This window comes from Streptomyces sp. NPDC048584, from assembly GCF_043199595.1.
GTDB classification, from domain to species: domain Bacteria; phylum Actinomycetota; class Actinomycetes; order Streptomycetales; family Streptomycetaceae; genus Streptomyces; species Streptomyces edwardsiae.
Map to the genome: position 1 here is coordinate 1 of NZ_JBICWF010000014.1, position 55,366 is coordinate 55,366.

General features: G+C 73.1%; 53 protein-coding genes and 1 pseudogene. 36 read left to right on the top strand and 18 right to left on the bottom strand.

Annotated features, from left to right (window positions below; genetic code table 11):
• The 4 genes from ACGFR9_RS27250 to ACGFR9_RS27265 form a co-directional block, all read left to right on the top strand.
• The coding region (locus ACGFR9_RS27250; protein ID WP_393213764.1) for an alpha-glucosidase C-terminal domain-containing protein at positions 1-131 on the top strand (131 nt) is incomplete at its 5' end.
• A 28-nt stretch (positions 132-159) separates the two neighbouring features.
• Entirely contained in the window at positions 160-1,524 is a 1,365-nt protein-coding gene (locus ACGFR9_RS27255; protein ID WP_393213152.1) for a maltokinase, read from the top strand.
• 4 nt (positions 1,525-1,528) lie between these two features.
• Entirely contained in the window at positions 1,529-3,754 is a 2,226-nt protein-coding gene (gene glgB / locus ACGFR9_RS27260; RefSeq protein WP_393213155.1) for a 1,4-alpha-glucan branching enzyme, read from the top strand.
• Between the two features lie 106 nt (positions 3,755-3,860).
• Positions 3,861-4,949: a glutamate--cysteine ligase gene (locus tag ACGFR9_RS27265; protein WP_393213158.1), complete on the top strand. Its 1,089-nt coding sequence runs from the start codon at positions 3,861-3,863 to the stop codon at positions 4,947-4,949.
• Positions 4,950-4,975: 26 nt separating this feature from the next.
• Here ACGFR9_RS27265 and ACGFR9_RS27270 read toward each other — a convergent pair whose 3' ends face one another.
• Positions 4,976-5,212 carry a DUF6480 family protein gene (locus ACGFR9_RS27270; protein WP_030222757.1) on the bottom strand — a complete coding sequence of 79 codons (237 nt, stop codon included), beginning with the start codon at positions 5,210-5,212 and terminating at the stop codon, positions 4,976-4,978.
• Between the two features lie 153 nt (positions 5,213-5,365).
• Between ACGFR9_RS27270 and ACGFR9_RS27275 the strand changes: the two genes are divergently transcribed.
• Both ACGFR9_RS27275 and ACGFR9_RS27280 read left to right on the top strand, forming a co-directional pair.
• Positions 5,366-7,270, top strand: a complete 1,905-nt coding sequence (locus ACGFR9_RS27275; protein WP_393213161.1) for an AMP-dependent synthetase/ligase — start codon at positions 5,366-5,368, stop codon at positions 7,268-7,270.
• A gap of 153 nt (positions 7,271-7,423) precedes the next feature.
• Positions 7,424-7,858 carry an ATP-binding protein gene (locus ACGFR9_RS27280; protein WP_393213164.1) on the top strand — a complete coding sequence of 145 codons (435 nt, stop codon included), beginning with the start codon at positions 7,424-7,426 and terminating at the stop codon, positions 7,856-7,858.
• 2 nt (positions 7,859-7,860) lie between these two features.
• On the opposite strand, the gene ACGFR9_RS27285 is transcribed toward ACGFR9_RS27280, so the two are convergent.
• Both ACGFR9_RS27285 and ACGFR9_RS27290 read right to left on the bottom strand, forming a co-directional pair.
• Positions 7,861-8,286 (bottom strand): ATP-binding protein, encoded by a 426-nt coding sequence (locus ACGFR9_RS27285; RefSeq protein WP_393213166.1) that lies wholly within the window; start codon positions 8,284-8,286, stop codon positions 7,861-7,863.
• Positions 8,283-8,654: a PRC-barrel domain containing protein gene (locus ACGFR9_RS27290; protein WP_393213169.1), complete on the bottom strand. Its 372-nt coding sequence runs from the start codon at positions 8,652-8,654 to the stop codon at positions 8,283-8,285. The genes ACGFR9_RS27285 and ACGFR9_RS27290 overlap by 4 nt, the downstream gene beginning before the upstream one ends.
• A gap of 317 nt (positions 8,655-8,971) precedes the next feature.
• On the opposite strand from ACGFR9_RS27290, the gene ACGFR9_RS27295 reads away from it, so the two are divergent.
• The 10 genes from ACGFR9_RS27295 (at position 8,972) to ACGFR9_RS27340 (ending at position 24,329) form a co-directional block, all read left to right on the top strand.
• A complete protein-coding gene (locus ACGFR9_RS27295) occupies positions 8,972-12,970 on the top strand; it encodes a HAMP domain-containing protein (RefSeq protein WP_393213171.1) in 3,999 nt (1,332 codons plus the stop codon).
• On the top strand, positions 12,967-15,363 hold the full coding sequence (locus ACGFR9_RS27300) for a SpoIIE family protein phosphatase (RefSeq protein ID WP_393213174.1): 2,397 nt from the start codon (positions 12,967-12,969) through the stop codon (positions 15,361-15,363). The genes ACGFR9_RS27295 and ACGFR9_RS27300 overlap by 4 nt, the downstream gene beginning before the upstream one ends.
• A 104-nt stretch (positions 15,364-15,467) precedes the next feature.
• Complete coding sequence (locus tag ACGFR9_RS27305; RefSeq protein ID WP_393213177.1) at positions 15,468-15,860, top strand: STAS domain-containing protein; 393 nt, start codon at positions 15,468-15,470, stop codon at positions 15,858-15,860.
• Positions 15,861-15,989: 129 nt separating this feature from the next.
• Positions 15,990-16,886 (top strand): STAS domain-containing protein, encoded by an 897-nt coding sequence (locus ACGFR9_RS27310; protein ID WP_393213180.1) that lies wholly within the window; start codon positions 15,990-15,992, stop codon positions 16,884-16,886.
• On the top strand, positions 16,883-17,302 hold the full coding sequence (locus tag ACGFR9_RS27315) for an STAS domain-containing protein (RefSeq protein ID WP_393213183.1): 420 nt from the start codon (positions 16,883-16,885) through the stop codon (positions 17,300-17,302). Before ACGFR9_RS27310 ends, ACGFR9_RS27315 begins: the two co-directional genes overlap by 4 nt.
• A complete protein-coding gene (locus tag ACGFR9_RS27320) occupies positions 17,302-17,742 on the top strand; it encodes an anti-sigma regulatory factor (RefSeq protein WP_393213767.1) in 441 nt (146 codons plus the stop codon). The genes ACGFR9_RS27315 and ACGFR9_RS27320 overlap by 1 nt, the downstream gene beginning before the upstream one ends.
• On the top strand, positions 17,742-18,830 hold the full coding sequence (locus ACGFR9_RS27325) for a SpoIIE family protein phosphatase (protein WP_393213186.1): 1,089 nt from the start codon (positions 17,742-17,744) through the stop codon (positions 18,828-18,830). The genes ACGFR9_RS27320 and ACGFR9_RS27325 overlap by 1 nt, the downstream gene beginning before the upstream one ends.
• Complete coding sequence (locus ACGFR9_RS27330) at positions 18,827-20,545, top strand: PP2C family protein-serine/threonine phosphatase (RefSeq protein ID WP_393213189.1); 1,719 nt, start codon at positions 18,827-18,829, stop codon at positions 20,543-20,545. The genes ACGFR9_RS27325 and ACGFR9_RS27330 overlap by 4 nt, the downstream gene beginning before the upstream one ends.
• 117 nt (positions 20,546-20,662) lie before the next feature.
• Entirely contained in the window at positions 20,663-22,036 is a 1,374-nt protein-coding gene (locus tag ACGFR9_RS27335) for an NAD(P)/FAD-dependent oxidoreductase (protein WP_393213192.1), read from the top strand.
• A gap of 61 nt (positions 22,037-22,097) precedes the next feature.
• Complete coding sequence (locus tag ACGFR9_RS27340) at positions 22,098-24,329, top strand: FUSC family protein (protein ID WP_393213195.1); 2,232 nt, start codon at positions 22,098-22,100, stop codon at positions 24,327-24,329.
• Between the two features lie 74 nt (positions 24,330-24,403).
• Here the strand turns inward: ACGFR9_RS27340 and ACGFR9_RS27345 are convergent, their stop codons facing one another.
• From ACGFR9_RS27345 to ACGFR9_RS27360, 4 genes are all read right to left on the bottom strand, one after another.
• Positions 24,404-24,832: a hypothetical protein gene (locus tag ACGFR9_RS27345; protein WP_393213198.1), complete on the bottom strand. Its 429-nt coding sequence runs from the start codon at positions 24,830-24,832 to the stop codon at positions 24,404-24,406.
• 28 nt (positions 24,833-24,860) lie between these two features.
• Positions 24,861-25,070 carry a DUF5133 domain-containing protein gene (locus tag ACGFR9_RS27350; RefSeq protein WP_393213201.1) on the bottom strand — a complete coding sequence of 70 codons (210 nt, stop codon included), beginning with the start codon at positions 25,068-25,070 and terminating at the stop codon, positions 24,861-24,863.
• A 32-nt stretch (positions 25,071-25,102) separates the two neighbouring features.
• Complete coding sequence (locus ACGFR9_RS27355) at positions 25,103-25,966, bottom strand: SigB/SigF/SigG family RNA polymerase sigma factor (protein ID WP_393213204.1); 864 nt, start codon at positions 25,964-25,966, stop codon at positions 25,103-25,105.
• 196 nt (positions 25,967-26,162) lie between these two features.
• Complete coding sequence (locus ACGFR9_RS27360) at positions 26,163-26,603, bottom strand: ATP-binding protein (protein ID WP_393213206.1); 441 nt, start codon at positions 26,601-26,603, stop codon at positions 26,163-26,165.
• Between the two features lie 144 nt (positions 26,604-26,747).
• Here ACGFR9_RS27360 and ACGFR9_RS27365 point away from each other — a divergent pair, with 144 nt between their 5' ends.
• From ACGFR9_RS27365 to ACGFR9_RS27375, 3 genes are all read left to right on the top strand, one after another.
• On the top strand, positions 26,748-26,978 hold the full coding sequence (locus ACGFR9_RS27365) for a hypothetical protein (protein ID WP_311644517.1): 231 nt from the start codon (positions 26,748-26,750) through the stop codon (positions 26,976-26,978).
• A gap of 50 nt (positions 26,979-27,028) precedes the next feature.
• Positions 27,029-28,507: an aminotransferase class I/II-fold pyridoxal phosphate-dependent enzyme gene (locus ACGFR9_RS27370; RefSeq protein ID WP_393213209.1), complete on the top strand. Its 1,479-nt coding sequence runs from the start codon at positions 27,029-27,031 to the stop codon at positions 28,505-28,507.
• A 302-nt stretch (positions 28,508-28,809) separates the two neighbouring features.
• The gene (locus ACGFR9_RS27375; RefSeq protein ID WP_393213212.1) at positions 28,810-29,268 is read left to right on the top strand and encodes a cyclic nucleotide-binding domain-containing protein; all 459 of its coding nucleotides are present in this window, start codon (positions 28,810-28,812) and stop codon (positions 29,266-29,268) included.
• Positions 29,269-29,463: 195 nt separating this feature from the next.
• On the opposite strand, the pseudogene ACGFR9_RS27380 reads toward ACGFR9_RS27375, so the two are convergent.
• Together ACGFR9_RS27380 and ACGFR9_RS27385 are read right to left on the bottom strand one after the other, a co-directional pair.
• Positions 29,464-29,607, bottom strand: a pseudogene (locus tag ACGFR9_RS27380) (MFS transporter); the annotation flags it as partial.
• Between the two features lie 137 nt (positions 29,608-29,744).
• The gene (locus ACGFR9_RS27385; RefSeq protein ID WP_393213215.1) at positions 29,745-30,362 is read right to left on the bottom strand and encodes a LysE/ArgO family amino acid transporter; all 618 of its coding nucleotides are present in this window, start codon (positions 30,360-30,362) and stop codon (positions 29,745-29,747) included.
• Between the two features lie 70 nt (positions 30,363-30,432).
• Here ACGFR9_RS27385 and ACGFR9_RS27390 point away from each other — a divergent pair, with 70 nt between their 5' ends.
• Positions 30,433-31,329 (top strand): LysR family transcriptional regulator ArgP, encoded by an 897-nt coding sequence (locus ACGFR9_RS27390; RefSeq protein WP_393213770.1) that lies wholly within the window; start codon positions 30,433-30,435, stop codon positions 31,327-31,329.
• Here ACGFR9_RS27390 and ACGFR9_RS27395 read toward each other — a convergent pair.
• Positions 31,295-32,092: a TetR/AcrR family transcriptional regulator gene (locus ACGFR9_RS27395; RefSeq protein WP_393213218.1), complete on the bottom strand. Its 798-nt coding sequence runs from the start codon at positions 32,090-32,092 to the stop codon at positions 31,295-31,297. The genes ACGFR9_RS27390 and ACGFR9_RS27395 overlap by 35 nt on opposite strands.
• A gap of 98 nt (positions 32,093-32,190) precedes the next feature.
• Between ACGFR9_RS27395 and ACGFR9_RS27400 the strand changes: the two genes are divergently transcribed.
• The 3 genes from ACGFR9_RS27400 (at position 32,191) to ACGFR9_RS27410 (ending at position 34,181) form a co-directional block, all read left to right on the top strand.
• A complete protein-coding gene (locus ACGFR9_RS27400; RefSeq protein ID WP_393213221.1) occupies positions 32,191-33,411 on the top strand; it encodes a saccharopine dehydrogenase C-terminal domain-containing protein in 1,221 nt (406 codons plus the stop codon).
• Between the two features lie 112 nt (positions 33,412-33,523).
• Positions 33,524-33,775: a WhiB family transcriptional regulator gene (locus tag ACGFR9_RS27405; RefSeq protein WP_393213223.1), complete on the top strand. Its 252-nt coding sequence runs from the start codon at positions 33,524-33,526 to the stop codon at positions 33,773-33,775.
• Between the two features lie 55 nt (positions 33,776-33,830).
• A complete protein-coding gene (locus tag ACGFR9_RS27410; RefSeq protein WP_393213227.1) occupies positions 33,831-34,181 on the top strand; it encodes a DUF488 domain-containing protein in 351 nt (116 codons plus the stop codon).
• 17 nt (positions 34,182-34,198) lie between these two features.
• Here ACGFR9_RS27410 and ACGFR9_RS27415 read toward each other — a convergent pair whose 3' ends face one another.
• Positions 34,199-35,872: an FAD-binding dehydrogenase gene (locus ACGFR9_RS27415; protein ID WP_393213230.1), complete on the bottom strand. Its 1,674-nt coding sequence runs from the start codon at positions 35,870-35,872 to the stop codon at positions 34,199-34,201.
• A 27-nt stretch (positions 35,873-35,899) separates the two neighbouring features.
• Positions 35,900-36,508 (bottom strand): TetR/AcrR family transcriptional regulator, encoded by a 609-nt coding sequence (locus ACGFR9_RS27420; protein WP_393213233.1) that lies wholly within the window; start codon positions 36,506-36,508, stop codon positions 35,900-35,902.
• A 117-nt stretch (positions 36,509-36,625) separates the two neighbouring features.
• Here ACGFR9_RS27420 and ACGFR9_RS27425 point away from each other — a divergent pair, with 117 nt between their 5' ends.
• The 4 genes from ACGFR9_RS27425 (at position 36,626) to ACGFR9_RS27440 (ending at position 40,603) form a co-directional block, all read left to right on the top strand.
• Positions 36,626-37,249: an alpha-ketoglutarate-dependent dioxygenase AlkB gene (locus ACGFR9_RS27425; protein ID WP_030222826.1), complete on the top strand. Its 624-nt coding sequence runs from the start codon at positions 36,626-36,628 to the stop codon at positions 37,247-37,249.
• Between the two features lie 68 nt (positions 37,250-37,317).
• Entirely contained in the window at positions 37,318-38,517 is a 1,200-nt protein-coding gene (locus ACGFR9_RS27430; protein WP_393213236.1) for an acyltransferase family protein, read from the top strand.
• Positions 38,518-38,576: 59 nt separating this feature from the next.
• Entirely contained in the window at positions 38,577-39,329 is a 753-nt protein-coding gene (locus ACGFR9_RS27435) for an MBL fold metallo-hydrolase (protein ID WP_393213239.1), read from the top strand.
• Between the two features lie 41 nt (positions 39,330-39,370).
• Positions 39,371-40,603, top strand: a complete 1,233-nt coding sequence (locus ACGFR9_RS27440) for a DUF4032 domain-containing protein (RefSeq protein ID WP_393213241.1) — start codon at positions 39,371-39,373, stop codon at positions 40,601-40,603.
• A 16-nt stretch (positions 40,604-40,619) separates the two neighbouring features.
• Here the strand turns inward: ACGFR9_RS27440 and ACGFR9_RS27445 are convergent, their stop codons facing one another.
• On the bottom strand, positions 40,620-41,492 hold the full coding sequence (locus ACGFR9_RS27445) for a universal stress protein (protein WP_393213244.1): 873 nt from the start codon (positions 41,490-41,492) through the stop codon (positions 40,620-40,622).
• A gap of 200 nt (positions 41,493-41,692) precedes the next feature.
• Between ACGFR9_RS27445 and ACGFR9_RS27450 the strand changes: the two genes are divergently transcribed.
• The 6 genes from ACGFR9_RS27450 to ACGFR9_RS27475 all read left to right on the top strand — a co-directional run bounded on the left by ACGFR9_RS27450 (position 41,693) and on the right by ACGFR9_RS27475 (position 48,574).
• Positions 41,693-43,369: an FAD-dependent oxidoreductase gene (locus tag ACGFR9_RS27450; protein WP_393213247.1), complete on the top strand. Its 1,677-nt coding sequence runs from the start codon at positions 41,693-41,695 to the stop codon at positions 43,367-43,369.
• Positions 43,366-44,826 (top strand): ATP-binding protein, encoded by a 1,461-nt coding sequence (locus ACGFR9_RS27455; RefSeq protein ID WP_393213249.1) that lies wholly within the window; start codon positions 43,366-43,368, stop codon positions 44,824-44,826. Before ACGFR9_RS27450 ends, ACGFR9_RS27455 begins: the two co-directional genes overlap by 4 nt.
• On the top strand, positions 44,823-45,176 hold the full coding sequence (locus ACGFR9_RS27460) for a UBP-type zinc finger domain-containing protein (protein ID WP_393213252.1): 354 nt from the start codon (positions 44,823-44,825) through the stop codon (positions 45,174-45,176). Before ACGFR9_RS27455 ends, ACGFR9_RS27460 begins: the two co-directional genes overlap by 4 nt.
• Before the next feature lie 57 nt (positions 45,177-45,233).
• Positions 45,234-45,911: an AIM24 family protein gene (locus tag ACGFR9_RS27465; RefSeq protein WP_393213255.1), complete on the top strand. Its 678-nt coding sequence runs from the start codon at positions 45,234-45,236 to the stop codon at positions 45,909-45,911.
• Positions 45,912-45,994: 83 nt separating this feature from the next.
• A complete protein-coding gene (locus ACGFR9_RS27470) occupies positions 45,995-46,954 on the top strand; it encodes a threonine/serine dehydratase (protein WP_393213258.1) in 960 nt (319 codons plus the stop codon).
• Between the two features lie 78 nt (positions 46,955-47,032).
• On the top strand, positions 47,033-48,574 hold the full coding sequence (locus tag ACGFR9_RS27475; protein ID WP_393213261.1) for a serine/threonine-protein kinase: 1,542 nt from the start codon (positions 47,033-47,035) through the stop codon (positions 48,572-48,574).
• Here the strand turns inward: ACGFR9_RS27475 and ACGFR9_RS27480 are convergent.
• Positions 48,545-50,014: a serine hydrolase domain-containing protein gene (locus ACGFR9_RS27480; RefSeq protein WP_393213264.1), complete on the bottom strand. Its 1,470-nt coding sequence runs from the start codon at positions 50,012-50,014 to the stop codon at positions 48,545-48,547. The two genes, ACGFR9_RS27475 and ACGFR9_RS27480, sit on opposite strands and share 30 nt — an antisense overlap.
• Positions 50,015-50,087: 73 nt before the next feature.
• On the opposite strand from ACGFR9_RS27480, the gene ACGFR9_RS27485 reads away from it, so the two are divergent.
• Both ACGFR9_RS27485 and ACGFR9_RS27490 read left to right on the top strand, forming a co-directional pair.
• Entirely contained in the window at positions 50,088-51,074 is a 987-nt protein-coding gene (locus ACGFR9_RS27485) for an LLM class F420-dependent oxidoreductase (protein ID WP_393213267.1), read from the top strand.
• 92 nt (positions 51,075-51,166) lie between these two features.
• Positions 51,167-51,592, top strand: coding sequence for an SsgA family sporulation/cell division regulator (locus ACGFR9_RS27490; RefSeq protein WP_393213270.1), 426 nt, complete (start codon positions 51,167-51,169; stop codon positions 51,590-51,592).
• A gap of 7 nt (positions 51,593-51,599) precedes the next feature.
• Here ACGFR9_RS27490 and ACGFR9_RS27495 read toward each other — a convergent pair whose 3' ends face one another.
• Entirely contained in the window at positions 51,600-52,097 is a 498-nt protein-coding gene (locus ACGFR9_RS27495) for a DUF6328 family protein (protein ID WP_393213272.1), read from the bottom strand.
• 152 nt (positions 52,098-52,249) lie between these two features.
• On the opposite strand from ACGFR9_RS27495, the gene ACGFR9_RS27500 reads away from it, so the two are divergent.
• Entirely contained in the window at positions 52,250-52,588 is a 339-nt protein-coding gene (locus ACGFR9_RS27500; protein ID WP_393213275.1) for a hypothetical protein, read from the top strand.
• A 9-nt stretch (positions 52,589-52,597) separates the two neighbouring features.
• Here ACGFR9_RS27500 and ACGFR9_RS27505 read toward each other — a convergent pair whose 3' ends face one another.
• From ACGFR9_RS27505 to ACGFR9_RS27515, 3 genes are read right to left on the bottom strand one after another with little or no spacing between them, the layout of a single operon-like run.
• Positions 52,598-53,581, bottom strand: a complete 984-nt coding sequence (locus tag ACGFR9_RS27505; protein WP_393213277.1) for an aldo/keto reductase — start codon at positions 53,579-53,581, stop codon at positions 52,598-52,600.
• 30 nt (positions 53,582-53,611) lie between these two features.
• Entirely contained in the window at positions 53,612-54,313 is a 702-nt protein-coding gene (locus ACGFR9_RS27510; protein ID WP_393213280.1) for a ribonuclease H, read from the bottom strand.
• Between the two features lie 8 nt (positions 54,314-54,321).
• Positions 54,322-55,116: a VOC family protein gene (locus ACGFR9_RS27515; protein ID WP_393213282.1), complete on the bottom strand. Its 795-nt coding sequence runs from the start codon at positions 55,114-55,116 to the stop codon at positions 54,322-54,324.
• Between the last annotated feature and the right edge of the window lie 250 nt (positions 55,117-55,366).

Consider the following 55,366-nt stretch of genomic DNA (forward strand, 5'->3'; position numbering starts at 1 on the left):
CGGTCGAGCTGTTCGGCGGGGTGCGCTTCCCGGCCATCGGCGACCTGCCGTATCTGCTGACCCTCGGAGGGCACGGCTTCTACTGGTTCCGGCTCACCCGAGTCGCGTCCCGCGACGGCCGACGACTGTGAGCGGGTACCGGCGAGAGGAGGCGTCACCATGACGAAGACCGCATTCCTGCGGCCGCGCACCGCGCCCGCCGAGCCCATGGAGCCGCTCACCGGGCTGCTGCGCGAATGGCTGCCGCTGCAACGCTGGTTCGCCGGCAAGGACCGGCCCGTCACCGACCTCGGTGTGCTGTCGACGACGGAGCTGTTCCCCGGCTGTCTGCACGTCCTGGTGCACGCCGGCCACGGCGGTGTGCCCGCTCCCGGCGGCACACTCCCGGCGGGTGACTGCTACCAGCTCCTCCTCGGTGTACGGGAGCACCCCTCGCCGCGGCTCGGCAAGGCACTCATCGGCAGGGTGCCGGAGGGCCGCCTCGCCGGACTGACGGTCTACGACGCCCTGCACGACCCTCGTGCCTCCCAGCTGCTCCTGGAGCGGCTGCGCCACCCCGGCACGGCGGGCCCCCTGCGGTTCGAGTGCGACGGCGACGGGGCCCGGCGGGTGCCCGCCGGACTGGTGCCGCGCCTGATGACCGCCGAACAGTCCAACTCCTCGCTGGTGTACGGCGACGAGTACATTCTCAAGCTGTTCCGGCGCATCCAGCCCGGGGAGAACCCGGATCTCGAGGTGCCGGGCGCGCTGGCCCGCCAGGGCTGCCACCGGGTGCCCGCCCCGGTCGCCTGGTTCCGCACCACCCGTCCGTTCAAGGCGACGCTCGGCGTGCTCCAGCCGTATCTGCGCGACGCCTCCGACGGCTGGACCCTGGCCCTGGACGCGCTCGCCGCCGGTGACGACTTCACCGCGCAGGCCCACGCCCTCGGCCGGGCCACCGCCGACGTGCATCTGGCGCTGTCCTCGGCCTTCCCCACCGGCGCGCCCGGCGCGAACGCGCGCACGGCGGCGGCGATGACCGAGCGGCTGACGGCCGCCGCGCACGCCGTGCCCGCGCTCCAGCCGTTCGTGCCGGGGCTGCGGGCCGCGTTCGCCGCGCTCGCCACCTGCGACGCCGGACCGCCCGCCCAGCGCATCCACGGCGATCTGCACCTGGGGCAGGTGCTGCGGGCGGGGCGCGAGTGGTTCGTCATCGACTTCGAGGGCGAGCCGTCCCGGCCACTCTCCGAACGGCGCAGCGCCCACTCCCCCGTGCGGGACATCGCCGGGATGCTGCGCTCCTTCGACTACGCCGCCCGCCAGCGCCTCCCCTGGCGCCCGGAGTGGGCGCGTCGCTGCCGGGAGGCCTACTGCGCGGGCTACGCGGCCCGCGCCGGCTGGGACCCGCGCAAGAAGCACGGCCTGCTCCGCGCCTATGAGACGGACCGGGCCGTGTACGAGGTGCTGTACGAGGCCCGGCACCGACCCGACTGGCTGCCCGTACCCATGGCGGCGATCGAGCGCCTCGCCGTGAGAGGAGACTGAAGCCGTGGCCCTGCGTGACACCCTTCTTCCCGAATCGGCCGGGCCCGTCCCGTCCGCCGAGGCGCCCCCCGGCGCCGCACCCGCCCTGGACCCGACCGACAGGGGACGCCTGCTGGCGGGCGCCCACCACGATCCGCACGCGCTGCTCGGCGCCCGCCCGGTGCCCGGCGGGATCGCCTTCCGGGCGCTGCGGCCCTTCGCCCGCGAGGTGAGCGTGGTCGTCGACGGCGAGCGCACCCCGCTCGCCTCGGAGGGCGACGGACTGTTCGCCGGCGTACTGCCGCTGGACGCGGTCCCCGCCTACACCCTGGCGGTGGCCTACGGCGACGACACGGCCGTCGAGACGCACGACCCGTACCGGTTCCTGCCCGCGCTCGGCGAGTTCGATCTGCATCTGATCGGCGAGGGCCGCCACGAGGAGCTGTGGACGGCGCTCGGCGCGCACCCGATGGAGCACCAGGGCGTCACCGGCACCCGCTTCACCGTGTGGGCGCCGAACGCTCAAGGAGTGCGGGTCGCGACCGACTTCACCCACTGGGACGGCACCGCCTTCCCGATGCGCTCGATGGGCTCGTCCGGGGTGTGGGAGCTGTTCCTGCCGGGCGTCGGCGAGGGCACCCGGTACAAGTTCGAGATCCACTCCCGCTATGGCGACCGCTTCCTCAAGGCCGACCCGATGGCCCGTCGCACGGAGGCGCCGCCGAACACGGCGTCCGTGGTGACGGCCTCGCACTACGAGTGGAACGACGCCGACTGGTTCGCGCGGCGGGCCGAGGTGTCCGTGCACCAGGCGCCGTTCTCCGTCTACGAGGTGCATCTGCCGTCCTGGCGGCCGGGGTCGACGTACCGTGAACTCGCCGAGACCCTGCCCGCGTATGTGAAGGACCTCGGCTTCACCCATGTCGAGCTGATGCCGGTCGCCGAGCACCCCTTCGGGCCGTCCTGGGGCTACCAGGTCACCGGGTTCTACGCGCCGACGGCGCGGCTGGGCTCCCCGGACGACTTCAAGTACCTGGTCGACGAGCTGCACCGGGCCGGTATCGGCGTCATCATGGACTGGGTGCCGGCGCACTTCCCCAAGGACGACTGGGCGCTGGCCCGCTTCGACGGGGACCCGCTGTACGAGCCCGGGGACTCCCGGCGCGCGGAGCACCCCGACTGGGGCACGTACACCTTCGACTTCGCCCGCACCGAGGTGCGCAACTTCCTGGTCGCGAACGCCGTGTACTGGTGCCAGGAGTTCCACATCGACGGGCTGCGGGTGGACGCCGTCGCCTCCATGCTCTACCTCGACTACTCGCGCGAGGACGGCGGCTGGGAACCCAACGCGTACGGCGGCCGGGAGGACCTGGCGGCGATGGCGTTCCTCCAGGAGATGAACGCGACCGTGTACCGGCGCTGCCCCGGCGTGGTGACCATCGCGGAGGAGTCCACGGCGTGGGGCGGGGTGACCCGGCCCACCGACACGGGCGGCCTCGGCTTCGGGCTGAAGTGGAACATGGGCTGGATGCACGACTCGCTGGAGTACGTCTCCCACGAGCCGGTGCACCGCAGGTACCACCACCACGAGATGACGTTCGCGATGGTGTACGCGTACAGCGAGAACTACGTGCTGCCCGTCTCGCACGACGAGGTGGTGCACGGCAAACAGGCGCTGGTGTCGAAGATGCCGGGCGACTGGTGGCAGCGGCGCGCCAACGTCCGCGCCTACCTCGGCTTCATGTGGGCCCACCCGGGCAAGCAACTGCTGTTCATGGGGCAGGAGTTCGCGCAGGGCGCCGAGTGGTCCGAGGAGCGGGGGCCCGAGTGGTGGCTGCTCGACGAGGGGTACCACTCGGCGGGCGACCACCGCGGGGTGCGGGACCTGGTGCGCGATCTCAACGACCGCTACCGGGCGACCCCGGCGCTGTGGCAGCGCGACACCGACCCGTCCGGCTTCCGCTGGGTGGCGGTCGACGCGGCCGACGACAACGTCTTCGCGTTCCTGCGGTACGACGACGGGGGCCGGCCGCTGCTCGCGGTGTCGAACTTCTCCCCCGTGGTCCGGCACGACTACGCCCTCGGTGTCGGGGACGACGTGATCGCCTGGCAGGAGGTCCTCAACACCGACGCGGCGCACTACGGCGGCGCGGACGTGACCAACCCGGATCCGGTCATGCCCGAGGACGGCCGGGTCCGGCTCACGCTGCCTCCGCTCGCCACGGTCTGGCTGACACCCCTCGCCCTCTGAGGCCCGGCCGGCCGCGGACAGGTGTCCGAAGCCGGCACGGGGGCATCCGGACGTCGTACGGCCGGGAGGTTTCCCCGGCGTCGTCACGGCAGGGAGGTCGGCAGCGGTGCGCACCGTCGGAGTGGAGGAGGAACTCCTTCTGGTCGATCCGGAGAGCGGCGAGCCGCGGGCGATGTCCGCCGCGGTACTCGCCCGTGCCGCCCGGGACGACACGGAGCAGGACGTCTTCGAGAACGAACTGCACGAGCAGATGCTGGAGTTCGCCACGCATCCGCAGTCCTCGATGGAGAGCCTGCACGCGGAGATCGTCCGCTGCCGCGCGGAGGCCGCCCAGCACGCCGGGGAGATCGGCTGCGCCGTCGCCGCCCTCGCCACCTCGCCGCTGCCGGTCAGCCCGTCCATCGGCGTCAACCGGCGGTACCGGTGGATGGAGGAGCAGTACGGCATCGCCACCCGGGAGCAGCTCGTCATGGGCTGCCACGTCCATGTGTCCGTCGACTCCGACGAGGAGGGGGTCGGGGTCGTGGACCGGCTGCGGCCCTGGCTGACGGTGCTGGCGGCACTGAGCGCGAACTCGCCGTTCTGGCAGGGCGGTGACACGGGCTACAGCAGCTATCGCAGCCGGGTGTGGCAGCGCTGGCCGTCGGCCGGTCCGACCGAGACGTTCGGCTCGGCCGAGCGCTATCACCGGCGGGTCGCCGACATGGTGGCCACCGGCGTCATCCTCGACGAGGGGATGATCTACTTCGACGCCCGGCTGTCCCAGCGGTATCCGACGGTGGAGATCCGTGTCTCGGACGTCTGTCTGCACGCGGAGACGGCGGGGCTGATCGCCACCCTGGCCCGCGGTCTCGTGGAGACCGCGGCGCGCGAGTGGCGGGCCGGCCGGGATCCGGCGGGCCCCGGTGTCAGCCTGCTGCGGCTGGCGGCCTGGCAGGCGGCCCGGTCGGGGCTGACGGGCGAGCTGCTCCACCCGGAGTCCATGCGGCGGATGCCGGCCGAGGCGGTCGTACGGGCCCTTCTCGGCCATGTCGAAGAGGCGCTGGACGACCTCGGCGACCTGGAGCGCGCCCGCGAGGGCTGCGCACGGCTGCTGCGCGACGGCAACGGGGCCCAGGTGCAGCGCGCCCTGCTGGAGGACACGGGGAATCTGCGCAACGTCGTCACGGAGTGCGTACGGCACACCCAGGCGTAGGGGCCACCTCCTCACGGGCCGGGGCGTCAGAAGATCAGGACGAGGGCGTAGACCAGGAAGAACGCCGCGACCAGCACCACGAGGGCGAGGATCACGGTCAGGGGTCCCTTGGCCCAGCCCTTGCCCGGGTTGTACGTGATGTCCCGGGGGCCCGCCTCGGGCATGCTGCTCTCCGCGGGCGGGGTCTCGCCCGGGGGGACGCCGCCGCCCGGTTCGAGGCCGGTGGTGCGTTCCGGATCGGGATCTGGATTGACGTAGCTCATGTGCTCCGGGTCCCCCGAAACCGCCGAGATCATCAGTGCGGACCCACTTGTCGCGATCGCGGCGCGAGGGCGCTCGGGCTCGGCTAGATTCAGGCACCGCCGATGACCGTACTCATCGGCCGAGTCACAGCCCGTACACGTCAGGAGCAGTGCATGCGCGACCTCGCTCTCGCTCCCCCGTCCGCCTCCCGTCTCGCCGGCGGCCTCGCCGACAGCCTCTTCACCACGGCGGCCGAGAACCCCACGTTGCCGATGCTCGCCCGCCGCCCCGACCCGGCCTCGGCCGGCTGGGAGCGGATCACCGCCGTGGAGTTCCGTGACGAGGTCGTCGCCCTGGCCAAGGGTCTCGTCGCGTCCGGGGTCTCGCCGGGCCAGCGCGTGGCGATCATGGCCCGTACCCGCTACGAGTGGACCCTCCTGGGGCACGCCCTGTGGACGGTGGGCGCCGAGGTCGTTCCCATCTATCCGACCTCCTCGCGCGAACAGGTGGAGTGGATCCTCAGGGACGCCGGCTGTGTGGCCGTCCTGGTGGAGGACGAGCAGGGTGTGATGACCGTGGGGTCCGTGTGCGCCGGGCTGCCGCGGCTGCGGCATGTGTGGCAGCTGGACGGGGGCGCGCTGGAGCAGCTGGCGGCGCGCGGCGAGTTCATACCCCGGGCCACGGTCGACTCCATGCGCCGTATCGTGCTGCCGGACTCCACGGCCGTCGTCGCCTACACCTCCGGCACCTCCGGCCACGCCATGGGGTGCGCGCTGAGCCATCGCGGCCTGGCCTCCATGAGCGACACCCTGCTGGAGGGCTGGGGCCACGTCACGGCACCGGCCGGTGAACAGGCCGCCGTCCTCGCCTTCCTGCCGTTCTCCCATGTGTACGGCCTGATGATCCAGGTGCTGTGCGTGCGCGGCGGGCTGCTGATGGGGCACGAGCCCGACATCACCGGGGAGTCCCTGGCCTCGGCGCTGCGCACCTTCCGGCCCACCTATCTGTACGCCGTACCGTCACTGCTGGAGAAGATCTACAAGAACTTCCTGCGCGCGTCGCAGCTGGCCGGCCGCGGCCCCCTGTTCGAACGGGCGGCCGGCACGGCACGGGACTTCGCCGCCGCCGTGGAGCGGCAGCGGCTGGGCCGCGGCTCGGGGCCGGGCCTCGATCTGCGACTGCAGCACGCCCTGTACGAGCGCACGGTCTACCGCCGGCTGCGGGCGACGCTGGGCGGCCGGGTGCTGCGGGCCACCTCCGGCGGTTCGACGCTCAACCGCGATCTGTCCCTGTTCTACGAGGGCATCGGCGTGTACGTCCACGACGGCTACGGGCTCACGGAGACCAGCGGCGGTGTGACGATGCAGCCGTTCGGGCGGGAGAAGTCCGGCACCGTGGGGCAGGCGCTGCCGGGCACCGAGATCCAGGTGGCCGGCGACGGGGAGATCCTGGTGCGTGGGCCGTCGGTGTTCCAGGGGTACGTGGGCGACGAGGCCGCCACCCGGGCCGTGCTGCGCGGCAGCTGGCTCGCGACGGGCGATCTGGGACGGCTGGACGCCGAGGGCTATCTCACGATCACCGGCCGCAAGAAGGACATCATCATCACGAGCAGCGGCAAGAGCGTGGCGCCGGGGGCGCTGGAACAGCGGCTGCGGATGCATCCGCTGGTCCATCAGGCGGTCGTGGTGGGCGACAACCGGCCGTGTGTGGGCGCCCTGATCACGCTGGACCCGGAGTTCCTCAACGACTGGCGGGCGGCGCTGTCCCTGCCGGGCGACGCGCCAGCCCGGGAGGCGCGGGAGGAGAACGCGCTGCGGGAGGAGATCGCGCGGGCGGTCGCCGCCGCCAACAGCAGTGTGTCGCGCTCGGAGTCGATCCGGGTGTTCCGGGTGCTTCCCGAGCCGTTCGACGTGGCCAACGGCCTGCTGACGCCGTCGATGAAGCTGCGCCGGGACGAGATCGTACGGCGCTACGCCCTGGAGATCGACGCGATGTACCAGTCCCGGACCCGTCCGGGCCTCGCCCCCGCCGAGGACGAGCCGTCCCTCTGGGAGGACACGGACGACGTGTTCCGCTGACCTTCCGCGGGACGCTGCCGGTCGGTGACGTGTTTGTCACCCACCGGGCACGGGCATGCGGGCGCGTAGGCTCCGCCCGCACGGGAACCCACAGTCCGAGGGGACGCGAACGACGGAGCGACCGCCCCGCGACGACGGGGCCCGGAAGGCGAGATGGCACGCGAGCCGCGTAGGGACAGGACACTGGCTGCCGAGGACATGACGAGCCGCATCGCCAGCTTCCCGGGGGAGCTGCACGATGTGACGGACGCACGACTGGTCGCGGAGGAGTTCCTCTTCGACGTGGCCCGTGTGTCGGCGCCGTCGGCTCCGGAGCACTGGGACGACATACTCCTGGTGGTCACCGAACTGGCCGCCAACGCGGTCCAGTACGCGCCGGGGCCGTTCCAGCTGCGGCTGCGCCGCACGTTCGACGGGGTGCATGTGGTGATGCACGACACCAGCACCACCGAGCCGGCCCCGCGGCCCTTCCACCCGAACCGGGGCGGGGGCGGGATCGGCTGGCATCTGATCCACACGCTGTGCGATCAGGTCAGCGTGGTCGGCGACGACCACGGCAAGGACATCCACGTCTTCCTGCCCTGGTGACGTCAGGCGTCGCGCAGGGGGACCAGCACACTGACGGTCTTGCCGCCGCCGGGGCGCCCGCGGACCTCGATGTCCCGCGCCAGCCGGACCACCAGCGGCCAGCCGTAGCCGCCGACGCGGTGCGCGGCCCCCGGGGCGCCGGTGCCGGTGGCCGCCTCGGGGACGGCGTCGCTGTGATCGTGGACGGCGATCCGTACGCCCTCCCCCGTCGTCCAGGTGTCGAAGCCGGCCAGTCCGGCGCCGTGCCGGATCGCGTTGGTGACCAGCTCCGACACCACGAGCGAGAGGTCGATCATGTCCTGCCGGTGCGGGGTGCGGCCGTCCAGGTCCCACCGCTCCCGCACCGTCGCCTCGGCATGTGCCCGTGCGGCGGCGGCACTGGCCACCCTCGTACCGCCGCTCGGACGCGTCTGCCGTGCGGTGGTCACCCGGTCGGGCTCTCGCGCGACGGCAGCCGGTGGTAGTAGTCACCGACCGCGGTGAGATAGGCGGGGTCCTGGGTCTCGCTGTCGGTGCGGAACCGGGGCGCCGCCTTCACCTCGGCCCGGGTGCAGGCCACCGTCAGCCTGCGCTCCCCCGGCTCGACGGACGCGACGACGCCGACCGGCACCACGAGGCTGCGGCCGAACACCCATACCCCGGTGTCGACGACGAGGTGCCGAAGTCCGTGGTGGTCGGCCCGGCGGTCCACCTGCCCGATGGTGCCGTCACTCGCGACGACGGTGTAGCCCGTGAGGTCCTGCTCCTGGACATGGTCCAGGTCCGGCGCGTATGACCAGATGCTGTCGATGGGCACTGCTCCTTGCCTCCCCGGTGACGACGGATCCCTGGGCCCGAGCCCAGCTCCTCACCAGCAAATACCCGGCAGGCGCGCGCGCATTCGAACCGCGCGGACGAAAACCGCGCGCCCGTGATCAAACTCCGTGCGCCCCGGCGAAATCCGGCCGAGTACCCGTCAGGAGCCGGTGTATGCCCCCGGGAAGCGATTTCCCACCGGCTGCGCCGCGCTTTGTTCCGGGCCCGCGACCTGGGTTAGCCTTCGGCGTATTTTCTCATCACGCAAATCCGTGAACTGCGGAAACGCACACTGACTCTGCCGGAACGAGGGTGCGCATGACCAGCAAGAGCACCGAGGGGACCGAGGCGGCGCCGGGGGACCAGGAGCTGCGGCGGCTGCTGGAGGGGCTGACGGCCGTACGGGACGGGGACTTCGGCACCCGGCTGCCGGACGACGCGGACGGCCTCATGGGGGACATCGGCAAGGTCTTCAACGGGATGGTGGACCAGCTGTCGGTGTTCACCTCCGAGGTGACCCGGGTGGCCCGCGAGGTCGGCACCGAGGGCGCGCTGGGCGGTCAGGCGCAGGTGCCGGGGGTCTCGGGCACCTGGGCCGATCTGACGGACTCGGTGAACGCCATGGCGGGCAATCTCACCGCGCAGGTCCGCAATGTGGCGCAGGTGACGACGGCGGTCGCCAAGGGCGACCTCTCGCAGAAGATCACCGTGGACGCGCGCGGCGAGATCCTCGAGCTCAAGAACACCATCAACACGATGGTCGACCAGCTCTCCGCCTTCGCCGACGAGGTCACCCGCGTCGCCCGCGAGGTCGGCACCGAGGGACGCCTCGGCGGTCAGGCCGATGTGCAGGGGGTAAAGGGCACGTGGCGGGATCTCACCCACTCGGTCAACTTCATGGCCGGCAATCTCACCGGCCAGGTGCGCAACATCGCCCTGGTGGCGACGGCGGTCGCCAAGGGCGACCTCTCGCAGAAGATCACCGTGGACGCGCGCGGCGAGATCCTCGAGCTCAAGAACACCATCAACACGATGGTGGACCAGCTCTCCGCCTTCGCCGACGAGGTCACCCGCGTCGCCCGCGAGGTCGGCACCGAGGGACGCCTGGGCGGTCAGGCGCAGGTGCGCGGGGTGTCGGGCACCTGGAAGGACCTCACCGACAACGTCAACGTGATGGCGTCCAACCTGACGGGTCAGGTCCGCTCCATCGCCCAGGTCGCCTCCGCGGTGGGCCGGGGCGATCTGTCGCAGCGGATCAGGGTCGAGGCGGCCGGCGAGGTCGCGGCGCTGGCCGAGGTCATCAACACCATGGTCGACACGCTGTCGGCCTTCGCCGACGAGGTCACCCGCGTGGCCCGCGAGGTCGGCACCGAGGGACGGCTCGGCGGTCAGGCGCACGTACCGCATGTCGCGGGTACCTGGAAGGACCTCACCGACAACGTCAACTCCATGGCCAACAACCTCACCGGCCAGGTGCGCAACATCGCGCTGGTGACGACGGCGGTGGCCCGCGGCGATCTGTCGAAGAAGATCGACGTCGACGCGCGCGGCGAGATCCTCGAGCTGAAGACGACCATCAACACGATGGTGGACCAGCTCTCCGCCTTCGCCGACGAGGTCACCCGCGTGGCCCGCGAGGTCGGCACCGAGGGACGCCTCGGCGGTCAGGCGGAGGTCGAGGGTGTCTCCGGCACCTGGAAGCGGCTCACGGAGAACGTCAACGAGCTGGCCGGCAACCTCACCCGGCAGGTGCGGGCGATCGCGAAGGTCACCAGCGCGGTCGCCGAGGGCGATCTGACGCGGTCGATCACCGTGGAGGCCTCCGGCGAGGTCGCCGAGCTCAAGGACAACATCAACGCGATGGTGGAGTCCCTGCGCGAGACGACCCGTGCCAACCAGGAGCAGGACTGGCTGAAGACCAACCTCGCCCGGGTCTCCGGACTGATGCAGGGCCATCGCGAACTGCCCGTGGTCGCCGAGCTGATCATGGACGAGCTGGTGCCGCTGGTGTCGGCCCAGTACGGCGCCTTCTATCTCGCGGAGGACGGCGACGACGGCCCCGAGCTCCGACTCGTCGGCTCCTACGGCTACCCCGACGACGACGCCCGGCCCACCCGGATCCCCTTCGGCCGCACCCTGGTCGGCCAGGCAGCGCGCAGCCGCCGCACCATCACGGTGGACGAACTGCCGCCGGACTACGTCACCATCTCCTCCGGGCTCGGGCAGGTGGTGCCGAGCGCGCTGGTGCTGCTGCCCATCGTGGTCGAGGGCCAGGTCCTCGGCGTGATGGAGCTGGCGTCGGTGACCCCGTTCACCCAGATCCACCAGGACTTCCTGGCCCAGCTGATGGAGACCATCGGCGTCAACGTCAACACCATCGTGGCCAACGCCCGTACCGACGAGCTGCTGGTCGAGTCGCAGCGGCTCACCGCCGAACTGCAGGAGCGCTCGGCGGAGTTGCAGACCCAGCAGGAGGAACTCCAGCACTCCAACGCCGAACTGGGCGACAAGGCGGCGCTGCTGGCCGCGCAGAACCGGGACATCGAGGCGAAGAACCTGCAGATCGAGCAGGCCCGGCAGGAACTGGAGGCGCGCGCCCAGCAGTTGTCGTTGGCCTCCAAGTACAAGTCGGAGTTCCTGGCCAATATGAGCCACGAGCTGCGCACCCCGCTCAACAGCCTGCTGATCCTGGCCCAGTTGCTCGCCCAGAACCCCTCGCGCAATCTCAGCCCGAAGCAGGTCGAGTACGCGCAGATCATCCACTCGGCGGGCTCGGACCTGCTGCAGCTGATCAACGACATCCTCGATCTGTCCAAGGTCGAGGCCGGGAAGATGGACGTCAGCCCCGAGCGGGTGGAGCTGCGCCGGCTCATCGAGTACGTCGAGGCCACCTTCCGGCCCATGACGACGCAGAAGAGCCTGGACTTCACCGTGACGACGGCGCCGGGCGCTCCGGCCGATCTGCTCACCGACGACTCCCGGCTGCGGCAGGTGCTGCGCAACCTGCTGTCCAACGCGGTCAAGTTCACCGAGCGGGGCGGGGTGGAGCTGCGGATCGAGCCCGCGCCCGACGACGAGGTGCCCGCGACCGTGCTGCGGGGCGGGTCCGTGGTGGCGTTCCGGGTGCGGGACACCGGGGTCGGTATCCCGGAGCAGCATCTGGAGGCGATCTTCGGGGCGTTCCAGCAGGCGGACGGTACGACGAGCCGCAAGTACGGGGGCACCGGGCTCGGTCTGTCCATCACCCGGGAGATCGCCCATCTGCTGGGCGGCGCGGTGGCGGTGGACAGCGTCGCGGGCCAGGGCAGTACGTTCACCCTGTTCCTGCCGGTGGCCCGGCCGGACTTCGAGGACCTGCTGCGGCCCGCCGCCGCCCCGGACGGGGACGGGGGCGAGGCGCTGCCGGAGGTGCTGGCCCGGCGGCCGCAGGCGATCGAGCCCGGCCCGTCGTCCGGGCGTCGGCCGCGGCGGCTGCTCGTCGTGGAGGAGCGTCCCCGGGGGCTCCTGACCCTGGTGGCGGAGAGCGTCGTCCAGGACGTCACGCACGGCGACGGCACCTCCAGACCGTCGGTCGACATCCTCACCGCGGTCGGCGCCCAGGAGGCGGCCGGGGCGCTGGCCGCCGATCCGTGCCACTGCGTGGTGCTGGAACTCGGCATGGCCGAGGGAGAGGTCACCCGATTCCTGGAGGCGCTGCGCGGCGACTCCGCCCTGGCGAGCGTGCCGGTGCTGGTGCACAGCGGTCACCGGGCCGACGCGGCGGTGGAGGAGCATCTGCGGTCCCGTGCCGCGGGCACGGCGCTGGAGTTCCTGTCCAGCCTCGACGAACTGCGCGAACGCATCGCCCTGCACCTGTCGGCGGAGGAACCCGGCGACGTGCTGTCGCTGGTGCGGCCCGACGAGCCGCAGCGGCCGGCGCCGCAGACCGTCGTGGACGGCGCGTTCGCCGGCCGTACCGTCCTCGTCGTCGACGACGACGCCCGCAACCTCTTCGCGCTCAGCGGCATCCTGGAGCTGCACGGCTTCCGGGTGCTGCACGCGGAGAACGGCCGCAAGGGCATCGAGCGGCTGGTGAACAACCCGGACGTGGCGCTCGTGCTGATGGACGTGATGATGCCCGAGCTGGACGGCTACGCCGCCACGGCGGAGATCCGCGCCATGGAGCGGTACGCCGAGCTGCCCATCATCGCCGTCACCGCGAAGGCGATGCCCGGGGACCGGGACAAGAGTCTCGCCTCGGGGGCCAGCGACTACGTCACCAAACCGGTCGACACCCAGGACCTGATCGCCTGTGTCCGCCGCTGGCTGCCCGCGTGAGCGCGCAGGAGCGGCCGGACGGGTCCGGGCTCGAGCGCGCGGCCGGGCCCGCCGGGGTGTCGGCGGACTCGCCCGTGGGCCGGCTCGCGGCCACCGTGGACCGGCTCAGCCGGGAGGTGCGGGCCGCGCAGGCCGAGGCCGAGGGCCGGGCGCTGATCGAGCTCGCCAAGGGCATCCTCGTCGAACGCCTGGGGTGCGGTCCCTCGCAGGCCGCCCGGCAGCTCACGGAGCTGACCGAGCAGGCCGGGACGACGCAGCTGGAGTTCGCGGTCGAGGTCATCAACCAGGCCGCCCGGGACCGGGTGTCGGAGGTGACGGACGCCTTCCTGGCCGCGACCCGGGCCGCCGAGGAGGCGGGGCCCGACCCCGCCGCCGTACGGCTGCGCGCGGCCGAGAGCGGGGCGCTGGCGGCGGACGACACCCAGGCCGTGGCCGAGTCCCTGCTCGCGCAGGCGCTGCGTCCGCTGGGCGCGGTGGCCGTGGCGATCTGGGCGGCCGGCGCCGACGGGTCGCTCACCCTGGCGGGCAGTGCCGGGTTCTCCCCGGCGGAGGCGGCGCGCTGGCACTACGTGCCGCCGGACGTGGCGACGGTCGCCCGGTGCGGTCTCGCCGAGCGCGACGGTCTGTGGATCGCGTCGCTGGCCGAGCGGGGCCTGCCCAGCGTCGGCCGGCACCATCACCCGGACGGCGGCAGGGCGGCCGTACCCGCCGGCACGGGCGGCCGGGTGTACGGCGTGCTGGAGATCGTCTGGCCGGACCGGCTGCCCGAGCAGCCTGTGCAGATCGTGCGGCAGGTGGAGGCGCTGGCGGAGCTGTGCGCGCACACCCTGGAGACGTACGCGCCGCCGGGCGGGCCGGACCGGGGGTCCCGGGCGCCGCAGGACGCCGCCGAGCTGATGGATCTGGCCGACGGGCTGTACGACCCGGCCCTGGTCCTGGTGCCGCAGCCGGACGCCCAGGGGAATCTGCTGGACTTCCGTATCCAGCACGTCAACAGCCGTTTCCAGGACCCGGCGGGCCGGCCGCGGGCCATGGTCAGCGGGGCGCTGCTGCTCGAGGCGTATCCGATGGCCGCCGGGGACGGCGACCTCTTCCAACGGATCGAACGGGTGTACGCCACCGGGGAGCCGTTCCGGGCCCGGCGGATGAATCTGACCGCCCTGGTCGACCAGGTGCCGCTGGCGACGGTCGCGGACATCAGCGTCAGCCGGCACGGCTCCGGCATCCTGTTCATCTGGCGGATCGAGGACGAGACGGCCCGCCTGGCGAGCCTGCTCCAGCACGCCCAGCGGCTGGGCCGGATCGGCGGCTTCGAGGAGAACCTCCTCACCGGCGAGATCACCTGGAACGGACAGCTGTTCGACCTGTACGGGCGTCCGCAGTCCGGCCTGCCGGTACCGCTGGAGGAGCTGCCCGCCCACGCCCACCCCGACGACGCCGTCACCATCGGCCGCTTCCTGCGCACCGTGCTGCACCACCGGCGCCCGGCGTCGGCCGCTTTCCGGCTGCAGCGGCCGGACGGGGTGACACGGCACATCCGCGTCGTCGCCGAGCCGGTCCTGGACACCGACGGCCGGCTGCTCACCACCCGCGGCGCCTACCAGGACATCTCCTCGCAGCACTGGACCGAGGTGGCGCTCGCCGCCACCCGCGACCAGCTGGCGCACACCGAGCAGCAGGCCGGCGAACGCGACCGGCTGACGCTGCAGCTGCAGCGCGCCATCATGCCGCCCACCCAGGCGCCGCTGCAGGTGCCCGGTCTCGACGTGGCGGTCCGCTACCGGCCCGCGGAGACCGAGCAACTGGTCGGCGGTGACTGGTACGACGCCGTGGTGCTGCCGTCCCGGCTGGTACTGCTGTGCGTGGGCGACGTCGCCGGGCACGGCATAGAGGCGGCGACCAGTATGGTCGTCCTGCGCAACGCGCTGCGCGGGCTCGCCGTCACCGGCGCGGGCCCCGGGCAGCTGCTGTCGTGGCTGAACATCGTGGCGCACCATCTCACCGGCGGCATCACCGCCACCGCCGTGTGCGGGCTGTACGACCCTCGGTCGCGCACCCTGCGCTGGGCCCGCGCCGGTCATCTCCCGCCGGTGCTGGTGCGCGGCTCCGAGGCCGCTCCGCTGCCGCTGGTGCGCGGGATGCTGCTCGGTGCCGTACCGGAGGCGGCGTACGAGGAGTCGGAGGTACGGCTGGCCGCGGAGGACAATCTGCTGATGTACACGGACGGTCTGATCGAGCGCCGGGACCGCACGGTGGAGGAGTCGCTGACCCATCTCCTCACCACCGCCGCGACCGCGCCCGGCACGCTGGACCAGCGGCTGGACCGGCTGCTCACGTACAGCAGATCGGACACGGACGACGACACCTGCATCGTGGGGATCCGGGTCGGCTGAGCCGCCCGGTGCGGCCGTCCGGGCCGGGCGGAGGCATGACAGGGCGATTCGGGGGTACGCGCGGCTGCGCGACGAAGAGCTTGATCACCTTGTTGGAGGTACTCGTGCCCATTGCCCAGGACCCGTTGTCCGTCGAGGTGACCCTGCCACGTACGGACGTGGCACTGCTCACCGTGGAGGGGTACTTGGACGTCGACACGGCGACCGAGTTCCAGCACCACCTGGCGAACCAGCTGCATCACGGCCGCCGGCACTTCCTTCTCGACCTGTCGGCGGTCCCCTTCATGGACTCGTCCGGTATGAACATCATCCTCCGGGTCTATCAGGAGGCCCGTGAGCTGCCGGGGAGCGTGCACATCATCTCCCCCGCCCCGGCGGTGCGCCGCATTCTGGACCTGACGGGCGTGAGCATCACCGTGCCCGTCTCCACGAGCGTCGACGAGGCGCTGGAGCGCGTGGACGCGATGCCCGAGAAGCCGGTCGAACCGGAGGCCTGAGCACGGTCCGTACGCTCCGGCGCCATGGCGCCGGAGCGTGGTGGGAGTGGCCATCCGGCCGAGTTTCGCAGCGCGGTCCCGGCACCCGGGTCGCGGTGCGGCGCGACGACTGACGAGGAGAAGAACCAGGTGCCGGAACGTGAAGCGGGCGGATCACTCGGAACACCGACGGACGAGGTCAGGGACTTCCTGCGGCGACGGCGCGAGCAGATCGCCCAGCGCTGGGCGGACGAGCCCCTGTTCCGTACGGTGTTCACGGTCTCGCGTGACGAGGCGGTGGAGGCGGGGAAGGCGGTCGTCGACGCGCTGGCGCAGGTCGCCGACGCGCAGCGGGTCGAGGACCCGGACGCGGCGGGCTTCTCCGCGGTGCGTGAACAGCTGGCCCGGATGGGCGCGGCCCGCGCCCGCGCGGGGCTGTCACCCACCCAGGTGGCGAGCGAACTGGCCGCGCTGTGGCCGCCGGTGGAGAACCTGCTGGTCGCCGATCTGGACCAGGCCCCGCCTCAGCGGCTGCGGGAGTACTCGACCACGCTGAGCGTGCTCCTCGGGACACTGCGGCTGGTGGCCATGCAGACGGCGCTGAGCGAGGGCCAGGCGCTCATCGACCGGCAGCGGCTGCAGCTGCTGGAGGTGGCGACCCCCGTGATCAAGCTGTGGGACGGCATCGTGGCGGTCCCGCTGATCGGCACCCTGGACAGCGCCCGCAGCCAGGTGGTGATGGAGACCCTGCTGAACGCGGTGGTCGACCAGCACGCCCGGTTCGCGATCCTCGACATCACCGGTGTGCCGACGGTCGACTCGCTGGTGGCGCAGCACCTGATGAAGACGGTCGCCGCGGCCCGGCTGATGGGCGCGGAGTGTGTGGTGTCCGGTATCCGCCCGGCGATCGCGCAGACCATCGTGCACCTGGGTCTGGACCTCGGCACGGTGAAGACGCGGGCGAGCCTCGCCGACGCGCTCGGCTACTGCCTGCACGAGCTGGGGACGACATTCGTGCAGGCGCCCGACGGTGCGGGCCGCCGGTGAGTGAGGGGTTCTCCCGCCCGGTCGCGGGACATGTGCCGGTCCTCCGGCTCGGCGACGTGCTGCTGGTCACCCTCCAGGGGGATCTGTACGACGGTTCGGCGCAGCAGCTGCAGCAGGACCTCTCCGAGACGATCGCCCGCAGCGGCGCCACGGGGGTGGTCATCGACATCTCCGGGGTGGAGATCGTCGACTCCTTCCTCGGGCGGGTGCTGGCCGAGATCGCCGCGCAGACGGAGCTGCTGGCCGCGCGGACCGTGGTGGCCGGTATGCGGCCCGCGGTCGCCATCACCCTGGTGGAGCTGGGGCTGACGCTGCCGGGGCTGCGGACCGCGCTCACCACCGAGGCGGCGATGGAGCTGCTGGCTCAGCCGGTCGTGGCGTTCCGTTCCGGCGGCAGGCACGAGGAGAGTCCGTGATGCACACCGCCGCGGGCGTGGAGGCCCGCCTGCCCATCCGGTCGGACATGGACCTGGTGTGGGTGCGTCAGCATGTGCGGCAGGCCGCCGCCCGGCTCGGTTTCGGTCTCGTGGACCAGACGAAACTGGTGACCGCCGCCAGCGAGCTGGCCCGCAACACCCTGGTGCATGGCGGGGGCGGCCTGATGGAGGCGTCGCACGTCGTCAGCGGGGGCGTCGACGGGCTGCGGCTGGCGTTCAGCGACTCGGGGCCCGGCATCCCCGATCTCGACCGGGCGCTGAGCGACGGCTACACCTCGGGTGACGGGCTGGGGATGGGGCTGGGCGGGTCACGGCGCCTGGTGCACGACTTCGAGGTGGAGAGCGCCCCGGGGGCGGGGACCACGGTGCGGGTGACCTCGTGGGTGACCGGGCCGCGGCATCCGCGTGGGGGTCCCTGATGCCCCGGGTGCGGTATGTGCCGGTGCAGGACTCGACCCGGGTGCGGGACGTCCGGGTGGCGGCGGAGGAGGCCGCGGCGGAGGCCGGGCTCGACGACCGGCGCACCGCGGCCGCGGCGCTGGTCGCGACCGAGCTGGCCACGAACGTCCTGAAGTACGCGCAGGCGGGCGAGGTGGTCGTCGAGGTCGTGGACCCGCCCGTCCTGCGGGAGGGCCCGCCGGACCGGGCGGTGCAGATCACCGCGCTCGACCACGGTCCGGGCATCGCCGATGTGGCCGCCGCGATGCGGGACGGGTTCACCACGACCCGCTCCCTCGGCGCGGGCCTCGGCACCTGCCGGCGCCTCGCGGACGACTTCGGCCTGCACAGCGTCCTCGGCCGCGGCACGGTGGCGGTGGCCCGCGTCGGCCCGGCGGACGGCTCCGGGGCCGCCGGGGTGCGGGACGGCGGCAGCGGCTTCGCCGGCGCGGACGGCCCCGCCGTGCGCGCCGGGGGCGTCAACGTGCCGTTCGCCGGGGCGGACTTCTCCGGGGACGCGTGGGCCTGGGTGAGGTCCGGTGACCGGCTGACGCTGATGCTGGCCGACGGGCTGGGACACGGAAGCGAGGCGGCGCACGCCTCCGGCGCCGCCGTCGACGCGCTGCGGCACTCGGCCGGGCTGTCGCCCGCCGAGTGTCTGGCGAAGCTGCACGCGGCGCTGTCCGGCACCCGGGGCGCGGCCGTCGCCGTGGCGCGGCTCGACACCTGGGCCGGCCGGCTGCGGTTCGCCGGGATCGGCAATGTGACGGCCCGGCTGCGGGAGGGCGACCGGTGGCGGACGCTGCTGTCCCGGCCCGGCATCGTCGGGGTGCACCGGCCCGGCACCGTACGCGAGGACGATGTCGCCTGGACCGGGGAGAGCCTGCTGATCCTGCACACCGACGGTCTGCCCAGCCGCTGGACGCCGCCCCCGGACACGGGGGTGCCGCCCGCCGACCCGGCCGTGACGGCCGCCGTGGCCGTCCGGGACGCCGGCAGTCCCGCGCGTCCGCTGCGGGACGACACCGCCGTGGCCGTACTGGCCCCCGCCCCGCCGGACCGCCCATGAGCCACACCTGGCGGATCCGTACCGTCACGGACGCGGCCCGTGCCCGTATCGCCCTGGCCCGGCTGGCCGCGGCACACGGGGTGCCCACCGTCGAACGCGCCCGGCTCGCCGCGACGCTCAGCGGCCGGGTCCGGCAGTGCCTCATCAAGGGCGGAGACTGGGTGCTCACCCTGGACGCCCCCGGCTCCCCCGCCGACTCCGGGAGCCTGCATGTCGCGCTGGTTCCGGCCCCCGGCGCGGGCGCCGCGGGCCGCGTCCCCTGGACGGTGACCGTTCCGTGCCCGGAGCCGGGCCCGGTGTCCGGCGCGGGCACGGTGACGGAGGACCCGGACGACCTGTCTCAGGCGCTGCTCGGCGCCGACGAGGACACGACGGCGGTGCTGGACAGGCTCGCCGAGCAGGAGGAACTGGTCGCCTTCCACCGGGAGGAGCTGCACCAGACCAACCAGGGTGTCCTGGCACTGCACGCCGAGCTGGACGCGGCGGGACGCGCGCAGCGGGATGCCTTCGCGGCCGAGCGCCGGGCCCGTACGGAGGCGGAGGAGGCGCGCCGCCGGCTGACGTTCCTGGCGGACGCCAGCGCCGTGCTGAACGCCTCGCTGAACCATGACGAGATCGTGCGCCGGCTGCCGGAGCTGCTGGTGCCGCGGTACGCCCGCCATGTCGACGTATGGCTGTTCGACGACGAGGACGACGACCGGTACCGGCCCACGTCCCGTCCGGCCGCCGCGGTCGACGCGGCGCGCACCGGCCGGCCGCAGTTCGCCGCCGACCGCCCCGGCGGTCTGCCCGGCGTGGACGACCGGCCCGCGTCGGCCCTGTCCCCCGGGCGGCCGCTGCTCTGCGTCCCGCTGCTGGCCCGGCGTGCGCCGCTCGGGGTGCTGACGCTGTCGCCGCCCGGCGAGGGCTGGGACCCGGACGACGCCGTGATGCTGCTGGAGCTCGCCCGGCGGGCCGGCACCGCCCTGGACAACGCCCGCCGTTTCGAGCACAACCGCGACATCGCCGAGACGCTGCAGCGCGCCCTGCTCACCGATCTGCCGGCCACCCCGGGCCTGGCCCTGGCCGCCCGCTATCTGCCGGCCACGCACGGGCTGAACATCGGCGGCGACTGGTACGACGCCTTCCGGCAGCCGGACGGCGGTCTGATCACCGTCATCGGCGACGTGACCGGGCACGGGCTGCACGCGGCGGTGATGATGAGCCAGCTGCGGACCGCGTTGCGCGCCTACGCCGTCGACGGAGACAGTCCGGGCCGGCTGCTGACCCGGCTGCACGGGTATCTGCGCCATCTCCAGCCCGATCTGTTCGCCACCGCGGTCATCGCCCGCTTCCATCCGGACGGGCGCACGCTGACATGGGCCGCCGCCGGTCATCCGCCGCCGGTGCTGCGGCTGTCCGACGGGCGGGTGCGCCTCCTGGACGCCAAGCCGGGCGCGATGCTCGGCATCCCGCTGCGGCAGGACATCGCCGACCACACCGAACGGCTGACGCCCGGTTCGACGCTGGCGCTGTACACGGACGGGCTGGTCGAGCGGCGCGCCCGGGGTATCGATCCGGGCATCGATCGGCTCGCGACGGTCCTCGGATCGTTCGGTCCGGCGGAACTGGACGCCGATCTGGAGGACGCGGCGGACCGGATGCTGCGCCCGCTGCTCAGCGATTCCGAGCGCGACGACGACGTGTGCCTGCTGCTGTGTCATCTGCGCGGCTGAACCCGGCGCCGGTGGTTTCCCGGTGCGTTCCCGCCGAGGTACGGGCATCGTGGTGCTGAACAGGGGCACGCGTCAGTGGTCGATGTTCGAGGCCGGCCACTGGAGCCGCAGGAAGGGATGGACACCGTGACACGACCCAGGATCCTGGTGGTGGGCGCAGGTTTCGCCGGTGTGGAGTGCGTGCGCCGGCTGGAGCGAAGGCTCGCCCCCGACGAGGCCGACCTCACCCTGGTGACGCCGTTCTCCTACCAGCTCTATCTGCCGCTGCTCCCCCAGGTGGCCTCGGGTGTGCTGGCCCCGCAGTCGGTCGCGCTGTCCCTGCGCCGCAGCGAGCGGTACCGTACCCGGATCATCCCGGGCGGGGCCATCGGCGTGGACCTGCGGTCCAAGGTGTGTGTCGTCCGCACCGTCAACGGCGAGATCGTCGACGAGCCGTACGACTACATCGTGCTGGCTCCCGGCAGTGTCACCCGCACCTTCGACATCCCGGGCCTGACGGACCACGCCTTCGGGCTGAAGTCACTGGCCGAGGCGGCCTATCTGCGCGACCACGTCATCTCCCAACTGGACCTCGCCGACGCGAGCCACGATCCGGCCGAGCGGGCCTCGAGGCTGCAGTTCGTGGTCGTCGGCGGCGGTTACGCCGGGACCGAGACCGCGGCCTGTCTGCAGCGGCTGACGCACGCCGCCGTCAAGCGCTACCCCCGGCTGGACCCGGGCCTGATCAAGTGGCATCTCATCGACATCGCGCCGAAGCTGATGCCCGAACTGGGCGACAAGCTGGGGCGCAGCGCGCAGGAGATCCTGACCCGGCGCGGCATAGAGATCTCGCTGGGCGTCTCCATCGCGAAGGCGGGCGCCGAGGAGGTCACCTTCACCGACGGCCGGGTGGTACCCACCCGCACCCTGATCTGGACCGCCGGGGTCGTCGCGAGCCCGCTCATCGCCACGCTCGGCGCGGAGACCGTGCGGGGGCGGCTGGCCGTCAACGCGGACATGTGTCTGCCCGGCCACGACGGGGTGTTCGCGCTCGGCGACTCGGCGGCGGTGCCCGACGTGGCCAAGGGCGACGACGCCGTGTGTCCGCCGACCGCGCAGCATGCCCTGCGGCAGGGCCGGCATGTCGCCGAGAACGTCATCGCCACACTGCGGGGCCGGCCGGCCCGGCCGTACGTCCATCACGACCTCGGGCTCGTGGTGGACCTCGGCGGAACCGACGCGGTGTCCAAGCCGCTCGGCATCGAGCTGCACGGGCTGCCCGCCCAGGCGGTGGCCCGCGGCTACCACTGGTCGGCGCTGCGCACCGGTGTCGCGAAGACGCGGGTGATGACGGACTGGCTGCTGAACGCGGTCGCGGGCGACGATTTCGTGCGCACCGGGTTCCAGGCGCACCGGCCGGGCAATCTGCGGGACTTCGAGTATCTGGACGCCTATCTCACGCCGGAGCAGGTGCGGGCGCACGTGACGGAGGCGGGCCGGTCGGCGCGGTGACGCCGGGGAGGACGGACGGGCCGCCGCTCGCGGGGCCGGGGTACGAAGAGAGTGCGGTGGAGTGAAGGCGGCGGGACGCTCGGCAGGGGCACGGCTGCGGGACCGTCTGGCGGCGTCCGACCCCGGGCTGCTGCGGCTGACGGCGGGGCTACGGACGGTCGGCGCGATCGCGGTGACGCTCGCCGTGCTGGCCTCGGCCGGGAACGACGTCACCCATCTGGTGGCGGGGGCGATGGCGGCGATGGTCGCCACCTTCGCCATCCGGGAGAGGCAGCGCGGCGCCCAGGCGGTCACGCTGGCGCTCGGGCTGCCGGTGGCGCTGGTGTCGGTGTCGCTGGGCGCGGTGCTGTCCGAGCGGGTCCTGGTCGGGGACGTGTTCTTCGTCGTGCTCATCTTCGCCGCGGTGTACGGCCGCCGGTTCGGTGACCGCGGGACCGCGCTCGGTCTGATCGGCTTCCAGGTCTACTTCGTGGCCCTGTTCGTCGGCGCGTCCGCCGGGCAGCTGCCGGGGCTGTGGGTGGCGCTGGCCGTCGCGTTCGCGTCCAGCGCGCTGGTGCGGTTCGCGGTCGTGCCGGTGACGCCGTCCGGGCTGCTGCTGCGGCTGCGGCAGGCCTTCCGGGCCCGGCTGGGCCGGCTGGTGTCCGCGCAGCTGGCGCTGCTGGACGCCGGTCCTGACGGGATGGACAAGGCGCTGGAGGACGTACGGCTGGCCAACGCGCGGCTGCACGAGACGGCGCTGATGATCCAGAGCCGGCTGGAGGAGGGCACGCCGGACGAGCCGACGGCGCGGCTGGTGCAACGCCGGATCGCGGACGCGGAGATCGCGGCCGAGCGGCTGGGACTGCTGCTGCTGTCGGCGCGCAGCGCCGAGCGGGCGGACACCCTCACCCTGCATCTGCCCGGCGCGCCCGCGCCGGAGGTGGGCCGGCTGCCCGGCCCGGACGAGGCCACCGCCCAGCTGCGGCGGGACCTGCGCGCGCTGCGGGTGCTGGTGGTGCGCACCCGCCCCGGCGGTACGAGCGTGGCCCGGCTGCGCAACCGGCTGCTCGGCTACCGGGACGAGGAGAACCTGCCGGCCGCCACACCGGCCGTACGGGACGTGTTCCGGGCCGTCGGCGAGACCGCGCGCGCCGTTATGGGGCTGCGGGTCGCGCTGGAGGGGCCGCAGGACGAGTCGGACGACAGTCCGGCGACGGCGAGGTCCCGCGAGGAGCTGGACGCCGAGGACGCCGCCATCGCCGGTGAGGAGGCGGAGGAGGCCGAGAAGCCGAAGGGGCTGGAACGGCCGACCACGCGCGCGGCCGTGCAGGTCTCGGTGGGTTCGACGCTGGCGATCGTCGGGGGTGAGCTGCTGTCCTCGCACCGCTGGTACTGGGCGGTGCTGACCTGCTGGATCGTCTTCATCAACACGGCGTCGACCGGCGAGATCCTGGTCAAGGGCTACCGGCGGCTGCTGGGTACGGTGTTCGGCGTGGTGGCCGGCATCCTGCTGGCGGCGCTGGTGGGCCGGCACACGTGGACGGCGTTCTTCCTGGTGCTGGTGCTGATCTTCGCCATGTTCTACACGGCACCGCTGTCGTACACGCTGATGTCGTTCTTCGTGACGGCGATGCTGGGGCTGCTCTACACGCTGCTGCACACCTACAGCTGGGAGGTGCTGGTGCTGCGGGTGGAGGAGACGGCGCTGGGGGCGGCCTGCGGGGTGGTCGCGGCGGCGCTGGTGCTGCCGGTGAACACGGACCGGCGTACCAACGAGCTGCTGGTCACCGTGCTGGAGCGGCTCGCCGAGGTCACCGAGGCGGCCGTCGGACAGCTGAGCGGCGGGCCGGCCGGGGATCTGCTGGACAAGGCGCGGGAGCTGGACCAGGCCCTCGGCGACCTGCGGTCGGCGACCCAGCCGCTGACGCATCCGGTGACCCCGCTGCGGACCCGTCGCACCAACGCGCGCTACGTGGTGGCGCTGCTGGAGACCTGCGCGTACCACGCCCGCTCACTGGCGGCGACCGCGGAACTGCTGCCGACGCATCCCTCGATCGCGGCCGACCCCCGGCTGCGCGGGGCGGCGGGGCGCACGGTCCGCAACATCGTGACGATCGCGGACCGCGTCGCCGAGGAGAACGTCACGGTCCCGGTCGAAACGGGCCCGAGCATCGCCTCCCTCCTGGGCGGCGACGGCACGGCCCGCTACGGCCGCATCACCGACCGGGTCCTACGCCACCTGGAACGTCTGGACGAAGCGGTGGTGGGTCTGGCCCGGCCGTTGTCGGTCCCGGTCAAACCCACGGACCGCTGACCCCCACCCCCGGCCGCCCACACGTGTGTACGGCCCCCGCAGCGCGCCGGGGCCGTACACAGGCGTGGGTGGGGTCAGAAGTCGGTCGGGAGGCCGCTTGCTTCGGCTATGCCCCGTAGTTCCTCGTTCTGGCGGTGGCGGTCCCTGATGTAGTCGGCGATCTCACCGAGGCGGGACGGGTCGGCGGCGGTGGCCGCGTCGGTGACCACGCGGACCGGGCCGGTCTCGTCCACCTCCAGTTCGACCACCTCGTTGTCCAGCCGGCCGGTGACGGCGGTGGCGATGACCAGGGCGGCCTCGTCACGGACCTCCTGGGGCAGTTCCTCGTCCGTGTCGTCCAGCGCGAGGTCCATGCCGGCCAGTCGGTGTTCCTCGATCGCCTGGAGGACCGGCTCCACCACGTGGAGCAGAAGCCGGTAGTCCTCGGTGTCCATCCGGACCCGCAGGAGGTCCAGGTAGACGTCCACGGGCCTGCCTTCCGGGGGAATCTCGGATTCGCTCATCCGCTACGGGTTCCCCGCACACCGCGGGTCATACGGCGGCCGGCGCACCGGCCTCGGACGGCTCCGTCCCGGCCGCCGCCAGCCAGCCGCGCGCGACGGCGAGGGCTTGGCGTACGTCCCGCGTGCCGGTCGACACGCACAGGGTGTACGCCAGGTCGCGGGTCCGCGGGTCGGCGGCCGACAGGGTCTCGTACTCCTCGACGAGCCGGCGCAGCACGGTGGGGTGGGGCTTCAGCATGTGTCTCGCTTCCTGGTCGGGGCGGGCGGCTCTCACGCCGTCGCCGAGTGTCCGCCGGTGCCGCGGCGGCCGGTGCGCTGTCCCATCGCGTCGGCGCGCACGCGTGCGCAGCTGCGGCTGATGAGACGGGAGACGTGCATCTGGGAGATGCCGAGCCGGTCGGCTATCCGGCTCTGGGTCATGTCCTCGAAGAACCGCATGTAGAGGATGGCGCGCTCGCGCTCCGGGAGCCGGCGCAGGCCCTCCTTGGCGGACTCGCGGTCGACGACGGTGTCGTACGAGGCGTCCGCGGCGCCGAGGGTGTCGGCGAGGCTGTAGCCGTCGTCGTCGGAGGACAGTTCCGCGTCCAGGGACAGGGTGCTGAAGCTCTCCAGTGCCTCCATCCCGGCGCCGACCTCCTCCTCGGTCAGCCCGGTGTGGGCGGCGACGGCCGCGACGGACGGTTCGGGGCTGCCCGGGTGCTGGGTGAGTTCGCGCCGGGCCACCCGCACCTTGTTGCGCAGTTCCTGCACCCTGCGCGGCACCCGCAGGGCCCACATCCGGTCGCGGAAGTGCCGCTTGACCTCACCCGTGATGGTGGGGACGGCATAGCTCTCGAAGGCCCCCCGGCTCGGGTCGAACCGGTCGATGGCCTTGACCAGGCCGAGGGCGGCGACCTGGCGCAGGTCCTCGACGGCCTCGCCGCGGTCGCGGAAACGGCCGGCGATGCGGTGGGCCATGGGCAGCCACGCGGTGACCAGCTCGTCGCGGACGGCGTCCCGTTCGGGGCCGTCCTCCAGTGTGGTCAGCCGGGCGAACAGCGCGGCGGTGTCGGGGGCGTCGTCGTGCCGCCGTCGGGGTGCCGCGGTCGTCGTGTCGGAGGGGCCGGGTCGATGGGTGGGCGAGTCAATGAGCATGCGGTTCGCTCCCGAACGGTGGTTTCGAGGGATCTACCGCGGGGGCGGTCGCCGCCTGGACGCCCGGAGGGTCCACAGCAGTCGTACCTCTCCCGCTGGCGCGCCTCCGGTCCGAAGCACGACCCTCCGATTGCCCCCTCGCCGGTAGAACAAACTCCGCTTCCGCACACGATGTGCGGAGGCCTGTTCCGGCTGTTCAGGACAGGGGAACCACGGCGGTGATGCACTTGCCGCCGGCGGGCAGGTCGGACACCCGGACGTCGCGGGACAGCCGGCATACGATGGGCCAGCCGTGGCCGCCCGGGCGGCGGCGTCCCTGCCGGTCGGCGAGGGGCACGACGACGGGCAGTTCGTCGCTGCGGTCGCTCACCGACAGGCTTACTCCGGGGCCGCTGACGTCGACCTGGAATCCGGTGACGCCGCCGCCGTGCAGCATGGCGTTGGTGGTGAGTTCGGAGGCGACGAGCAGGGCGTCGGCGAGGGCCTCGGTGTCGCAGTGGGTGTGGGTGGCCCGGCAGCGTTCGGCCACCGCGCGGGCCACGGCCTCGCGGACGTCGGCGGGACGGCACGGGCACGGGGGTGCGGCCCGGTGGGTGCCGGGCGGTTCAAGGGGTTCGGTCGTGTGCTCCTGACACATCCTGCGGCTCCCTGATCGGTGGGTACGTCGATGAAAGATGCCTCGGACCTCTCTTTTCGGCTCACCTGTCCCGGTGGTGGCAAACCTCCCGGCCGCATCCTGAACGACTGTCATCCGGACGGCGGACGGGGGTACGCGGACGGTATGACCGATGTGGTGGACTCGGACGAACTGCTGCGGCGCATCCGGCGGGCGCGGGCCTGCGCGGCACAGGAGGAGCGGGCCTGGCGGGCCCGGGGCGACGAACTCGGGCGGGCTGAATCCGCCGATCCCGGCGCGGCGCGCGACGCCGAGGTGCGCGAGGTGGCGTACGGGGTGGTGCTGCGGGTGCTGGACGAGATCCTGACGCCGGGGAGGCACACGGCGCGGAGCTGACCGGCCCGGGCCCGCGGATTGGCGGGGGCGCCGCAGGGCACCCGGGGCGCATGACGGTCGATCACAGCCGGGCACCGGTTCTGGAAGCGCTGGAGGAGTACCACCGCGGCGGGCGGCTGGGCTTCACCCCACCGGGGCACAAGCAGGCCCGCGGGGCCGATCCCGCGGTGCGTGAGGTGCTCGGGGACGCGGTGTTCCTCGGCGATGTGCTGGCGTCGGGCGGGCTGGACGACCGGCTCACCCGGGGCGGGGTGCTGCGGCGGGCACAGGAGCTGATGGCCGACGCCGTGCACGCCGAGCACACCTTCTTCAGCACATGCGGGAGTTCCCTGTCGGTCAAGGCGGCGATGCTGTCCGTCGCGAGGCCGCACGAGAAGCTGCTGATCGGGCGGGACGCCCACAAGTCGGTGGTGTCGGGGCTGATCCTGTCCGGGATCGAGCCGGTGTGGGTGGAGCCGCGGTGGGACGCCGTACGGCATCTCGCGCACCCGCCGTCGGCGGACGACTTCGACCGGGCCTTCGACGCCCATCCGGACGCGCGCGGCGCGCTGGTGACGAGCCCGACGCCGTACGGCGCCTGCGCGTCGCTGCGGGAGGTCGCCGAGGTGTGCCACCGGCGTTCGCTGCCGCTGGTCGTGGACGAGGCGTGGGGCGCGCATCTGCCGTTCCACCCGGAGCTGCCGTCCTGGGCGATGGACGCGGGCGCCGACATCTGTGTGACCAGCATCCACAAGATGGGAAGCGGTCTGGAGCAGGGTTCGGTGTTCCATCTGCGGGGCGGTCTGGTGCCGCCCGCGGTGCTGGGTCTGCGTGCCGATCTGCTGGGGACGACGAGCCCGTCGGTGCTGATCCTCGCGGGGCTGGACGGGTGGCGGCGGCAGATGGCCCTGCGCGGCAAGGAGCTGATGGGGTCGGCGCTGGCGCTGGCCGGTGAGGTGCGGGCGGCGATCGAGGAGATCGACGGGATGCACGTCGACGACCGGTCCGACTACTGCGGCCCGGATCTGGCGGACGACTTCGATCCGCTGCCCGGCGTCATCGACGTCGCGGATCTGGGCATCACGGGGTTCCAGGCGTCCGACTGGCTGCGGGAGCACCGGAGCATCGACGCGCATCTGGTCGACCACCGCCGGATCGGGGCGCAGATCACCCACGGCGACGACCGGGAGACGACCGGGGAGCTGCTGTCGGCGCTGCGGGAGCTGGGCCGGGTGGCGCGGCGGCTGCCCCGGGCGCCGGAGGTGGCGGTGCCGTCGCCCGAGGAGCTGCGGATGGAGCAGGCCGTACTGCCGCGGGACGCGTTCTTCGGGCCGGCCGAGGATGTGCCGGTGGAGCGGGCGGCCGGGCGGGTCGCGGCCGAGATGATCACGCCGTATCCGCCCGGTATCCCGGCGGTGCTGCCCGGTGAACGGCTCACCGTGCCGGTGCTGCGCTATCTGCGGACGGGGCTGGCGGCGGGCATGCATCTGCCCGACCCGTCGGACCCCGGGCTGGACACGGTCCGGGTGGTCGGTGAGGGTGCCGGGTGACGTCCGTGACGACCCCATGGTGAGACGAGTCACGCGACCGGGTTCTGCCTACCGGATCGCCCGGCAAGTGGTTTATCGTTCACTCATACGTGGTGGCGGAGTCGACCTGCGTCCTCCGGACACCACCGCTTACGGCCCTGGCTGGCTTCCCCCGTCCAGCCAGGGCTTTCTCATGCCCGGGCGCGGTCGGCGGACAGGAACCGGACGTGTCGCGTCCGCCGAGGTGCCCCGAACGGCCGTAGCGGCTGAAATGAACGTAGGGAAAGCACCGGAACCGTAGCCCCGGCGAGGAGCCCCGCGCCATGACCAAAGCGATCAAACTCCTGACCGCCCTTCCCCCGCCGCAGCGCGAGCGTCTGATGGCGCTTGCCCGGGAGGTGTCCTTCCCCGAGGACACCCGGATCTTCGAGGCGGGCGGCACCGCCGACCGCTTCTGGGTGATCCGCTCCGGCGCGGTCTCGCTGGACCAGCGGGTGAACGACCTGCACCGGGTGACCGTCGCCGGCCTCGGCGCGGGCGATCTGCTGGGCTGGTCCTGGCTGTTCCCGCCGCACGAGTGGGACTTCGGCGCGGTGGCCTTCAGCCCGGTGCGCGCGTACGAGTTCGACGCGGCGGCGGTGTTGCGCCTCTGCGAGGAGGAGCCGCCGCTCGGTCTCCTGCTGGTACGCAACGTCGCCGAGGTCCTCGCCCACCGTCTGGAGACGACACGCGGGAAGCTGCTGGAGCAGTACGCGATGCATCGGCGGGGCGGGGGGCTGTAGGCCGTCCGGCCACGGTCCGTCGTGGCTGGTCGCGCGGTTCCCGCGCCCCTGTGGGGCGGTGCCGCCCGGCCCCTTCCCCGCGTTCCCTCCCCCGGTAGCGGTACAGGACCGGCCGCGGGTCCGTCGTGGCTGGTCGCGCGGTTCCCGCGCCCCTGTGGGGCGGTGTTCTCGCGGCCGCTGCCCCGGCGTCCGGGCTCATACCCGGTAGCGGCGTAGGGCCGGCATCGTTGCCGTCAGGGTCAGGATCGCGTCGATCACCAGGATGCCGCCGCCCGCGACGGCCGTGCGGGGGCCGAAGGCGGAGCCCGCGGTGCCGTGGAGTACGTCGGCCAGACGGGGCCGCCGGCCGGGTCCGGGGTCCTTCTCCGGTGCTTCGGTACCGCTCTCGCTGGTGTCCACGACCGTCCTGATGGGTATCCACGTCGTTTGGGCGGGGTTCACCATGGCAGGCCCCGGCATCGCCCTGCCCTCCGGTTTCAGGCCCCGGCGACGAGTGTGAGGCCGAGGACGATCATGGTGGCGGCGACCAGCCCGTCCAGCACCCGCCAGGCGGCGGGGCGGGCCAGGTAGCGGCCCAGCAGCCGGGCGCCGAAGCCGAGCGCGGCGAACCAGCAGACGCTGGCGAGTACGGCGCCCAGGCCGAAGGTCCAGCGCAGCGGTCCGTGATCGGCGGCGACCGAGCCCAGCAGGAACACCGTGTCGAGGTAGACGTGCGGGTTGAGCCAGGTCAGGGCGAGGCAGGTGAGCACGGCACGGCGCCGGGAGGTCGCCGCCTCCCCGGCCGTCCGCAGTCCCGCGCCGGCCGGGCGGAACACCCGCCGGGCGGCCAGGGCGCCGTAGCAGAGCAGGAACGCGCCGCCGATCCAGCCGACCGCCGTCAGCGCGCCGGGCCACGCCACGACCACCGCGCCGACCCCGCCGACGCCCAGGGCGATGAGGGCCGCGTCGGACAGGGCGCAGATGGCGACCACGGCGAGGACTGCGTCACGCCGTACGCCCTGTCGCAGGACGAAGGCGTTCTGGGCACCGATGGCGACGATGAGGGAGAGGCCGGTGCCGAAGCCGGCGGCGGCGGTGGTCAGGGCGCTGGTCATGCCGATGACGCTACGGTCGGCGGATGCCTGCAGTACAGCTAAGGATTCTTACGTACCCTTAGCCCTCGTGATGACCGATCTCCCGTTGGACCAGGTACGGACGCTGCTCGCCGTGGTGGACGAGGGGACCTTCGACGCCGCGGCGGCGGCGCTGCACGTCACGCCGTCGGCGGTGAGCCAGCGGGTGAAGGCGCTGGAGCAGCGCACGGGGCGGGTGCTGCTGCTGCGCACCAAGCCGGTGCGGCCGACCGAGTCGGGCGAGGTACTGGTCAGGCTGGCCCGCCAGGTGGGCCGGCTGGAGCGGGACGCGTACGCCGAGCTGGGGCTGAGCGGGGCCGGGGAGCCGACCAGGGTGTCGGTGGCGGTGAACGCGGACTCGCTGGCGACCTGGTTCCTCGGTGCCCTCACCCGGCTGCCGCCGGACTCGCGGCTCCGCTTCGAACTGCGCAGGGAGGACGAGGCGCACACGGCGGCGCTGCTGCGGGAGGGGACGGTGATGGCCGCGGTGACCTCGTCGCCGGACGCGGTGCCGGGGTGTTCCGTACGGCATCTGGGGCGGATGCGCTATCTGCCCGCGGCGCACCCGGAGTTCGCCGCACGGCATCTGACGGGGCCGTTGCGGGAGGTGCTGCCGGTGGCGCCGGTGGTGGTGTTCGACCGGAAGGACGACTTCCAGGACGGGTTCGTCCGCCGGCTCACGCGCGGGGGCTGTGAGGCGAGCGCGCTGCGTCATCACGTGCCGACGTCGGAGGGCTTCGTGGAGGCGGTCGCCGCGGGGCTGGGGTGGGGCATGGTGCCCGAGGCCCAGGCGGATCCGCTGCTCCGCTCCGGGCGCCTCGTGGTGTTCGCCCCCGGCCGCGAGGTCGACGTGTCCTTGTACTGGCAGCAGTGGAAGCTGGACTCCCCGGCCCTGGCGACGGTCGCGGACGCGGTCACCCGGGCGGCGACGGGGGCGCTGCGCGCCTGACCGGGTGCCCCGCGTGCGGCACGCCGCCCACTCCCTGCCCCTCGGACGGTCGCACCCCGCCCCGGGGTGCCGGCAGGCTCTGTTCCGCGCTGGTCAGGAGCATGTCCAACGCCGTCGGGTACGCGCTGGTGGTCATGCGGGTGGCGAGGAGGGGGGCAGCCTCGGCGATACGGGGGTGGGTCGCGGCCGGAAGGCGCGCGTAGGTCGAGCGCCACATGTCCTCGTCGGCATGCTGCGCGGCGCTCGGCAGGGCCAATGACGCCGCGTCGAGGGCGGCGAAAGCCAGCGTGGTGTCGATGAAGGCGTGATAGACGCGCACCGTCTCCGGCAGCGGGAATCCCGCCGTGCGCAGCACGTCGAGGACCGCCTCGTCGGCCGCCAGTTCGTTCGCCCGCCCGGACACCCGGCTCGCCGTGAGAACGGCCGCCTGCGGGTGCGACACATAGGCCGCGTGAATGCGAAGCCCGATACCGCGCAGGTCGTCGCGCCACCGCCCGGTGGGGTGCCAGCCGTGCAGCGCCCGGCCGATCAGCGCGTCGCCGATGGCGAGGATCAGTTCGTCCATGCCGCGGAAGTAGCGGTAGAGGGTGCTCGGATCGCAGTCCAGGGCGAGACCGAGCCGACGGGCGGTCAGACCCGAACTGCCGTGCTCGCGCAGCATCCGCAGCGCGGTCTCGACGATCAGCGTCTCGGAGAGGACGACACCGCCCCTGGTCGGCCTGCGGCGCCGCCGGCGCTCCTCGGGGACCACACGCTTCGGCATCACCGCTCCTTGTCCCTTATGCCAACACCATTGACCTTACGTCGGCGTACGGCCGAGCATCACGTCCCGGAATCCATGCGTCCAGGAAAGGGACCGTCATGCGTGTACTGCTCGTGGGAGCCGGCGGGGTGGGTACCGCCATCACCCGGATCGCGGCCCGGCGGCCGTTCTTCGACCGGATGGTGGTGGCCGACCACGACCCCGCGCGGGCCGAGGCGGCGGTCTCCGCACTCGGCGCGGACGCCGGCCGGTTCCACGCCGAGCGCGTGGACGCCGCCGACGAGGAGGCGGTCGCGGCGCTGCTCGAGCACCATGGCTGCGATGTGCTGCTCAACACCACCGACCCCCGGTTCGTGATGCCACTGTTCCGGGCCGCGCGCCGGACCGGCGCCACCTATGTCGACATGGCGATGTCGCTGTCCCGGCCGCACGGCGGGCAACCGTACGAGAAGTGCGGGGTCAAGCTCGGCGACGAGCAGTTCGCGCTGGCCGGGGAGTGGGAGAAGGCCGGTGCGCTCGCCCTGGTCGGGATGGGTGTCGAACCCGGGCTGTCGGACGTCTTCGCCCGGTACGCCGCCGACGAACTCTTCGACGGGATCGAGGAGATCGGCGTCCGCGACGGCGCGAACCTCACCGTGGACGGCTACGGCTTCGCGCCGTCCTTCAGCATCTGGACCACCATCGAGGAGTGTCTCAATCCGCCCGTGGTCTACGAGAAGGACCGGGGCTGGTTCACCACGCGGCCGTTCAGCGAGCCGGAGGTGTTCGACTTCCCCGAGGGCATCGGCCCGGTGGAGTGCGTGAACGTCGAGCACGAGGAGGTGCTGCTCGTCCCGCGCTGGATCGACGCGCGGCGGGTGACGTTCAAGTACGGGCTCGGCCGCGAGTTCATCGACACGCTCCGGACGCTGCACCTGCTGGGACTGGACCGCACCGACCCGGTCACCGTGCCCGGTCCCGAAGGCCCCGTGCGGGTCTCGCCCCGGGACGTGGTGGCCGCCTGTCTGCCCGACCCGGCGACCCTCGGCGAGCGGATGTACGGCAAGACCTGCGCCGGCACCTGGGTACGCGGGGTGAAGGACGGCGCGCCGCGCGAGGTGTACCTGTACCACGTGGTCGACAACCAGTGGTCCATGGCCGAGTACGGCTGCCAGGCCGTGGTCTGGCAGACCGCCGTCAACCCCGTCGTCGCCCTCGAACTCCTCGCCGCCGGTGTCTGGTCGGGGACGGGCGTGCTCGGCCCCGAGGCGTTCCCGGCGGCGCCGTTCCTGGAACTGCTGACCGCGTACGGCTCGCCCTGGGGGCTGCGCGAACAGTGATCGCGCGTACGGCTTCCGTTGGTTTCGCCGCGCGGCGACAGGTGACCCGAAGGGGAGCAGGGCACCCGACGGGGTGCCCGTCCGTATTCACTCCGAGCGCAGGTGACTCTCGATGGACAACTGGCGCAGGCGTGCTGCCTGCCGTACCGAGGACCCCGACCTCTTCTTCCCGATCGGCACCTCCGGGCCCGCGCTGACGCAGGCGGAACAGGCCAAGGCCGTGTGCCGGCGCTGCCCCGTGCGGGAACAGTGCCTGGAATGGGCGCTCGGCACGGGGCAGTCCATCGGCGTGTGGGGCGGTACGGACGAGACGGAACGCCGTGCCCTGAAGCGGCGTATCGCCGCCCGCCGCTCGTCCGGTTAGCCGGGCCCGGTGGGCCGCAGTACGCTCGCTGGACAGCACCGGAAGGGGCCGAACCATGAGCGTGCGGGTGCGCCGTGTGTACGAACCGCCCGAGGCGGACGACGGGGTCCGGGTCCTGGTCGACCGGTTGTGGCCGCGCGGTCTGGCGAAGGACGCGGCCCGGGTGGACGAGTGGCCCAAGGGGCTGACCCCGTCCAGCGAGCTGCGCCGCTGGTACCACGCGGACGACCGGCCGTACGAGGAGTTCCGCGGCCGCTACGAGACGGAGCTGGCCGAACCGGAGGCCGCCGGACTCCTCGACCACGTACGGGAACTGGCCGGCCGGGGCCCGGTGACGCTGCTGACCGCGTCGAAGAGCCCCCAGACCAGTCACGCGGAGGTGCTGGCCCGCCTGCTGGACGACTGAGGCGCCGCCCGCCCGGGTCAGGCGGTCCGCGCGGCCGCCGCCCGTCCCGCGGCCCGCCCCGAGAAGAGACAGCCGCCGAGGAAGGTGCCCTCCAGCGCGTTGTAGCCGTGCACACCGCCGCCGCCGAACCCCGCCACCTCGCCGGCCGCGTACAGGCCCTCGACCGGCTGACCGTCGGCGCCGAGCGCGCGGGAGTCCAGGTCGGTCTGGATGCCGCCGAGGGTCTTGCGGGTGAGGATGTTCAGCTTGACGCCAATCAGCGGGCCGGCCGCCGGGTCGAGGATGCGGTGCGGGGTGGCGACCCGGCCGAGACGGTCGCCGATGTAGCGCCGGGCGTTGCGGATGCCCTGTACCTGGGCGTCCTTGCTGTACGCGTTCTCCATCTGCAGGTCGCGGGCCTCGATCTGACGCCGTACCACGGCGGCGTCGAGCAGCGGCTTCTCGGTGAGGGCGTTCATCTTCTCGACGAGCTGCTCGAGGGTGGTGGCGCTCACGAAATCGGCGCCCTTGCGCAGGAACGCGTCCACGGGGCCGGGGGCGCCCTTGCCCAGCAGCCGGGTGCGCAGGAAGCCGGCCCGGTCCTTGGCGGTGATGTCGGGGTTCTGCTCGGAGCCCGACAGCGCGAACTCCTTCTCGATGATCCTCTGGGTGAGGACGAACCAGGAGTGGTCGTACCCGGCGATGTCCTCGGTGGTGCGCAGATGCCTGAGCGTGCCGAGGGTGTCGTAGCCGGGCAGGCAGGGGCCGGGCAGCCGGCGGCCGAGGGCGTCGAACCACATGGAGGACGGGCCGGGCAGGATACGGATGCCGTGTCCCGGCCAGACCGGGTCCCAGTTGCGCAGGCCCTCGGTGTAGTGCCACATGCGGTCCCGGTTGACCAGGCGCGCTCCCGCGCGGGCGCTGATGTCGAGCATCCGGCCGTCGACGTAGGCCGGGACCCCGGTGACCATCTCGCGCGGCGGGGTGCCGAGCCGCTCGGGCCAGTACCGGCGGACGATGTCGTGGTCGGCGCCGATACCGCCGCTGGTGACGATCACGGCCTGGGCGGTGAGTTCGAACTCGCCGACCGCGTCGCGGCTGGACGCGACCCCGCGCGGGGCGTTGTCCTCCGCCAGGACGGTGCCGCGCACCCCGCGCGCGGTGCCGCCCTCGACGACGAGCTCGTCGACCCGGTGACGGTGGTGGAAGGTGAGCAGTCCGTCGCGGGAGGCCTCCCGGGCGTACCGCACGAACGGGGCGACGACGCCGGTGCCGGTGCCCCAGGCGATGTGGAAGCGGGGCACGGTGTTGCCGTGGCCGTCCGCGCGGAGGTCGCCGCGCTCGGCCCAGCCGACGGTGGGCAGGAACGTGATGCCGTGGCCGTCGAGCCAGGACCGCTTCTCCCCCGCCGCCCACTCGACGTACGCCTTCGCCCAGCGCACCGCCCAGGTGTCCTCGTCGTCGAGCCGGTCGAAGCCGGCGCTGCCCCGCCAGTCGTTCCAGGCGAGGTCGAAGGAGTCCTTGATGCCCAGGCGCCGCTGCTCCGGGGAGCCCACGAGGAACAGCCCGCCGAAGGACCAGTAGGCCTGACCGCCGAGGTTGGCGGCGTTCTCCTGGTCGACCAGGGCGACCCTGCGGCCCTTGCTGGTCAGCTCGTGGGCCGCGACGAGGCCCGCGAGTCCCGCTCCGACGACGATGACGTCGGCATCCATGGCGACCGTCCCTTCCTGTGGCGACTGTTATCCGGTGAGCAGCGCGGTCAGCAGTTGTTTCAGCCAGGCCCGGGCGGCCGCGACGTCCCGGTCCAGCAGCAGTTGGGTGGTGACGCCGTCGTAGGCGGCGACCACGGCGTGCGCGGCGCCCCGCACGTCGGTGAGGACGGCGGGCAGTTCGGTGTGGCCCCGGGCCCTCGCGAGCCGGTCCTCGATGGCCCCGCGCAGCCGGGCCCGGTGCTCCAGCAGGGCGCGCGCCACCTCGGGGTCGCGGGCGGCGTGCACCAGGAAGTCGGTCTTCACCAGCAGCCAGTCGCGGTCCAGGAGCAGGACCTCGGTGACGCGGTCGACGGCGGCGGGCACGTCGAGGTCGGGACCGTCCTGGGCGAGGGCGTCGGCGACCTGCTCCGCGATCAGTCCGGCGCGCTCGGTGTAGAGGGCGAAGAACAGCTCGTCCAGGCCGGTGAAGTTGGAGTAGAAGGCGCCCCGGGTGTAGCCGGCCCGCTCGCAGATCTCCTCGATCGAGACATGTCCGAAGCCCTTGGCGGCGAAGACGGAGAACGCGGCGTCGAGCAGTTGGGCGCGCGTGCGCCGCCGGCGTCCGGTCACGCGCCCCGCCGTACCGTCCACCGCCATACCGGCCCGCCTTCCGTTCGATACGGGAACGTATCCGATACACCGGTGTATCGAAAGAGGTAAGCCCCGAGAAGCTTCATATAGAACAGACATTCGAAACAGGAGTACGCTGGCCCCATGACCGCACTGCAGGGCTCGCTCTTCGACCAGACCGACGAACTGCGGCTCGGCCCCCTCGACGGGGTGCGCCGCACCGAGCTGGGCCGGGGCGCCTGGATCGACGTACTGCCGGGCTGGCTGGGCGGCTCCGGCGCGCTCTTCGAGCGGCTCGCGGCCGAGGTGCCGTGGCGGGCGGAGCGGCGCCAGATGTACGACCAGGTCGTGGACGTACCCCGGCTGCTGTCGTACTACCGCGCGGGCGCCCCGCTGCCGCACCCGGTGCTGACCGAGGCGCGCGAGGCGCTGAGCCTGCACTACGCCGACGAGCTGGGCGAGCCGTTCACCACGGCCGGGCTCTGCTACTACCGCGACGGCCGGGACAGCGTCGCCTGGCACGGCGACCGGATCGGCCGGGGCGCGCGCGAGGACACGATGGTCGCCATCCTCTCCGTGGGCGCGCCCCGCGATCTGCTGCTGCGCCCCCTGGGCGGCGGCGGGACCGTGCGCCGTCCGCTGGGGCACGGCGACCTCATCGTGATGGGCGGGTCCTGCCAGCGCACCTGGGAGCACGCCGTCCCCAAGAGCGGCCGCGCGGCGGGACCGCGCATCAGCGTCCAGTTCCGCCCGCACGGCGTGAACTGACCCGCCGGAAGCCTGTCCTCCCCGTCCCCGCTCCCCCACACTGGGCCGCACCGGGCGGGGAGGGGCCGATGACGGCGGACACGGAGCGGGCGGCGCGGCCGGGCAGGCGCCGCGAACTCGACGTACTGCGCGCCCTGGTCGTCCTCGGGCTGGTCTTCTTCCACGCCGCCCTCGTCTTCTCCCCGGACGACGACTTCTACGTCAAGAACGCGAGCACGACGGACGCCGTCACCGTCCTCGCCGGGTTCGGCGTGGTGTGGGCCATGCCCATGCTGTTCCTGGTGGCCGGCCTCGGCGCCCGGTACTCGATCGCCCGCCGGGGCCCCGGCGGGTTCGCCCGGGAACGGCTGCTGCGGCTGGGCGTCCCGCTGGTCTTCGGGACGGTCGTGCTCTGCCCCCTCCCCCAGTGGCTGCGGCTGCGCGCCGCCGACCCCGGGTACGACGAGTCGTACGCGCGGTTCTGGGGGCGTTTCCTGAGCGTGCGGCCGGACCTGGCCGACTTCCCCTTCGTCCTGGAGGGCGACCACTTCGAGACCGGGCACCTGTGGTTCGTCGTCCTGCTGCTCGCCTTCTGCCTCCTGCTCGCCCCGGCCGCCGGCCGGCTGGCGGCAGCAGCCGGCCGCGTGGCGCCCGCGCTGCGGCGCCGACCGGCGCTGCTGCTTCTCCCGGCGCTGCCCCTGGCCGTCGTCAACGCGCTGCTGGGCATGGAGGAGGACTACGCGGGCTGGAACCGCTGGGCGTACCTGCTCTTCTTCGTCTGCGGTTTCGCCCTCGCGGACGACGAGCGGGCCCGCGCGGCGATGCGCCGGGCCGCGGTCCCCGTGGGCGCGCTCGGCGTGGCACTGTTCGCCGGGTGCGCGCCCGGTTTCGTCGCCGGGGACGACCCGTTCACCGCGTGGACCTCGTTCGCGCTGGTCACGCGGGCGTTGTTCGGGGCGGCCGGCTGGTGCTGGGTCGTGGCGATCCTCGGCCTGCTGGACCGGCCGAGGCGCCCGCGCGCGGACAGCGGCCGGGGCGGCATCCTGCCGTACCTGGCCGTCGCCGCCCTGCCGCTGTACGTCCTGCACCAGCCGGTCGTCGTCGTCTTCGCCTACGGCGTGGTCGGGTGGTCCGCGCCGATGGCCGTCAAGTACGGGGTGATCGTGGCCGCCTCCCTGTCGGTCGTCCTCGCGCTGTACGAGTACGGGGTGCGCCGGTGGGCGGTGACCCGGTTCCTGTCCGGGATGCGTCCCGGCCCGCGCCCCCCTCCGCCCCCGCCCGCGCCCTGATCTGCTTTCCTGATCACGTCGGGCGGGAACGACCGGTACAACTCGAACTCGGGACGATCATGCGAGCAACGGTGCGGCACGTCGCGGACGGCACCTACCTGGTGCACGGCACGAACACCAACTGGGTCATCCTCACCGAGGGGGACGCCGTCACACTGATCGACACCGGCTACCCCGGCGACCGCGAGGGGCTGCTCGCCTCGCTGGCGGAGGTGGGGAGCGCGCCGGAGGCGGTGACGGCCGTGCTGATCACGCACGCCCACAGCGACCACCTGGGGTCCGCCGAGTATCTGAGTACCGCCTACGGCACCCCCGTCCACACCCACAAGGCCGAAGTCCCGCACGCCCGCCGGGACTTCCTGCACCAGGTGACCGTCGGACAGGTGCTGCGCAACGGCTGGCGGCCCGGTGTGCTGCCCTGGGCGGCGCACGCCCTGCGCTCCGGCGGGACGGCCGACGTGGCGGTCACCTCGCCCGAGCCGTTCCCGGAGTCCGGCCCCGGCCCGCTCGATCTGCCCGGCCGGCCCGTGCCCGTGCACACGCCCGGCCACACCGCCGGGCACTGCGCGTTCCACTTCCCGGACACCGGCGTGGTGGTGTCCGGCGACGCCCTGGTGAGCGGCCATCCCACCTCACGCCTGCGGGGCCCGCAGATGCTGACGGACATGTTCCACCGCGAGCGCGCCACCGCCGTCGCCTCGCTGGACGTCCTCGCCGGACTGGACGGCGAGCTGCTGCTGCCGGGGCACGGGCCGCTGCACGAGGGGTCCGTGCGGGACGCCGCCCGGCTGGCCCGGGAGCGCGCCCAATAGGGTGGGACGACGACCGCCCACAAGACGAGGACACCTCCGCCATGGCACTGCAGATCAACGCCACCAACCCGGAGCACCCCGCGCTCCTGTTGGAACTGCCGTGGCATCTGCCGCTGGAGGAGTGGCCCGAGGAGTACCTGGTCCCGCTGCCGCGCGGCATCTCCCGGCACGTGGTGCGCTACGCGCGCGCCGGCGACGAGGTGATCGCGGTCAAGGAACTCGCCCAGCGGCCCGCGCTGCGCGAGTACGAGCTGCTGCGCGACCTGGACCGCATCGGCATCCCGGCGGTCGACCCGCTGGCCGTCCTCACCGGCCGCACCGACACCGCCGGGGAACCGCTGGAGAGCGTCCTGGTCACCCGGCACCTCGGCGGCTCGATGCCCTACCGGTCGATGTTCGAGACGACGCTGCGCCCGGCGACCATGCACCGGCTGATGGACGCGCTCGCCGTACTGCTGGTGCGGCTGCACCTGGCCGGGTTCGCGTGGGGCGACTGTTCGCTGTCCAACACGCTGTTCCGGCGGGACGCGGGCGCCTACGCCGCCTACCTCGTGGACGCCGAGACCGGTGATCTGCACCCGGAACTCAGTGCCGGCCAGCGGGAGTACGACCTCGATCTCGCGCGGGTCAACATCAGCGGCGAGCTGCTCGACCTGGAGGCCTCGGGTGCACTGCATCCCTCCGTCGACCCGATCGAGTTCGGCACCGAGATCTGCGCCCGCTACCAGAGCCTGTGGCAGGAGCTGACCCGCACCTCCGTGTACCCGGCGGGCAAGTACCAGTACATCGAGCGCCGGATCCGCCGGCTGAACGACCTCGGCTTCGACGTGGCGGAGATGCAGATCGAGCACGCCTCCAACGGCGACACGGTCACCTTCGTGCCGAAGGTCGTGGACGCCGGGCACCATCAGCGGCAGCTGCTGCGGCTGACCGGCCTGGACGCCGAGGAGAACCAGGCCAGGCGGCTGCTGAACGACCTGGAGAGCTGGATGGCCACCCAGGACGACTACGCCCCGGGCGATCCCCTCGGCGCCCGTCCGGAGGTCCTCGCGCACCGCTGGGTGCGGGAGGTCTTCCGGCCCACCGTGCGGTCCGTGCCGCCGGAGCTGCGCGGACCGATGGACGCCGCGGAGATCTACCACGAACTGCTCGAGCACCGCTGGTACCTGTCCGAGCGGGCCCAGCACGACATCGGGCTGGGCACGGCCGTCGAGGACTACATCAGGAACATCCTCCCGAAGGTGCGGGAGACGCTCCGGCCGACGGCCGACTGAGCCCGAAACGCCCGCGTCAGGCCGGCGGCACCACGGCCACCGGGCAGTCCGCGTGGTGCAGGACGCCGTACGCCACCGAGCCGATCCTGGCCCCCACGGCGGTGCGGTGGGCACGGCGGCCCACCACCATCAGCTGGGCGGTGCCCGCCACCGAGAGCAGCACCTGGCCGGCGCTGCCCATCTCCACGTGCTCGATCACATGCACGTCCGGGTAGCGCTCCCGCCACGGCGCGAGGGCCGCCGCCAGCGCCTTCTGCTCGAACGGCTCCAGACCGCCCGCCTCGTCGAGGAGCTGCAGCGAGGCGGGGCTGTAGGCGAACACCGGGGGCAGGGTCCAGGCCCGTACGGCGCGTACCGTGGCCCCGCGCCGGGCCGCGGTCTCGAAGGCGAGGCCGAGCGCGGCGGCGCTGTCCTCCGGGTCGCCCTGCTGGCCGACGACGATCTCGTGCCCGGCGACCTCGTTCGACGCCTGGTCCCCGGCCCGTACGAACACCACCGGCCGTCCGGCGTCGACGATCACCTGCTGGCCGACCGAGCCGACCAGGAAGCCCATGATCCGCCCATGGCCGCGCGAGCCCAGCACCAGCAGCTCCGCGTCGGCGGCCGCTTCCGTGAGCGTCGGGACGGCGTCGCCCTCCAGGACGTCCGTCGTCACCGCGAGCTCGGGGTGGCGTTCGACGACGGCGCGGACCGCCCCGGCGGCCGACTCGCGCACCCACCGCTCCTGGGTGGCCCTGTCCCCCGTGTCCACCGCGTCGTGCGCCTCGAACCGCCAGGCGTGCACCACCCGCAGCGGCAGTCCCCGGCGGACCGCCTCCCGCGCCGCCCAGGCCAGCGCGGCAAGGCTCTCCTCGGTTCCGTCGATCCCTGCCGTGATCGGGCGCGTCATCCCGTTCCTCCCGGTGTCGTGTCCACTTCGCACGGTCCAGTCTTCCCTACACCGCCGCCCCGGCAGCAGGCGGTCAGGGGGCTCACGCGTCACTGAGCGTTTCGGCGCGGGCGAACATACGATGGGCGGGGCCGGTGTGGTGGCCGTGGGCCGACCGGGGTCCGCCGCGCCGGAAAAACGAGCGCACACGTGGGGGACGTATGACCCAGGCCGCCGAAGCGGCGCGAAACGTGATCATGACCGTGGACGACGATCCGGGTGTCTCCCGCGCGGTGGCCCGGGACCTCAGACGGCGGTACGGGGCGTCGTACCGGATCGTGCGCGCGGAGTCCGGCGAGTCCGCGCTGGACGCGCTGCGCGAACTGAAGCTGCGCGGCGACCTCGTGGCCGTGATCCTGGCCGACTACCGGATGCCGCGGATGAACGGCATCGAGTTCCTGGAGCAGGCGCTCGACATCCACCCGGGCGCCCGGCGGGTGCTGCTGACCGCGTACGCGGACACCGGCGCGGCGATCGACGCGATCAACGTCGTCGACCTCGACCACTACCTCCTCAAGCCGTGGGACCCGCCGGAGGAGAAGCTCTACCCGGTCCTGGACGACCTCCTGGAGGCGTGGCGGCGCAGCGACTACCGGCCGGTACCCAGCACCAAGGTGGTCGGGCACCGCTGGTCGGCGCGGTCCTCGGACGCACGGGAGTTCCTGGCCCGCAACCAGGTGCCGTACCGCTGGTACTCCTCCGACGAGCCGGAGGGCCGCCGGCTGCTGGCCGCCGCCGGTGAGGACGGGAGGCGGCTGCCGGTGGTCATCACCCCGGACGGGACGCCCCTGGTGGAGCCCGAGGCCGTGGACCTCGCCGCGCACGTGGGCCTGGCGACGACGCCGGAGGCCGACTTCTACGACCTGGTGGTGATCGGCGGCGGCCCGGCCGGCCTCGGCGCGGCGGTCTACGGAGCCTCGGAAGGGCTGCGGACCGTGCTGGTGGAGCGGTCGGCGACCGGCGGGCAGGCGGGACAGTCCTCCCGGATCGAGAACTATCTCGGCTTCCCCGACGGGGTCTCGGGCGGGCAGCTCACCGAACGGGCGCGACGGCAGGCCACCCGGTTCGGCGCCGAGATCCTCACCGCGCGCGAGGTGACCGGGCTCGAGGTCAACGGCAGCGCCCGCGTCGTACGGTTCTCCGACGGCTCCGAGGTCGCAGCGCACAGCGTGATCCTGGCGACCGGGGTGTCGTACCGGCAGCTGGTGGCGCCCGGCTGCGAGGAGCTCAACGGCTGCGGGGTCTACTACGGGTCCGCGCTGACGGAGGCCGCCGCCTGCCAGGGCCAGGACGTGTACATCGTCGGCGGCGCCAACTCGGCCGGGCAGGCGGCGATGTATCTCGCCCGGTTCGCCAAGTCGGTGACGCTGCTGGTGCGCGGGCCGGACCTAGCGGCGTCGATGTCGTACTACCTGATCCAGCAGATCGAACAGGCGTCGAACATCTCGGTGCGCTGCGGGGCGGTCGTCGAGGGCGCGCACGGCGACGGGCACCTGGAGCGGCTGACCGTGCGCGACACGAGCGGCGGAGCGAGTGAACTCGTCGACGCGCAGTGGCTGTTCGTGTTCATCGGCGCCGCTCCGCTGACCGACTGGCTGGACGGGACGGTGCTGCGGGACGAACGCGGGTTCATCCTCGCCGGGCCCGACCTCACCGCCGACGGACGGCCGCCCGCGGACTGGGAGCTGGACCGGCCGCCGTACCACCTGGAGACCAATGTGCCCGGCGTGTTCGTCGCGGGCGACGCGCGCGCGGAGTCCGCCAAGCGGGTCGCGTCCGCCGTCGGAGAGGGAGCCATGGCCGTGATGCTCGTCCACCGGTATCTGGAGCAGTCGTGAGCGGGCAGCCGCTGCCGTGCAGCCCGCGGGAGATCGGCACCCTGTTCCTGTTCGAGAAGCTCACCCCCGAGCAGTTGGGGCGGCTCTGCGGCGAGGGCCGGGTGGAGCGGTTCGAGCCCGGTCCGGTCTACACCGAGGGGGAACCCGCCACCTGCTTCTACGTGATGCTGGACGGCACCGTCGTGCTGTCCCGCCGGGTCGGCGCGGACGACGTGGAGGTCACCCGCACCTCCCAGCGCGGGGTGTACGCGGGCGCCATGCAGGCGTACCTCGGGGACCGGGTGCGGCAGGTGTACAACAACTCGATGCGCGTGACGGAGCCGACGCGGTTCTTCGTGGTGCCCGCGGACACGTTCGCGAGCATCATGCAGGAGTGGTTCCCGATGGCCGTCCACCTCCTGGAGGGGCTGTTCTTCGGGTCGAAGAGCACCCAGCGGGCCATCGGCCAGCGCGAACGGCTGCTGGCGCTCGGCTCGCTGTCGGCCGGGCTGACCCATGAACTCAACAACCCCGCCGCGGCGGCCGTGCGGGCGACCGCGACCCTGCGCGAGCGCGTCGGCAAGATGCGGCACAAACTGCGCATCATCTCCGCCGGCACCTACGACCGCGAGACGCTGGCCAACCTCATCGACATCCAGGAGCGCACCGCCGAACGGGTCGCGAAGGCACCGGCGCTGAGCCCGCTGGAGGCGTCCGACCGCGAGGACGCGCTCGCCGACTGGCTGGACGACCACGGTATCGACGACGGCTGGCGGATCGCCCCCACGTTCGTACAGGCCGGGCTGGACGCGGACTGGCTGGACGAGGTCGCCGCCGCCGTGGACGAGGAGACGCTCCCCTCGGCGGTCGGCTGGCTCAGCTACACGGTCGAGACGGAACTCCTGATGGACGAGATCGCGGACTCCACCAACCGCGTCTCCCACCTCGTCGACGCCGCCAAGCAGTACTCGCAGCTCGACCGCGCCCCCTTCCAGGTCGCCGACGTGCACGAACTCCTCGACAGCACGCTGCTGATGCTGTCGGGGAAGTTCGGGCAGCGGATCAAGGTGGTCAAGGAGTACGACCGCGCCCTGCCACGCGTGCCCGCCTACCCGGCGGAACTCAACCAGGTGTGGACCAACCTGATCGACAACGCGGTCGCCGCCATGAACGGGACGAGCGGCGAGGGCACCCTGACGGTGCGCACCGCGCGGGAGAACGACCGGCTGCTGGTGGAGTTCGGCGACACCGGCACGGGCATCCCGCCGGAGGTCCGCGACCGGGTCTTCGACCCGTTCTTCACCACCAAGCCGGTGGGCGAGGGCACCGGGCTCGGCCTGGACATCTCCTGGCGGATCGTGGTGAACAAGCACCACGGGACCCTCCGGTTCGAGTCCGAGCCCGGCGACACCCGCTTCCAGGTGCTGCTGCCACTCACCGCACCGGCCCCCGACGACACCCCCGAGGAGTCCGCATGACCAGCGACCACGACATCGACCCCGCCGTCCCCCCGGCCGGCCCGGGGTGCGCCGACTGCGACTCCGTGGGCGGCTGGTGGTTCCATCTGCGGCGCTGCGCGCGGTGCGGCCACGTCGGCTGCTGCGACAGCTCGCCCGGCCGGCACGCCACGGCGCACTTCAAGGCCACGGGGCATCCCGTGGTGCGCAGCTACGAGCCGGGCGAGGACTGGTTCTGGAACTACGCCACCAACGAGCTGTACGAGTCCGGCCCCGACCTGGCCCCGCCCGCGAGCCACCCCGCGGACCAGCCGGCGCCGGGGCCCGCGGGACGGGTGCCGGCGGACTGGGCGCGGACGCTGCGCGGCTGAGCGGCCGCACACGTCCCGGTCCTGGCGGAGGGAGGGAGTCCGGGCGAGGATGCCCCCATGAAGGGTGACCTGTTTTCCAGTCAGCACATGGTGCGGCCGGCGACGGCGGCGGGCATGACGGTCGAGAACGCCAAGTGCGTGCGCTACACGGTCGACGGCGAGATGCACGCCCGGCAGGGCGCGATGATCGCCTACCGCGGCGATCTGCGGTTCGAGCGCAAGGGCCAGGGCGTGGGCGGCATGCTCAAACGGGCGGTGACCGGCGAGGGGCTGCCCCTGATGGCGGTGCACGGCCGGGGCGAGGCCTGGTTCGCGCACGAGGCGCAGAACTGCTTCATCGTCGAGGTCGACCCCGGCGACGAGTTCACCGTCAACGGCCGCAACGTCCTGTGCTTCGACTCCTCGCTGTCCTACCGGATCGCGACCGTGAAGGGCGCCGGCATCACCGGCGGCGGACTGTTCAACAGCGTCTTCACCGGGCACGGCCGGCTGGGGCTGGTCTGCGACGGGAACCCGCTGGTGATCCCGGTGTCCCCGCAGAACCCGGTCTTCGTGGACACGGACGCGATCGTCGGCTGGACCGCGGGCCTCGACACCTCGCTGCACCGTTCGCAGTCGCTCGGCTCGATGCTGCGCGGTGGGTCCGGCGAGGCCGTACAGCTGATGCTGCGGGGTGAGGGCCATGTCGTCGTCCGGCCCAGTGAGGCGACACCCCAGAAGGCACAGCAGCACTGACCGACGTTGACCTCGGCCGTCCGGCCGGGTCAGGGTGGACGGCGACGCGGATCACACACCCCCGCGCCGGAGAGGTGGCAGTCGTGATCGGGATCGCCGACATCGAGACCGCGGCCGGGCGGATCGCCCCGCACGTGGTGCGGACCCCGACCGTGCCGAGCCCCGGCCTGTCGGCGCTGCTGGGGGTTCCGGTCACGGCGAAGCTGGAACTGCTGCAGCGCACCGGTTCGTTCAAGGTGCGGGGCGCGGCGGCGAAGCTGCTGTCACTGAGCGAGGCCGAGCGGGCGGCCGGGGTCGTGGCGGTGAGCGGCGGCAACCACGGGATCTCCCTCGCGGTGATGGCCGCGGCCCTCGATGTGAAGGCCACGGTGGTGATGCCGCGTTCGGCGCCCGCCCGGGCCGTGGAGATCGCGGAGTCCGCCGGGGCGTCGGTGCGGCTGACCCCGGACATGGACGGCGCGTTCGCGCTGACGACCCGGCTGCAGCAGGAGGGGCTGACCCTGGTCCACCCCTTCGACGACCCGGTGGTCATCGCCGGTCAGGGCACCGTGGGCCTGGAGTTCGCCGCCGATGCCGGTGACCTCACCGACGTGCTGGTGAGCGTCGGGGGCGGCGGGCTGATCGCCGGGGTGGCGGCGGCCCTGCGGGCGCTGCGGCCGGGGGTGCGGATCTGGGGCGTGGAGACCGAGGGCGCGCAGGCCATGTCCCGGGCGCTGGCGGCGGGCGGCCCGCTGCCGGTGAAGCTGACGTCCATCGTGTCCACGCTGAGCGCGCCGGCCGTGTCCCAGCTGACGTACGAGCATGTGTCGGAGCTGGTCACCGAGGTGCTGGTGGTGCCGGACCGGGAGGCGGTACGGGGCTCCCTCGACCTCGCGGACCACGCCAAGCTGTGGGCCGAACCGGCGGCCGGCTGTCTGCTGCCCGCCGCGCGGCGGGTGCTGGAGCGGGCCGGGGAGGGCGCCCGGCTGGGGCTGGTGGTGTGCGGGGGCAACGCCACCACCGCCGACATGATCGCCTGGACGGAACACTTCGAGCTCCGCTGAGGCTCCCGTTGAACGGACGCGGCCGGTTTCCCGTACCCCTGGGGACAGCGGGAGCCGGCGGTTCGACGAGGGATGGCCATGGGCAGGGCGCACGTCTCCACAGACCGGTCGGTCGCCGGGCGGTACCGGCTGATCGAGGTCGCGCGTCGCGAGACCAACCGGGTGCGCTGGTACGCCGACGATCCGGGCACCGGGCGCCCCTGCCTCGTCACGCAGACCGGCCTCCCCCAGGACGCGGGCGTCGCGCCCTCGCGGGTGCTGCGGGCGACGGAGAGCGTGGCCCGGCTGTGCCCCGGCCGGATCGCGACCGTCGTCGACGCGGTCGAGGAGTCCGGCTTCCTGTGGACCGTGCACGCCTGGATCGACGGGACGTCGCTCGACGAGGTCCTCGCCGAGGAGGGCGCGTTCACCCGCGCGCGGGCGGCACGCGTCGCGCTGGAGCTGCTCGACGTCCTGGACGCCGCGCACGCCCAGGCCGTCACGCACGGCGAACTCAGTCCGGGCCAGGTGTTCCTGCGCGAGGGCGGACCGGTCGTGGTCACCGGGTACGGGCTGGCGGGCGCCACGTCGGTGCCCCGGCTCACGGCACCGTCGTACGCCTCCCCCGAGCAGGCCCGCAACGAGCTGATCGGGCCCGCCGCCGATCTGTGGGCGCTGGGCGCGATCCTCTACACGATGCTGGAGGGGCGTCCGCCGTTCCGGGACCGCGGGCGGCCCGGGGCCACGCTGAAGGGCGTGGACCGGCTGCCCGTGCGCACACCGTTGCGGGCGGGCCCGCTCACCCATGTCGTCCAGGGGCTGCTGCGCAAGGACCCCCGGGAGCGACCGGCCCGGCAGGCGGTGCGGGAGGCGCTCACCCGGGCACTTCGCGAGGACGGCGGCACCACCGCGACGGCGCTGCCCGGCACCGTGCGGTACGCGGGCCGGGAGCGGGGCCGGCGGGCCACCCTCATCGGCACCACGCTGGCCGTCGTCACGGTGGCGGCCGCCGTACTCGCGGCGGCCCAGGGGCTGCCGGGCGGCGACGGCGACCCGGCCGCCGACGCGCCACCGGCCGCCGCGTCCGTACCCGCCGCGCCCGGCGGCACGCCGGACGACGAGCCGGATACGCCCGTCCCCTCTCCCTCCCCGACGGACGACGCCGGCGGTCTCCCGCCCGGCTATCGCGCCTACCACGCCCCGGAGGGTTTCTCCGTGGCGCTGCCCGGCGGCTGGAAGCGGCTGGACACCTCGCCCGGCGCCGACGGGGCCTACCGGGTCGTCCTCGGCGCCGACGGCGACCCGCGCACCCTCGCGGTCACCTACAGCGAGCGGGTGGGGGCGGACGCGGTGGCCGTATGGCGGGAGACCGTGGAACCGCTTCTGGAGCGGTCCGGCGACGGCTACGACCGGATCGGCGGGATCCGCGCGACGACGTACCAGGGCCGCGAGGCCGCCGACATGGAGTGGTCCGCCGACGCCGGCGGCGGCCGGGTGCGCACCTTCGGGCGCGGTCTCCTCCTGGGCGGCGGACGCGGCTTCTCGCTGCGCTGGACGACCCCGGCCGCCGACTGGTCGCAGCCGGCGAGCCGGGAGGCCCTGCGGACCGTCCTACGGACGTTCCGCCCCGCCCCGGACTGATCCGCGCGGGGCGCGCAGCTTCCGCAGAGGCCATTCGTGCAGCGGGCGGGTGAGCCACCGGGCCCGGAAGGTCCGGTCGGTGAGGGAGCAGGTGACCCGCAGGCGGTGCGGTGTCTCCAGGAACACCACGTCGACGGCGAGCGTGTCGCCGTCGGTCCAGCCGCCGCCGGCGGCGGCCGGGACGGGCTTCTCGGCGGTCGTCCAGCCGGGCCCGCCGAACCGTGCGCCGAACCGCTCGCCGTCCTCGGTGAGGCTCAGTGTCCAGCCGCCGTCGGCGTCCGCCGTGACCTCGGCCGCGGTCAGCCCCGGCTGGTCCTCGCAGGTCCCGCCGTACGGGGTGAACGCGGCGCCGGACCAGTGCCCGGCACGCTCCCGGGGTACGGGGCCGCCCTCGGCCGGGGGCAGGGCGAGCCGGCCCAGCCGCCGGCGCAGGGCGGTGTCGGCGGCCTCCCGGCCGGTCAGCGGCGCGGGGTGGAAGGCGGGCAGGAGATGCCTCCAGACCAGGTCGAGGTACTCCTGCATCCGCTCGGTGGCCGTGGTAGCGGCGATCACCGCGTCGTGCTCGGGCAGGACGACGCAGAACTGCCCGTACGCCCCGTCGCCCCGGAAGCCGTGCCGGGAGATCCAGAACTGGTGGCCGTAGCCGCGGTCCCAGTCCTGCCGGTCCTGCTCCCCCATGGCGCCGGCGGTCGCCACGTGCGGCCGGGAGGCGCGGGCGACCCAGCCCTCGGGCAGCAGCCGGACGTCCTGCCACACCCCGTCGTCCAGATAGAGCTGTCCGAGCCGGGCCACCGCGTCGGTGGCGGCGTGCAGTCCGCTGAAGCCGATCTCGCGGCCGGTCCGGTCCCGCTGCCACAGCGCCTCGCCGATGCCCAGCGGGTCGAAGAGCCGGGGCCGCAGATACTCGGTGAGGGTCTGCCCGGTGACCCGCTGCACGATCGCGCCGAGCGTGTACGTACACGGCTGGTTGTAGGCGAAGACGGTGCCCGGGTCCTGCTGCGGCGGCTGGAGCAGGAAGCCGCGTACCGGCTCGGCGGGGTCGGCGCCGAACGCGGCGTCGACGGTCTCGCTCTCGTGTCCGCTGGCCATGGACGCCACATGCCGGACCAGCATGGCCCGGCTGCGCGGGTCGGTGATGCCGGCCTCGAACTCCGGGAAGTACGACAGCACCGGCGCGTCGAAGTCGATCAGGCCCTCGCCCTCGGCGAGGGCGGCGGCGGTCGCCGTGAAGCTCTTGCTGAGCGAGTACAGCAGATGGGGCCGGCCGGCGGTGTACGGCGCCCACCAGCCGGAGGCGACGAGCCGGCCGTGGCGCAGGATCATCAGTCCGTGCGGCTCGATGTCCGGGGCGGCCTCGAGGGCATCGAGGAAGGCGTGGACGCCGGACGCGTCGACGCCCTGGGCGGCGGGATCGGAGGCGGGGAGCGGATGGCTGGTCATGACGGGCATCCTGCCCGGGTGCCCGCCGGGTGATCCATCGTTTTCCCGGCCCCGGGCCGGGGACCCGGGACGCATGGTGCGAATCGGGTACACGATGATGACAGAGCAGGCCGGGCCCCGTGAGCTGGTCGCCCATGTGGTGCGGGCCGAGGAGGCGGGCTTCGACTTCTCGGTGACCTCCGACCACTCCTTCCCGTGGCTGGCGTCGCAGGGGCACGCGCCGTACGCCTGGAGCGTGCTGGGCGCGGCGGCACAGGCCACCTCGCGCATCCCGCTGATGACGTACGTGACCTGTCCGACGTTCCGCTACCACCCGGCGGTGGTGGCGCAGAAGGCGGCGACGGTGCAGCTGCTGTCCGGGGGCCGGTTCCGGCTGGGGCTCGGGTCCGGCGAGAACCTCAACGAGCATGTGGTGGGCGGCGGCTGGCCGTCGGTGGACGTACGCCACGAGATGCTCGAGGAGGCGGTGGAGATCATCCGCGCCCTGTTCGGGGGCGGGCACGTGAACCACCGGGGCACCCACTTCGACGTCGAGTCGGCCCGGTTGTGGGACGTGCCGGACGAACCGCCGCCGATCGGTGTCGCGGTGTCGGGGCAGCGGTCCTGCGCCCTCGCGGGCCGGCTCGCCGACCTGGTGATCGCCACGGAGCCGAAGGCGGAGCTGCTGGACGCCTTCGACCGGCACGGCGGGCAGGGCAAGCCGCGGGTCGGTCAGCTTCCCGTCTGCTACGACCCCGACCGGGAGGCGGCCGTGGCGCGCGCCCATGATCAGTTCCGCTGGTTCGGCAACGGCTGGAAGGTCAACTCCGAGCTGCCGCACCCGGACTCCTTCGCGTCGGCGACGCAGTTCGTGCGGCCCGACGACGTCGCCGCGTCGATCCCGTGCGGCCGCGACCCGGCGGACTTCGTCGAGGCCGTCCGCCCGTACGCCGAGGCCGGCTTCACCGAGATCGCCCTGGTGCAGATCGGCGGCGAGTCGCAGCCGGCGTATCTGGACTGGTCGGAGAAGACGCTGCTGCCGGAGCTGCGGGACGCCTTCGGCGGGCCGGACGGCCGGTGATTCACCCGTAGGGCCGAGCATCTCACGGGGATGCGGGGTACTAGAGGGCTTTACGTCGGTTCGTCGCGTCGGTTCGTCCCGGAGGCCCATTCGTGAACTCGTTCGTGCACAAGACCATGGTGGTGGAGCTCCAGGCGGGCGACACGGACCGCTTTCCCGTGCTCGCCCATCTGAGCTACGACCCGTCCGACCCGTTCGCCGTCACCGTCGTCTTCAGCCACGACGGCCGCATCCTCGCCCGCTGGCAGCTGGACCGGGAGATGGTCACCGAGGGGCTCACCCGCCCGGTGGGCATCGGCGACGTACGGCTGCGGCCCCAGGCGCGGGGCGTGGAGCGGGAGCTGCGGATGGAGTTCCTCGGTGAGGCGCACGCCGACGGCGGCCGGCACCACGCGGTGGTGTTCGCGTGGGCCGAGACCGTCGGCGAGTTCCTGCACGAGACCCGGCGGATGGTGCCGCCGGGCCGCGAGGAGGTCCGCGTGGACGACTTCCTCGCGGACGTCCTCACCGGCAGGTGACCTCCGGTCAGCGCGTGGTGTGCCGGTACCGGGCCCACATCGGCAGACCGAACCAGCACAGCAGGTACCAGCCGACCACCCCGGCCACCAGATACGGGACGAAGCCGTCGTGGGTGGCGACACGCAGGATGAGCAGCAGGGAGAAGCTGGTGGTGGCGAGCAGCAGCAGGAGGCCGAGCAGGGTGAGCCGGGAAGCCCACTGCACGGCCTGCGCCTTGATGCGCCGTCCGGAGACCAGCCGGTGCAGGGAGACGGGCCCGATGAGGGCGCCGGTGGCGCAGGCGCCCAGCACCACCGTGACGAGGTAGATCGTCTGGTCCGTGTCGGACAGCCTGGCGTAGGTCGGGGTGAAGACGACGGTCAGCAGGAAGCCGAAGAGGATCTGCACCCCCATCTGGGCGACCCGGACCTCCTGGATGAGCTCCGTCCACATCCGGTCCGCCCGCTCCTCCTGCGTCTCGTTGCGCCCTCTGCGCTCGTTCGCGCCCTGCTCCGTCTCCGGCACCGTGCCTCCCCGGGGTGTACGACATGGATGTCTCACCCGAGTGCCCCGTTCGGCGCGGTTCTTGCCGGGCCGGGGGCCGGTTTGGGGGCGCGGGGTCACGGTTACCCGGTCGGTTCGACGTCAGCGAGGCCGAGGAGGAGGTCGTGGGAGGCATGTCGGACACCGAACTCACCGTGACGATGAGCGGCGGGGGCGTGGCGGACGCCCGCGCCGTCGTGGGGGTCCTGGAGGAGACGTTCGGGACGCCCGCGCAGCGGCCCCGGGGCGAGGACGCGACGGTGCGTGTGGCGACGTTCGCCGGGGAGGGGCACGGCAGCGCCGGGCGGGCGGAGGCGGGGCCCCTGTCGGCGCCGGTGACCGTCACCGTGCAGGGCACCCCGGAAGCGGTGCGGCGGGCGAGCGACACCCTCGCGCGGTCCTTCACGGCGCGCGACGAGGGCGCCGCCTCCGGCGACCAGGAGCAGGAACGGCAGCTGCTCCTGGAGCCGTGACGCCGGCCGTTACCAGCGGGCCTCGACCTGGTCCTTGATCCGCCGCTGGTAGATATCCCGGATCGCGGTGAGGGTCTCCTCGGACAGTTCGGGCAGCCGGGCGGCCTCCGCGTTGGCGCGGGCCTGGGCGGGCGTACGGGCGCCGGGGATGACGGTGGTGACACCGGGCTGCCGGACGATCCAGCGCAGGGCCAGCTGGGCCGGGGTGTATCCCTCGGGGGTGAGCGCGGCGAACTCGGCGGCGGCCTCGACACCGGTCGCGTAGTCCACGCCGGAGAAGGTCTCGCCCTGGTCGAAGGCCTCGCCGTGCCGGTTGAAGGCGCGGTGGTCGTTCTCGGCGAAGACGGTGTCCCGGGTGTACTTGCCGGACAGCAGTCCGGAGGCGAGCGGGACACGGGCGATGATGCCGACGCCGGCCTCACGGGCGGCCGGGAGCACCTCGAGCAGCGGCTTCATACGGAACGGGTTGAGGATGATCTGCACGCTCGCCACGTTCGGCCGGGCGATCGCGGTGAGCGCCTCCGCGCACGTCTCCACGCTGACGCCGTAGGCGGCGACGCGCTCCTCCTCGACGAGGGTGTCGAGGGCGTCGAAGACCTCGTCGGTGGAGTAGACGGACGTGGGCGGGCAGTGCAGCTGTACCAGGTCGACCCGGTCGACGCCGAGGTTGCGCCGCGAACGGTCGTTCCAGGCGCGGAAGTTGTCCAGCACGTAGTTCTCGGGGATCTGGTCGACGCGGCGGCCCATCTTGGTGGCGACCAGTACGTGCAGATCGGGCCGTCCGCTGAGGAAGGACGCGATGGTCTGCTCGCTGCGTCCGTCGCCGTAGACGTCGGCGGTGTCGAAGAAGGTGACGCCCGACTCGGCGGCGGTCTCCAGGACCGCGAGGGCTTCCTTGTCGTCGACGTCGCCCCAGTCCGCCCCGAGTTGCCAGGTGCCGAGACCGATCACGGAGGCGTGCTGTTGCGACCTGTCGAATGTGCGCTCGTCCATGGACGTCAGTGTGTCATCCGTCCCGGCCGGTCAGACGTTCTGGGCCGTCCGGCATTCGGGGTGGCCCCAGCCCTTGTCGTTCTTGGCGATCGTCTCGCCTGCCGCGTAGGAGCGGCCGCACAGGCAGCGGCCGGGGAACTTGGCCTTGAGCGTGCGGGACGAGGAGCCGCCGCCGCGCTGCTGCCGGGGCGCCTTGGCCCCGCCGGACGCGCGCCTCGCCGCGCCGCCCGCAGGGCGGTCCGGGGCGGCCGGCGGCTCGGGCGAGCCCTGTTCGCTGCCGGCGTTCTCCTGGACGGTGGCCGCCTGACTGGCCGCGCGGTCGGCGAAGTCGTTGAGCCTGTCCCCGTCGACCTGGTGGGCGGGGACGTAGCGGAACTCGACCGAGCGGCCCTGGAGGAGTTCGTCGATACGGACGACGAGTTCCTGGTTGGCGACCGGCTTGCCGCCCGCCGTGCGCCAGCCGTTGCGCTTCCAGCCGGGCAGCCAGGTGGTGACGGCCTTCATGGCGTACTGCGAGTCCATCCGGACCTCGAGCGGCACGCCGGGGTCGGTCGACGCCAGCAGCCGCTCCAGGGCGGTGAGTTCGGCGATGTTGTTGGTGGCCCTGCCGAGCGCTCCGGCCTCCCAGCGGACCGGCTTCTCGGCGGCGTCGGCGACCACCCAGGCCCAGCCGGCGGGTCCTGGATTTCCCTTCGAAGCCCCGTCGCACGCGGCCACCACACGTTCACGCATGCGCCCGATCATGCCACGCCGGTCGTCTTCGGCGGCTCGCCGGTGGTGCTGCCGAGGTCGATCACCGAGAAGTCGGCGCCCTGCGGGTCGCTGATCGCCGCGAACCGGCCGAAGGGCGTGTCCATCGGCCCGAACCGCAGCACACCGCCCCGCTCCGTGGCACGGGCCACCGCCTCGTCGCAGTCGGTCACGGTGAAGTAGACGTTGATGTACGGGGGCGTCTCCGGCGGGAAGTCGTCCGTCATCCGCATCCGGCCGAGCACGCTGCGCTCGCCGAGGTCGTAGACGCGGAAGTCCATCTCGGTCTCGAGCCGCTTGGCGCGGTAGGAGAACACGGCGGGGAAGAACGCGTCGGACTTCTCCGGTTCGCGGGTGAAGACCTCCGCCCAGCAGTACGCGCCCGGCTCGGCCACCGCGCCGAAGCCCTCGTGGGTGCCGGCCTGCCAGAGGCCGAAGACGACCCCTCCGGGGTCGCGGGCGAGGCACATCGTGCCGAAGTCGGCGACCCGCATCGGCTCCATCAGCAGTTCGCCGCCGTGGTCGCGGATCCGGGCGGCGGTCGCGGCGGCGTCCTCGGCCGCGAGGTACAGGCACCACTGGGAGGTGCCCTCCTGGCCGGGCATCGACGGTACGACGGCCGCCACCGCCCGCCCGTCGACCCGGGCCTCGGCGTACCCGCCGGACTCCGTCGACGCCTCGGCGAAACTCCAGCCGAGAACGTCCCCGTAGAACAGCTTGGCCGCCTCGACGTCGGCGAATGTCGCGTCGGCCCAGCAGGGGGTCCCTTCGGGCTGCACGACCATGCCGGCACCCCTTCCCGAACGGCGAACGCTCCGCCCTTCAGGCTAGTCACCCCCACCCGGCCCCGCGCGCCGAACCCACAACAGCAACGGCTCCCCCTCCACACCCCCCAATCCACCCGCCCCGCCCATCCGCGGGCAATCGTGCCGCAGGGTGATGGGGTCCCCCCGCTCGAGCGAAGCCGAGAGTGGGGGAGGGTGGGCGCGACGGCACCCCGCAGGCGCCGGGCCGCGCCACCACCGCCCCTCCGCC

Coding starts and splice junctions, on each gene's coding strand:
- ACGFR9_RS27480 (WP_393213264.1), bottom strand. CDS start 50,014: ATGACCAGCCATCCGCTCCCCGCCTCCGATCCCGCCGCCCAGGGCGTC.
- ACGFR9_RS27275 (WP_393213161.1), top strand. CDS start 5,366: ATGCGCGACCTCGCTCTCGCTCCCCCGTCCGCCTCCCGTCTCGCCGGC.
- ACGFR9_RS27395 (WP_393213218.1), bottom strand. CDS start 32,092: ATGCCGAAGCGTGTGGTCCCCGAGGAGCGCCGGCGGCGCCGCAGGCCG.
- ACGFR9_RS27430 (WP_393213236.1), top strand. CDS start 37,318: ATGACGGCGGACACGGAGCGGGCGGCGCGGCCGGGCAGGCGCCGCGAA.
- ACGFR9_RS27270 (WP_030222757.1), bottom strand. CDS start 5,212: ATGAGCTACGTCAATCCAGATCCCGATCCGGAACGCACCACCGGCCTC.
- ACGFR9_RS27360 (WP_393213206.1), bottom strand. CDS start 26,603: ATGTGTCAGGAGCACACGACCGAACCCCTTGAACCGCCCGGCACCCAC.
- ACGFR9_RS27445 (WP_393213244.1), bottom strand. CDS start 41,492: ATGACGCGCCCGATCACGGCAGGGATCGACGGAACCGAGGAGAGCCTT.
- ACGFR9_RS27435 (WP_393213239.1), top strand. CDS start 38,577: ATGCGAGCAACGGTGCGGCACGTCGCGGACGGCACCTACCTGGTGCAC.
- ACGFR9_RS27485 (WP_393213267.1), top strand. CDS start 50,088: ATGGTGCGAATCGGGTACACGATGATGACAGAGCAGGCCGGGCCCCGT.
- ACGFR9_RS27515 (WP_393213282.1), bottom strand. CDS start 55,116: ATGGTCGTGCAGCCCGAAGGGACCCCCTGCTGGGCCGACGCGACATTC.
- ACGFR9_RS27365 (WP_311644517.1), top strand. CDS start 26,748: ATGACCGATGTGGTGGACTCGGACGAACTGCTGCGGCGCATCCGGCGG.
- ACGFR9_RS27410 (WP_393213227.1), top strand. CDS start 33,831: ATGAGCGTGCGGGTGCGCCGTGTGTACGAACCGCCCGAGGCGGACGAC.
- ACGFR9_RS27335 (WP_393213192.1), top strand. CDS start 20,663: ATGGACACCGTGACACGACCCAGGATCCTGGTGGTGGGCGCAGGTTTC.
- ACGFR9_RS27510 (WP_393213280.1), bottom strand. CDS start 54,313: ATGCGTGAACGTGTGGTGGCCGCGTGCGACGGGGCTTCGAAGGGAAAT.
- ACGFR9_RS27350 (WP_393213201.1), bottom strand. CDS start 25,070: ATGCTGAAGCCCCACCCCACCGTGCTGCGCCGGCTCGTCGAGGAGTAC.
- ACGFR9_RS27255 (WP_393213152.1), top strand. CDS start 160: ATGACGAAGACCGCATTCCTGCGGCCGCGCACCGCGCCCGCCGAGCCC.
- ACGFR9_RS27425 (WP_030222826.1), top strand. CDS start 36,626: ATGACCGCACTGCAGGGCTCGCTCTTCGACCAGACCGACGAACTGCGG.
- ACGFR9_RS27280 (WP_393213164.1), top strand. CDS start 7,424: ATGGCACGCGAGCCGCGTAGGGACAGGACACTGGCTGCCGAGGACATG.
- ACGFR9_RS27475 (WP_393213261.1), top strand. CDS start 47,033: ATGGGCAGGGCGCACGTCTCCACAGACCGGTCGGTCGCCGGGCGGTAC.
- ACGFR9_RS27345 (WP_393213198.1), bottom strand. CDS start 24,832: ATGAGCGAATCCGAGATTCCCCCGGAAGGCAGGCCCGTGGACGTCTAC.
- ACGFR9_RS27320 (WP_393213767.1), top strand. CDS start 17,302: ATGCACACCGCCGCGGGCGTGGAGGCCCGCCTGCCCATCCGGTCGGAC.
- ACGFR9_RS27375 (WP_393213212.1), top strand. CDS start 28,810: ATGACCAAAGCGATCAAACTCCTGACCGCCCTTCCCCCGCCGCAGCGC.
- ACGFR9_RS27450 (WP_393213247.1), top strand. CDS start 41,693: ATGACCCAGGCCGCCGAAGCGGCGCGAAACGTGATCATGACCGTGGAC.
- ACGFR9_RS27460 (WP_393213252.1), top strand. CDS start 44,823: ATGACCAGCGACCACGACATCGACCCCGCCGTCCCCCCGGCCGGCCCG.
- ACGFR9_RS27415 (WP_393213230.1), bottom strand. CDS start 35,872: ATGGATGCCGACGTCATCGTCGTCGGAGCGGGACTCGCGGGCCTCGTC.
- ACGFR9_RS27505 (WP_393213277.1), bottom strand. CDS start 53,581: ATGGACGAGCGCACATTCGACAGGTCGCAACAGCACGCCTCCGTGATC.
- ACGFR9_RS27400 (WP_393213221.1), top strand. CDS start 32,191: ATGCGTGTACTGCTCGTGGGAGCCGGCGGGGTGGGTACCGCCATCACC.
- ACGFR9_RS27325 (WP_393213186.1), top strand. CDS start 17,742: ATGCCCCGGGTGCGGTATGTGCCGGTGCAGGACTCGACCCGGGTGCGG.
- ACGFR9_RS27390 (WP_393213770.1), top strand. CDS start 30,433: ATGACCGATCTCCCGTTGGACCAGGTACGGACGCTGCTCGCCGTGGTG.
- ACGFR9_RS27295 (WP_393213171.1), top strand. CDS start 8,972: ATGACCAGCAAGAGCACCGAGGGGACCGAGGCGGCGCCGGGGGACCAG.
- ACGFR9_RS27330 (WP_393213189.1), top strand. CDS start 18,827: ATGAGCCACACCTGGCGGATCCGTACCGTCACGGACGCGGCCCGTGCC.
- ACGFR9_RS27440 (WP_393213241.1), top strand. CDS start 39,371: ATGGCACTGCAGATCAACGCCACCAACCCGGAGCACCCCGCGCTCCTG.
- ACGFR9_RS27500 (WP_393213275.1), top strand. CDS start 52,250: ATGTCGGACACCGAACTCACCGTGACGATGAGCGGCGGGGGCGTGGCG.
- ACGFR9_RS27420 (WP_393213233.1), bottom strand. CDS start 36,508: ATGGCGGTGGACGGTACGGCGGGGCGCGTGACCGGACGCCGGCGGCGC.
- ACGFR9_RS27385 (WP_393213215.1), bottom strand. CDS start 30,362: ATGACCAGCGCCCTGACCACCGCCGCCGCCGGCTTCGGCACCGGCCTC.
- ACGFR9_RS27355 (WP_393213204.1), bottom strand. CDS start 25,966: ATGCTCATTGACTCGCCCACCCATCGACCCGGCCCCTCCGACACGACG.
- ACGFR9_RS27405 (WP_393213223.1), top strand. CDS start 33,524: ATGGACAACTGGCGCAGGCGTGCTGCCTGCCGTACCGAGGACCCCGAC.
- ACGFR9_RS27370 (WP_393213209.1), top strand. CDS start 27,029: ATGACGGTCGATCACAGCCGGGCACCGGTTCTGGAAGCGCTGGAGGAG.
- ACGFR9_RS27465 (WP_393213255.1), top strand. CDS start 45,234: ATGAAGGGTGACCTGTTTTCCAGTCAGCACATGGTGCGGCCGGCGACG.